43 protein-coding genes (1 of these 43 only partly in view) are annotated in these 41,752 nt (G+C 61.2%); 21 read left to right on the forward strand and 22 right to left on the reverse strand.

Annotated elements, in window-relative coordinates; translation table 11 throughout:
• Nucleotides 1-272, forward strand: the 3' portion of a protein-coding gene (locus RLN94_RS21945; protein WP_350130816.1) for an Hpt domain-containing protein. The gene continues 61 nt to the left of window position 1, outside the view; only the last 272 of its 333 coding nucleotides appear in the window; its start codon lies off the left edge, out of view; its stop codon occupies nucleotides 270-272.
• On the opposite strand, the gene ilvA is transcribed toward RLN94_RS21945, so the two are convergent.
• A complete protein-coding gene (gene ilvA, locus RLN94_RS21950) occupies nucleotides 269-1,507 on the reverse strand; it encodes a threonine ammonia-lyase IlvA (RefSeq protein ID WP_350130815.1) in 1,239 nt (412 codons plus the stop codon). The genes RLN94_RS21945 and ilvA overlap by 4 nt on opposite strands.
• 142 nt (nucleotides 1,508-1,649) lie before the next feature.
• Between ilvA and RLN94_RS21955 the strand changes: the two genes are divergently transcribed.
• On the forward strand, nucleotides 1,650-2,876 hold the full coding sequence (locus RLN94_RS21955; RefSeq protein WP_350130814.1) for an argininosuccinate synthase: 1,227 nt from the start codon (nucleotides 1,650-1,652) through the stop codon (nucleotides 2,874-2,876).
• On the opposite strand, the gene RLN94_RS21960 is transcribed toward RLN94_RS21955, so the two are convergent.
• The gene (locus tag RLN94_RS21960) at nucleotides 2,866-3,585 is read right to left on the reverse strand and encodes a sulfotransferase-like domain-containing protein (protein WP_350130813.1); all 720 of its coding nucleotides are present in this window, start codon (nucleotides 3,583-3,585) and stop codon (nucleotides 2,866-2,868) included. The two genes, RLN94_RS21955 and RLN94_RS21960, sit on opposite strands and share 11 nt — an antisense overlap.
• Nucleotides 3,585-4,493, reverse strand: a complete 909-nt coding sequence (locus RLN94_RS21965; RefSeq protein ID WP_350130812.1) for a D-amino acid aminotransferase — start codon at nucleotides 4,491-4,493, stop codon at nucleotides 3,585-3,587. The genes RLN94_RS21960 and RLN94_RS21965 overlap by 1 nt, the downstream gene beginning before the upstream one ends.
• A gap of 177 nt (nucleotides 4,494-4,670) precedes the next feature.
• Between RLN94_RS21965 and msrA the strand changes: the two genes are divergently transcribed.
• The gene (msrA, locus tag RLN94_RS21970; protein ID WP_350130811.1) at nucleotides 4,671-5,336 is read left to right on the forward strand and encodes a peptide-methionine (S)-S-oxide reductase MsrA; all 666 of its coding nucleotides are present in this window, start codon (nucleotides 4,671-4,673) and stop codon (nucleotides 5,334-5,336) included.
• On the opposite strand, the gene RLN94_RS21975 is transcribed toward msrA, so the two are convergent.
• Together RLN94_RS21975 and RLN94_RS21980 are read right to left on the reverse strand one after the other, a co-directional pair.
• The gene (locus RLN94_RS21975; RefSeq protein ID WP_350130810.1) at nucleotides 5,333-6,202 is read right to left on the reverse strand and encodes a ribokinase; all 870 of its coding nucleotides are present in this window, start codon (nucleotides 6,200-6,202) and stop codon (nucleotides 5,333-5,335) included. The two genes, msrA and RLN94_RS21975, sit on opposite strands and share 4 nt — an antisense overlap.
• 6 nt (nucleotides 6,203-6,208) lie before the next feature.
• Nucleotides 6,209-8,464 carry an NADP-dependent malic enzyme gene (locus tag RLN94_RS21980; protein ID WP_350130809.1) on the reverse strand — a complete coding sequence of 752 codons (2,256 nt, stop codon included), beginning with the start codon at nucleotides 8,462-8,464 and terminating at the stop codon, nucleotides 6,209-6,211.
• Between the two features lie 165 nt (nucleotides 8,465-8,629).
• Here RLN94_RS21980 and mutS point away from each other — a divergent pair, with 165 nt between their 5' ends.
• Nucleotides 8,630-11,245, forward strand: coding sequence for a DNA mismatch repair protein MutS (gene mutS, locus RLN94_RS21985; RefSeq protein WP_350130840.1), 2,616 nt, complete (start codon nucleotides 8,630-8,632; stop codon nucleotides 11,243-11,245).
• 4 nt (nucleotides 11,246-11,249) lie between these two features.
• Here the strand turns inward: mutS and RLN94_RS21990 are convergent, their stop codons facing one another.
• Nucleotides 11,250-11,807 carry a nucleotide exchange factor GrpE gene (locus RLN94_RS21990; protein WP_350130808.1) on the reverse strand — a complete coding sequence of 186 codons (558 nt, stop codon included), beginning with the start codon at nucleotides 11,805-11,807 and terminating at the stop codon, nucleotides 11,250-11,252.
• Nucleotides 11,808-11,817: 10 nt separating this feature from the next.
• Nucleotides 11,818-12,882, reverse strand: coding sequence for a heat-inducible transcriptional repressor HrcA (gene hrcA / locus RLN94_RS21995; RefSeq protein WP_350130807.1), 1,065 nt, complete (start codon nucleotides 12,880-12,882; stop codon nucleotides 11,818-11,820).
• A gap of 123 nt (nucleotides 12,883-13,005) precedes the next feature.
• On the opposite strand from hrcA, the gene rph reads away from it, so the two are divergent.
• Genes rph through RLN94_RS22015 form a run of 4 tightly spaced genes read left to right on the forward strand, consistent with a single transcriptional unit; the run spans nucleotide 13,006 to nucleotide 15,830 of the window.
• Nucleotides 13,006-13,722, forward strand: coding sequence for a ribonuclease PH (gene rph / locus RLN94_RS22000; RefSeq protein ID WP_350130806.1), 717 nt, complete (start codon nucleotides 13,006-13,008; stop codon nucleotides 13,720-13,722).
• The gene (gene rdgB / locus RLN94_RS22005) at nucleotides 13,715-14,323 is read left to right on the forward strand and encodes an RdgB/HAM1 family non-canonical purine NTP pyrophosphatase (RefSeq protein ID WP_350130805.1); all 609 of its coding nucleotides are present in this window, start codon (nucleotides 13,715-13,717) and stop codon (nucleotides 14,321-14,323) included. The genes rph and rdgB overlap by 8 nt, the downstream gene beginning before the upstream one ends.
• Nucleotides 14,316-15,473 (forward strand): radical SAM family heme chaperone HemW, encoded by a 1,158-nt coding sequence (gene hemW / locus RLN94_RS22010; RefSeq protein WP_350130804.1) that lies wholly within the window; start codon nucleotides 14,316-14,318, stop codon nucleotides 15,471-15,473. Before rdgB ends, hemW begins: the two co-directional genes overlap by 8 nt.
• Nucleotides 15,474-15,476: 3 nt before the next feature.
• The gene (locus tag RLN94_RS22015) at nucleotides 15,477-15,830 is read left to right on the forward strand and encodes a YbaN family protein (protein WP_350130803.1); all 354 of its coding nucleotides are present in this window, start codon (nucleotides 15,477-15,479) and stop codon (nucleotides 15,828-15,830) included.
• Here RLN94_RS22015 and RLN94_RS22020 read toward each other — a convergent pair.
• The 7 genes from RLN94_RS22020 to hemJ form a co-directional block, all read right to left on the reverse strand.
• The gene (locus tag RLN94_RS22020) at nucleotides 15,820-16,722 is read right to left on the reverse strand and encodes a ParB/RepB/Spo0J family partition protein (protein ID WP_350130802.1); all 903 of its coding nucleotides are present in this window, start codon (nucleotides 16,720-16,722) and stop codon (nucleotides 15,820-15,822) included. The two genes, RLN94_RS22015 and RLN94_RS22020, sit on opposite strands and share 11 nt — an antisense overlap.
• A gap of 22 nt (nucleotides 16,723-16,744) precedes the next feature.
• On the reverse strand, nucleotides 16,745-17,554 hold the full coding sequence (locus tag RLN94_RS22025; protein ID WP_350130801.1) for a ParA family protein: 810 nt from the start codon (nucleotides 17,552-17,554) through the stop codon (nucleotides 16,745-16,747).
• Nucleotides 17,547-18,152 carry a 16S rRNA (guanine(527)-N(7))-methyltransferase RsmG gene (gene rsmG / locus RLN94_RS22030; RefSeq protein ID WP_350130800.1) on the reverse strand — a complete coding sequence of 202 codons (606 nt, stop codon included), beginning with the start codon at nucleotides 18,150-18,152 and terminating at the stop codon, nucleotides 17,547-17,549. The genes RLN94_RS22025 and rsmG overlap by 8 nt, the downstream gene beginning before the upstream one ends.
• Nucleotides 18,149-20,011 (reverse strand): tRNA uridine-5-carboxymethylaminomethyl(34) synthesis enzyme MnmG, encoded by a 1,863-nt coding sequence (gene mnmG, locus RLN94_RS22035; RefSeq protein WP_350130799.1) that lies wholly within the window; start codon nucleotides 20,009-20,011, stop codon nucleotides 18,149-18,151. Before mnmG ends, rsmG begins: the two co-directional genes overlap by 4 nt.
• 12 nt (nucleotides 20,012-20,023) lie before the next feature.
• Nucleotides 20,024-21,310 carry a tRNA uridine-5-carboxymethylaminomethyl(34) synthesis GTPase MnmE gene (gene mnmE, locus RLN94_RS22040; RefSeq protein WP_350130798.1) on the reverse strand — a complete coding sequence of 429 codons (1,287 nt, stop codon included), beginning with the start codon at nucleotides 21,308-21,310 and terminating at the stop codon, nucleotides 20,024-20,026.
• Nucleotides 21,311-21,335: 25 nt separating this feature from the next.
• Entirely contained in the window at nucleotides 21,336-22,607 is a 1,272-nt protein-coding gene (gene rho / locus RLN94_RS22045; protein ID WP_350130797.1) for a transcription termination factor Rho, read from the reverse strand.
• Between the two features lie 125 nt (nucleotides 22,608-22,732).
• Nucleotides 22,733-23,173: a protoporphyrinogen oxidase HemJ gene (gene hemJ / locus RLN94_RS22050; protein WP_350130796.1), complete on the reverse strand. Its 441-nt coding sequence runs from the start codon at nucleotides 23,171-23,173 to the stop codon at nucleotides 22,733-22,735.
• Nucleotides 23,174-23,592: 419 nt separating this feature from the next.
• Between hemJ and RLN94_RS22055 the strand changes: the two genes are divergently transcribed.
• The 4 genes from RLN94_RS22055 to dnaQ are packed head-to-tail and all read left to right on the forward strand — an operon-like array spanning nucleotide 23,593 to nucleotide 26,303.
• A complete protein-coding gene (locus RLN94_RS22055; protein ID WP_350130795.1) occupies nucleotides 23,593-24,192 on the forward strand; it encodes a Maf family protein in 600 nt (199 codons plus the stop codon).
• Nucleotides 24,189-25,022 carry a shikimate dehydrogenase gene (locus tag RLN94_RS22060; RefSeq protein ID WP_350130794.1) on the forward strand — a complete coding sequence of 278 codons (834 nt, stop codon included), beginning with the start codon at nucleotides 24,189-24,191 and terminating at the stop codon, nucleotides 25,020-25,022. The genes RLN94_RS22055 and RLN94_RS22060 overlap by 4 nt, the downstream gene beginning before the upstream one ends.
• On the forward strand, nucleotides 25,019-25,612 hold the full coding sequence (gene coaE, locus RLN94_RS22065) for a dephospho-CoA kinase (protein ID WP_350130793.1): 594 nt from the start codon (nucleotides 25,019-25,021) through the stop codon (nucleotides 25,610-25,612). The genes RLN94_RS22060 and coaE overlap by 4 nt, the downstream gene beginning before the upstream one ends.
• Nucleotides 25,605-26,303 (forward strand): DNA polymerase III subunit epsilon, encoded by a 699-nt coding sequence (gene dnaQ / locus RLN94_RS22070; RefSeq protein ID WP_350130792.1) that lies wholly within the window; start codon nucleotides 25,605-25,607, stop codon nucleotides 26,301-26,303. Before coaE ends, dnaQ begins: the two co-directional genes overlap by 8 nt.
• Here the strand turns inward: dnaQ and secB are convergent.
• Both secB and RLN94_RS22080 read right to left on the reverse strand, forming a co-directional pair.
• A complete protein-coding gene (secB, locus tag RLN94_RS22075; protein WP_350130791.1) occupies nucleotides 26,300-26,812 on the reverse strand; it encodes a protein-export chaperone SecB in 513 nt (170 codons plus the stop codon). The genes dnaQ and secB overlap by 4 nt on opposite strands.
• A 60-nt stretch (nucleotides 26,813-26,872) precedes the next feature.
• Nucleotides 26,873-27,373, reverse strand: coding sequence for an FxsA family protein (locus RLN94_RS22080; RefSeq protein ID WP_350130790.1), 501 nt, complete (start codon nucleotides 27,371-27,373; stop codon nucleotides 26,873-26,875).
• Nucleotides 27,374-27,487: 114 nt separating this feature from the next.
• Here RLN94_RS22080 and RLN94_RS22085 point away from each other — a divergent pair, with 114 nt between their 5' ends.
• From RLN94_RS22085 to RLN94_RS22095, 3 genes are read left to right on the forward strand one after another with little or no spacing between them, the layout of a single operon-like run.
• Entirely contained in the window at nucleotides 27,488-28,153 is a 666-nt protein-coding gene (locus RLN94_RS22085) for a Tim44/TimA family putative adaptor protein (protein ID WP_350130789.1), read from the forward strand.
• Nucleotides 28,150-29,187, forward strand: a complete 1,038-nt coding sequence (gene mltA / locus RLN94_RS22090; protein ID WP_350169620.1) for a murein transglycosylase A — start codon at nucleotides 28,150-28,152, stop codon at nucleotides 29,185-29,187. The genes RLN94_RS22085 and mltA overlap by 4 nt, the downstream gene beginning before the upstream one ends.
• The gene (locus tag RLN94_RS22095) at nucleotides 29,184-29,780 is read left to right on the forward strand and encodes a Smr/MutS family protein (RefSeq protein WP_350130787.1); all 597 of its coding nucleotides are present in this window, start codon (nucleotides 29,184-29,186) and stop codon (nucleotides 29,778-29,780) included. The genes mltA and RLN94_RS22095 overlap by 4 nt, the downstream gene beginning before the upstream one ends.
• Here the strand turns inward: RLN94_RS22095 and RLN94_RS22100 are convergent.
• The 5 genes from RLN94_RS22100 to RLN94_RS22120 form a co-directional block, all read right to left on the reverse strand.
• Complete coding sequence (locus RLN94_RS22100; protein ID WP_350130786.1) at nucleotides 29,763-30,986, reverse strand: MFS transporter; 1,224 nt, start codon at nucleotides 30,984-30,986, stop codon at nucleotides 29,763-29,765. The genes RLN94_RS22095 and RLN94_RS22100 overlap by 18 nt on opposite strands.
• Before the next feature lie 242 nt (nucleotides 30,987-31,228).
• Nucleotides 31,229-32,284: a dihydrodipicolinate synthase family protein gene (locus RLN94_RS22105; RefSeq protein ID WP_350130785.1), complete on the reverse strand. Its 1,056-nt coding sequence runs from the start codon at nucleotides 32,282-32,284 to the stop codon at nucleotides 31,229-31,231.
• Nucleotides 32,284-33,114, reverse strand: a complete 831-nt coding sequence (locus tag RLN94_RS22110) for a GNAT family N-acetyltransferase (protein WP_350130784.1) — start codon at nucleotides 33,112-33,114, stop codon at nucleotides 32,284-32,286. Before RLN94_RS22110 ends, RLN94_RS22105 begins: the two co-directional genes overlap by 1 nt.
• The gene (locus RLN94_RS22115; protein ID WP_350130783.1) at nucleotides 33,101-34,162 is read right to left on the reverse strand and encodes an NAD-dependent epimerase/dehydratase family protein; all 1,062 of its coding nucleotides are present in this window, start codon (nucleotides 34,160-34,162) and stop codon (nucleotides 33,101-33,103) included. The genes RLN94_RS22110 and RLN94_RS22115 overlap by 14 nt, the downstream gene beginning before the upstream one ends.
• A 146-nt stretch (nucleotides 34,163-34,308) precedes the next feature.
• Complete coding sequence (locus tag RLN94_RS22120; RefSeq protein WP_350169623.1) at nucleotides 34,309-34,944, reverse strand: TetR/AcrR family transcriptional regulator; 636 nt, start codon at nucleotides 34,942-34,944, stop codon at nucleotides 34,309-34,311.
• Nucleotides 34,945-35,165: 221 nt separating this feature from the next.
• On the opposite strand from RLN94_RS22120, the gene RLN94_RS22125 reads away from it, so the two are divergent.
• Genes RLN94_RS22125 through RLN94_RS22150 form a run of 6 tightly spaced genes read left to right on the forward strand, consistent with a single transcriptional unit; the run spans nucleotide 35,166 to nucleotide 41,159 of the window.
• On the forward strand, nucleotides 35,166-35,819 hold the full coding sequence (locus tag RLN94_RS22125; RefSeq protein WP_350169625.1) for a cysteine hydrolase family protein: 654 nt from the start codon (nucleotides 35,166-35,168) through the stop codon (nucleotides 35,817-35,819).
• Nucleotides 35,810-36,757, forward strand: coding sequence for an ABC transporter permease (locus RLN94_RS22130; RefSeq protein WP_350130780.1), 948 nt, complete (start codon nucleotides 35,810-35,812; stop codon nucleotides 36,755-36,757). Before RLN94_RS22125 ends, RLN94_RS22130 begins: the two co-directional genes overlap by 10 nt.
• The gene (locus tag RLN94_RS22135; protein ID WP_350130779.1) at nucleotides 36,754-37,719 is read left to right on the forward strand and encodes an ABC transporter permease; all 966 of its coding nucleotides are present in this window, start codon (nucleotides 36,754-36,756) and stop codon (nucleotides 37,717-37,719) included. Before RLN94_RS22130 ends, RLN94_RS22135 begins: the two co-directional genes overlap by 4 nt.
• 28 nt (nucleotides 37,720-37,747) lie before the next feature.
• Entirely contained in the window at nucleotides 37,748-38,809 is a 1,062-nt protein-coding gene (locus RLN94_RS22140; RefSeq protein WP_350169628.1) for a substrate-binding domain-containing protein, read from the forward strand.
• Nucleotides 38,806-40,326, forward strand: coding sequence for a sugar ABC transporter ATP-binding protein (locus RLN94_RS22145; RefSeq protein ID WP_350130777.1), 1,521 nt, complete (start codon nucleotides 38,806-38,808; stop codon nucleotides 40,324-40,326). The genes RLN94_RS22140 and RLN94_RS22145 overlap by 4 nt, the downstream gene beginning before the upstream one ends.
• On the forward strand, nucleotides 40,323-41,159 hold the full coding sequence (locus tag RLN94_RS22150; RefSeq protein WP_350130776.1) for a carbon-nitrogen hydrolase family protein: 837 nt from the start codon (nucleotides 40,323-40,325) through the stop codon (nucleotides 41,157-41,159). Before RLN94_RS22145 ends, RLN94_RS22150 begins: the two co-directional genes overlap by 4 nt.
• Nucleotides 41,160-41,638: 479 nt before the next feature.
• Here RLN94_RS22150 and RLN94_RS22155 read toward each other — a convergent pair.
• The coding region (locus tag RLN94_RS22155) for an integrase core domain-containing protein (RefSeq protein WP_350126997.1) at nucleotides 41,639-41,752 on the reverse strand (114 nt) is incomplete at its 5' end.

Below are 41,752 nucleotides of genomic sequence, written 5' to 3' on the forward strand. Positions count from 1 at the left end.
AGGTGATCGACCTGTTTCTGTTCGAGGTCGAAGACGAACTGGCCAGGCTGAGGCATTGCCGCGACGCCGAGACGCTTGCCGCAAGGTTGCATTTTCTCAAGGGGAGTGCGCTGAACCTTGGCTTCGCGGCATTCTCTGATTTGTGTCAGGCCGGGGAAACTGCGGCCGGCAAAAGCGCCGAACCCGAAACGGACACCGACGCCATTCTTACATGTTATGACCAGTCGAAGCAGGCCTTCGTTCGCGGTCTGCACCGTTTCGCGGCAGCCTAGATCAGGAACTCTGCGAGCACTTCGTCATTTGTGATGTCCCGGAACGCAAAGCCGGAGGTCTTCATACTCGCTTCAATCCGCGCGAAATTCTCCGCGCTGCTGGCCTCGATCCCTATCAGGACCGAACCGAAGTTGCGGGCGGATTTCTTCAGGTACTCGAAGCGCGAGATGTCATCGTGCGGTCCCAGTATGTTCAGAAAATCCCGCAGCGCGCCCGGCCTCTGTGGCATTCTCAGGATGTAGTATTTCTTGATACCGGAAGACCGAAGGGCACGTTCGCGAACCTCGGGCAGACGCTCGAAGTCGAAATTGCCGCCGGACGTGACACAAACCACCCGTTTGCCGCGAACGAACTTACGAAGATCTTTCAGGGCATCGACGGCCAACGCGCCCGCGGGCTCCAGAACGATACCTTCCACATTCAACATTTCGAGGATCGTCATACAAAGCCGGTCTTCATTGACCGTCATTGCGCACTCAGGGTCGAGATCGCCCAGGCGTTCGAATGTCTTTTCCCCGATCTGCGCAACGGCGGCTCCATCGGCGAAGGTTACCACCTGGCTCAGACGCACGGGTCGACCTGCCTGTAAAGCCGCGCCGAGACAGGCGCCGCCCTCCGGTTCCACGAGGGCATACCCGCAGTAATCGCCGAGATAGCTGCGCACGCCGGCGGACAGGCCACCCCCGCCCACCGGCATGACGATCAGGTCGGGCGCGCCGCCGAGTTGCGTTTCGATCTCGACACCAACCGACGCCTGCCCCTCGATCACATCCACATCATCGAAGGGGGACAGGAAATGCCCGCCCTTTTCGGCACAATGTGCCTTCGCGGCGGCGAGCGTGTCGTCGAAATAGTCACCGGTCAGTTCCACGGTCACGAATTCACCACCGAAACTTTTGGTTTTCATGATTTTCTGCTGCGGCGTCGTCACGGGCATGAAAACCATGCCCTTCACACCGAAATGGCGGCACATGAAGGCAACGCCCTGAGCGTGATTGCCGGCGCTGGCACAAACGAATGTCGTAGTGTCAGGGGTCCTTTCCAGCACTTTGCGCATCGCGTTGAACGCTCCGCGCAATTTGTATGATCTCACAGGCGTCAGATCTTCCCGCTTCAAGAAAATCTCCGCCTCGTACCGTTCCGACAGGTGATCGTTCCGTTGCAGCGGCGTAGGATCGAAAACGTCGCGCATTGCGGCTTCGGCGGTTCGGGCGAGGGTGCGAAAATCGGTCATGCCGGTGTCAGTGTCGCATTAACCGGGCCCTGACAAGATGCTGCGATAAAGAATACCTGGGCATACAGCGAACGACTGCACCTTGCCCAGCGTGACAAAAGCCGATAATCGCCTCGCCCAAGACCGTGCAAAGGGGAAAGCGATGTCCGCGCCGAAGAAAGTCGTTCTGGCCTATTCCGGGGGGCTTGATACCTCGATCATCCTGAAATGGCTGCAAACCGAGTACGGATGCGAAGTGGTGACCTTTACCGCCGATCTGGGCCAGGGCGAAGAGCTCGACCCGGCGCGCGAGAAGGCAGAGCTGCTGGGGATCAAGCCCGACAACATTTATATCGAGGACATTCGAGAAGAATTCGTCCGCGACTTCGTGTTTCCGATGTTCCGGGCCAATGCCGTCTACGAGGGGCTCTACCTGCTCGGCACGTCGATCGCCCGCCCGTTGATCTCCAAGAGATTGGTCGAGATCGCCGAGGAAACCGGCGCCGACGCCGTGGCGCACGGAGCCACCGGCAAGGGCAACGACCAGGTTCGGTTCGAACTGGCCGCCTATGCGCTCAACCCGGAGATAAAGGTCATCGCCCCCTGGCGGATCTGGGATCTGACCAGCCGGACCAAGCTGATCGACTTTGCCGAGAAGAACCAGATCCCGATCGCAAAGGACAAGCGTGGCGAAGCGCCGTTCTCGGTCGATGCGAACCTCCTGCACACCTCCTCCGAGGGAAAGGTCCTGGAAGATCCCGCCGAAATGGCGCCGGACTACGTGTATCAGCGCACCACCCATCCCGAGGACGCGCCAAACGAGGCAGAGTATATCGAGGTGGGGTTCGAAAAGGGCGACGCGAAATCCATCAATGGTGAAACGCTGTCTCCCGCGACCCTTCTGACGAAGCTGAACGAGCTGGGTGGCAAGCATGGCATTGGCCGGCTCGACCTGGTTGAAGGGCGTTTCGTAGGTATGAAATCGCGCGGGATCTACGAAACCCCCGGCGGCACCATTCTGCTTCAGGCGCATCGCGGTATCGAGCAGATCACGCTCGACCGCGGCGCCGCTCACCTGAAAGACGAGCTCATGCCGCGCTATGCCGAGTTGATCTATAACGGCTTCTGGTTCAGCCCGGAGCGCGAAATGTTGCAGGCCGCGATTGACCGGAGCCAGGAGCACGTCACCGGTACCGTCCGTCTGAAGCTTTACAAGGGGTCGGTCAACGTCGTCGGGCGCTGGTCGGAGCATTCGCTCTATTCCGAAGCGCACGTGACGTTCGAGGAGGATGCCGGCGCGTACGATCAGAAGGATGCCGCCGGTTTTATCCAGCTCAACGCCTTGCGCCTCAAGCTGCTGGCGGCACGGGACAGGCGTCTCAAACGCTGAGCCTGTCCGAGAAAAGCGGTTCGTAATACGGCAGGGCGGCCTCGGCCAGTTTCGCCTGATCTGCGGTCAGCGCGGGCAAGTCGCCCTCCGCGGCAGCAAACCCGGTAGATCTGTGGACGGCGCAATACCAGTGCGGCGCCCAGACACCATCATCCGGGTGACCTCCCTTTGGCCAGGACAGCATCGCAGGATCCCAGGGAAGGCCGATGGTCTTGCACAGCGCCCGCAACATGGCTTCGGGATCGCGACGGATATCAGCGGAGTCGATGACCACGGGCGCATGACCACGCGCCTGGAGTTGCCTGTAGATGTCGAACTGCTGGGTAAAACCGATATCGGCCAGGGTCGGGTTCTCGTATTTCGCCGAGAAGCTGGCGGCGACACGGGCGGGATGACGGATCAGGAAGACGTTCGTCACCTCCGCAATCCAGTCGCGTGGCACTCCCTCGATCATGTGTTGCGTCATGTGCTTTTGGTAGAAATGCGGTTTTTCCCCCGGGATAGGTCCCAGAAGAGTCTCAATCACCTCGTTCGGCGCAGTGGGTTGCGAGACGATAATCTCATCGCGCATGGGGTGGTTCAGTCCCGTCTGCGTCAGATAAGCCGCGTAAAAAGGTTCGTCGATCACGGCAAAGTCGCCGCGTGCCCCGAAGGCGTACATCATCGCCGTAGACAGGTTGCGCGGCCCTGACCACATCGCAATCCGCATCAGGTGGTTTCCTGCTGGATCAGGGTTTTGTAGAGCCCCTGGATCGTCTTCGTCACCGGTCCAAGCTGACCATCGCCGATGACCCGCCCGTCGATTTCGCCGACCGGTGTCTGCGCTCCGAATGTGCCGGTCAGAAACGCTTCGTCGGCGCCATACGTATCGACAAGAGAGTAGTTCCGTTCGTACACGGGAATCTGGTTCTCGCGGCACAGGTCGATGACCTTCTGCCGGGTTATGCCATTCATGCAATAGTCGCCCGTGCTGGTCCAGACGGCCCCCTTTCGCACAATGAAGAAATTGCATGCGTTGGTGGTATTCACGAAACCATTTACATCGAGCATCAACCCTTCGTCAGCGCCGGCCTTTTCCGCGGCGATGCAGGCGAGAATGCAGTTCAGCTTGGAATGGGAGTTGAGCTTCGGGTCCTGCGTCATCGGAAGTCCGCGCAGATGCGGCACCGTCGCCAGCCGGATCGGCCGGCCAATCTGCGGCTTGGAATGCTCCATGATAATGGTCACGGTCGGACCCTGCTTCGACAGGGAAGGATGCTGGAACGGCCGGCTTTTCACCCCACGTGTCACCATCAGCCTTGCATGGGCATCCGACGTCATCTCGTTGGCGAATTGCGTGTCTAACACGGCCCGAAACATCTCCTCGCGCGTCATCCCGATGTCGAGGTCGATTGCCTTGGCCGCCTCGAACAACCGGTCGAGATGCTCATCGATGAACGCCCAGGTTCCGTTGTAGAGCCGCAACCCTTCCCAGATGCCGTCACCCAGCATGAAGCCGCTGTCATACACGCTGACCACCGCTTCCGCCTTGGGAACGATCTTTCCGTTCATCCAGATACGCAGGTTCTCGTTCCGCGCATCTTCCTCGGCCTGATGGGTGGTCTGGTAGTCTGTCATCGCTCATCCCGAATGTTACAAGTGACACCCGCGCCACCATTCGCCGGCACGTTATTTGGCGCAGATTCAGGTGCCAAGGGTAAAATCGGCTCACCACTGCGTGACATGGTGCTCGGCTCTCTTGGTGAGAGACACGCCACCTGTCACAGTCATCGTATTCATTGGGGAGGTCCGTTCATGATCATGCATCTCAAGGAAGTCAAAGCCGCCTTTCTGGCCGGGCTGATCGTTATTGGCGTCGGGGTGCAATGCACGAAGGCGCGCGCGGCCGGGACGGAGGTCCTGACAGTCGCAGGAGGCTGTTTCTGGTGCGTCGAGGCCGATTTCGAAAGCGTCAGCGGCGTGAAGGAAGTTGTGTCAGGATATACCGGCGGCACGACAAAGAACCCGACCTATAAAGAGGTCACGCGGGGCGGAACGGGCCATTACGAAGCTGTTCAGATCTTCTACGATCCGGCCCGCGTCTCGGAAGAGCAGTTGTTGCACTTGTTCTTCAGATCGATCGACCCCACGGACGCCGGTGGCCAGTTCTGCGACCGCGGCGCCAGCTATCGCACCGCGATTTTCACGAGCGATGCGGCAAGTCGGCAGGCTGCCGAGGCGGCCAAGGCCGAGGCGGCGCAGGCCCTAGGCCGGGACATCGTCACGCCCATCCTCAACGCGGGGCCCTTCTACGAGGCAGAGGATTACCACCAGGACTATTACAAAGGCACCAAACTGGTGATCACCCGCGGCGGGCCCAAGAAACAGTCCTCGGCCTATAAGTTCTACCGGGAAGGCTGTAACCGCGACCAGCGCGTTCGGCAGCTCTGGGGATCAGCGGCACCGTTTGCGGGAAGTTAGTCGAGAAACGCCTGAACCTCTGCCAGGGTCGGTATGGCTTCCGCAGTTCCCAAACGTGTCACCGAAATGGCAGCCGCGGCGGCGGCACGGCGAAGCGCTGTTTGAGGGCTCAATCCAGTCGAGATGCCCGCAACGGCATAGCCGGTGAACGTGTCCCCTGCACCGGTCGTATCGACCGCCGTCACCGGGAAGGCTGGAACCGAGGTCGTTTGCATCAGCCGAGTATCGTGCCAGTCGGCGCCCTTGGCCCCCTTGGTCATCAGAACGTTGGCCACGGGCAGGTGAAGCACTTCCCTGCCCAGCGCCTGGCTAAGCTGGCGGGCCTCGATCTCGTTCAGGATCAGAAGGCTCAGAAACGGCAACAAGGATGAGACGGCGTCAGCGTGGAATGGCGCGGCCGAATATGCGACGTTCATGCCTTTGCCAGCCGCAAGCATGGCAGCCTCGACCTGAAGCGAGGTTTCGTTTTGAAGGAGTAGCCAATCACCGCGCTGACCATTCGCCAAGGCCTTCTCGACCACGTCCCGGTTTTGATCATGATTGGCCCCGGGAAAAATTACGATCTGGTTCTCGCCCTGACCGTCGATCATCACGATGGCATGGGCGGTGGGGTGCCTGCTCAGGTGAATGTGCCGCGTATCGACACCCGCGGCCGTCATCCGATCAACGAGCCATTGGCCGTCATTTCCCACAGCGCCGATATGGCAAACCTCCGCTCCGGCCCGGGCGATTGCGACAGATTGGTTCGCCCCCTTGCCCCCAAGGCCGGACTTCATGCCTGTCGCGGCCAGCGTTTCCCCGGGGCCTGGCAGGTGTGGCAGGCTATAGAAATAATCGGCGTTGATCGAGCCGAGGTTGAAGATCATCGACCCTCAACCCACCTTGCAGGCCGCGAGCACGGCCATGTTGAGGATGTCGCTGGCCGTCGATGTCGATGAGCAGATCTGGATCGACTTGTCGATGCCTGACAGAATTGGCCCGATCACCGTGGCGCCCGCCATCTCCTGCATCAGCTTGGTCGAGATCGAGGCTGAATGGCGTGCTGGCACGACGAGGATGTTCGCAGGTCCCGTCAAACGCTGGAACGGGTAGTATTCCTGCGCGGCCTTGTTCAGGGCGACATCCACTGTCATCTCGCCCTCGAATTCGAAATCCACGCCGCGCTTTTCCAGAACCCTCGGCGCACGATGCATCTTTTCGGCGCGTTCCGATCGCGGGTACCCGAACGTCGAGAAAGAAACGAATGCCACGCGCGGTTCGATCCCGAGATTGCGTGCGACATGCACCCCTCGCTCGGCAATGGTGGCGAGATCTTCCTCATCCGGCCATTCATGCACCAGCGTGTCGGTGACCATCACGATCCGCCCTTTGTGCAGCAAAGCCGTCACGCCCACCGCCCCGTGTTCGGCATCCGCGTCGAATACGTGGTTGATACGGTCGAGAACATGGGCAGATTTCCTGGTGGCCCCGGTCACAAGCCCGTCGCCATGCCCATGCGCCAGCATCAGGGCGGAGAACACGTGCCGGTCGCGCGCGGCGAGCCGGTGAATGTCCTGCTGGTCGAACCCCCTTCGCTGGAGCTTACCGTAAAGGAAGGATTTGTACTCCTCGAGATGCTCCGTTTTCGCGGCATTGGTGATCTCGATTTCGGAGATCGCATCTCCGAGACCCGCGGCATCCAGCTTGTGCTGAACGTCATCGTCCCGCCCGACCACGATGGCATGTCCGAAACCGGAGCGCGAGTATTGAACAGCAGCCCGCAGGACGCGCGGGTCGTCGCCCTCGGCAAAGATCATGCGCGCCTGGGCATTGCGGGCGCGCGCGTTGATCGACCGCATGATCGAGGCGGTCGGATCCAGCCGCGATTTCAACGCCAGTTCATACGCATCCATATCGACGATGGGCCGCCGCGCTGCCCCTGTGTCCATGCAGGCTCGGGCAACGGCAGGAGGGATCGTGTGGATCAGTCGCGGATCGAACGGCGTCGGGATGATGTAGTCGCGCCCGAACGAGAGCTTGCGGCCATAGGCAATGGCAACCTCGTCGGGCACATCCTCCCGTGCAAGCCGGGCCAGCGCGTGCGCACAGGCGATCTTCATTTCGTCATTGATCGCCCGGGCATGAACGTCGAGGGCACCACGGAAAAGATACGGGAAGCCCAGAACGTTGTTGACCTGGTTCGGATAGTCCGACCGGCCAGTGGCCACGATCGCATCCTGGCGCACCTCGTGCGCGTCTTCCGGCGTGATTTCGGGGTCGGGGTTGGCCATGGCAAAGATCACCGGGTCCGGCGCCATCGACCTGACCATGTCCTGTGTCACGGCACCTTTTACCGAAACACCCAGGAACACGTCGGCATCCTTCATGGCCTCTTCCAGCGTACGAAGTTCGGTATCCACGGCATGGGCCGATTTCCACTGGTTCATGCCATCTTGGCGGCCCTGGTAGATGACACCTTTCGTATCACAGGCGATGCAGTTCTCGTGCCGCGCCCCCATGGATTTGAGCAATTCGATACAGGCAATTCCAGCGGCCCCGGCCCCATTGAGCACGATCCGGCATTCTTCGATCTTTTTGCCCGACAGGTGCAGTGCGTTCAGGAGCCCGGCAGCACAGATCACGGCTGTGCCATGCTGGTCATCGTGAAAGACGGGAATGTCCATCTGCTCCTTGAGCGCCTGCTCGATGATGAAACATTCCGGCGCCTTGATGTCCTCCAGGTTGATGCCGCCGAAGGTGGGCCCCATCAGCTTGACCGCCTTGATGAATTCCTCGGGCTCTTCGGTGTCGAGCTCGATATCGATCGAGTTGACGTCGGCGAACCGCTTGAACAGAACCGCCTTGCCCTCCATCACCGGCTTCGATCCGAGCGCGCCGAGATTGCCGAGACCAAGTACCGCGGTCCCGTTCGAGATGACCGCAACGAGGTTACCCTTGTTGGTGTAATCGTAGGCAAGCTCCGGCTTCCGCGCGATTTCTTCGCAGGGCACCGCAACGCCCGGCGAATATGCGAGCGAAAGGTCGCGCTGCGTTGTCATCGGCACGGTCGCAGTCACTTCGAACTTGCCAGGCGTCGGCTCGAGGTGGAAGGCAAGTGCCTCTTCGCGGGTATATCTCGGTTTCGACATGGTATGCGCTGTCATCCTGATTGTGTTGATTGATCCTTACCGAGGGTTTGCCCCCGGCTCAACAGCGGTGAGAATTGGGTTTCGCCTGTCATCCCGCGTTTGTAAGGTCTGGCGAGGTGAGAAACGGGGGAAATCGTGACGTCGCAGAAGGCAGCCGTGACGCCGATGATGGCGCAGTACCTTGAGATCAAGGCGCAGTATCCCAATGCGCTCTTGTTCTACCGTATGGGCGATTTCTACGAGCTCTTCTTTGATGATGCCGTGGCCGCGGCCGAGGCATTGGACATCGCGCTGACCAAACGTGGCAAGCATCTCGGCGAAGACATTGCGATGTGTGGCGTGCCCGTTCATTCGGCCGAAGGTTACCTTCTGACGCTGATCCGAAAGGGGTTCCGCGTAGCCGTCTGCGAACAGATGGAAGACCCGGCCGAAGCCAAGAAACGCGGCTCGAAATCGGTGGTAAAACGGGATGTCGTCCGTTTGGTCACCCCCGGCACGCTGACCGAGGAAAGCCTGCTGGAAGCGCGGCGGCACAATTATCTCGCCAGTTTTTCCCGCGTAAGAGGCGAAAGCGCGCTGGCCTGGGTCGACATCTCGACAGGCGGATTTCACGTTATGCCGTTGCCCGAGGTGCGGCTTGGCCCCGAACTGGCAAGGCTGGCGCCGAGTGAACTGATCCTCTCCGAGGCGGATGAGCTGCAACTGGAGGAACTGACCTCGGAAGCTGGCCTCTCGGTCACGCCCCTTGGCCGCTCCGCCTTTGACAGCACAGGCGGGCAAGAGCGGCTCTGCACCCTGTTTGGTGTCGAAACCCTGGAAGCGTTTGGCAGCTTCTCCCGCCCCGAGATTGCTGCGATGGGCGCCCTGGTCGAATATCTCGAGATTACTCAGAAGGGCAAACTGCCGCTCTTGCGCACACCCCTTCGCGAAGCGCAGGCGCGCGTCATGCAGATCGACGCTGCGACCCGGCGCAATCTCGAACTGACGCACGCGCTTTCAGGCGGTCGTTCGGGTTCGCTACTATCCGCGGTGGATCGGACGGTGACCGCGGGCGGTGGGCGTTTAATGGAACGGCGCCTGTCATCACCGTCCCGCGTGCTCGAAGTGATACAAGAGCGGCAGGATGCCGTGGCTTTTGCCGTGGAACAGGCTCGATTCTGCAATGATTTGCGCGAGGCGCTCCGCCGAGTGCCCGACCTTGACCGGGCTCTGTCGCGACTGGCGGTCGACAGGGGCGGGCCGCGCGATCTGGCGGCGATCCGCAACGGTTTGACCCAAGCCGTCCAGATTGCAGCCTTCATAGAGAACCTGGATCTTCCGGACATGATGGCGCGCGTCATCGGTGAGCTTGCCGGCCATGATACCCTACTTGGGCTGCTGGATGAGGCCCTTGTCGCCGAACCTCCGCTGCTTGCGCGCGACGGGGGTTTCATTGCCGAGGGTTACAACGGGGAACTGGACGAAGCGCGGCGCCTTCGCGATGAGGGTCGCGGCGTAATCGCGGGGATGCAAGCCGATTACGTAGACCTGACAGGCATTCAAAGCCTGAAGGTGAAACACAACAACGTGCTGGGCTATTTCGTCGAGGTCACGGCCACCCATGCCGACAAGATGTTGTCATCCCCGCTTAATGAAACCTTCAAGCACCGCCAGACCACCGCCAACCAGGTGCGCTTCACGACGGTGCCGCTCAGCGAGATGGAAACCAAGATCCTGAACGCCGGCGGAAGGGCACTGGAGATCGAGAAGCGGCTCTACGAAAGCCTGAAAGCCAGTGTTCTAGAAAATTCGGCCACCCTCTCGCAAACGGCAACAGCGTTGGCGGAGCTGGATCTGGCGACCGCGCTCGCCGATCTCGCGCGATCCGAAAACTGGTGCCGGCCAAAGGTCGACGGAAGCCGTGCCCTGCTGATCGAGGGCGGGCGGCATCCTGTGGTGGAACGTGCTCTGCGCGCCCAAGGTGGCGACCCGTTTATCGCCAACGATTGCGCATTGGGAGAGGATAGCGACATCTGGCTTCTCACCGGTCCCAACATGGCCGGTAAATCGACCTTTCTTCGTCAGAACGCCCTGATCGCCGTGCTGGCCCAGATGGGCGCCTATGTCCCTGCCCGTTCCGCGCATATCGGCATGATCAGCCAGCTCTTCAGCCGTGTCGGGGCCTCTGACGATCTGGCGCGTGGCCGCTCGACCTTCATGGTGGAGATGGTGGAAACCGCCGCCATTCTGAACCAGGCCGACGATCATGCCCTGGTGATCCTCGACGAAATCGGTCGCGGGACTGCCACGTATGACGGCCTGTCGATCGCCTGGGCGACCCTGGAACACCTGCACGAGATCAACCGCTGTCGCGCCCTTTTCGCAACGCACTACCACGAGCTGACCAACCTCAGCGAGAAACTGGATCGCGTCGATAATGCCACTGTCGCGGTCAAGGAACACGAGGGAGACGTCATTTTCCTGCACGAGGTCCGGAGGGGTGCGGCCGACAGAAGCTACGGCGTTCAGGTCGCCAAACTGGCCGGCTTGCCGCAGTCGGTCGTCGACCGGGCGCGTGTCGTTCTCGACGCGCTTGAAAAGGGTGAACGCGAAGGCCATGGCAAGCGCGAGGCCTTTATCGACGACCTGCCGCTCTTTGCCGCCAGCCCGCCCCCGCAACCGAAAGCGCCGACAGAAACGTCCCTCGCCGAGAAACGACTGGGCGAAGTGCTTCCCGACGAACTGACTCCCCGGGAAGCTCTCGAATTGATCTACGAACTGAAAGGCCTGTTGAAAGGCTGACCTGTCATCCCTGGAATGACGAGACGCCCACCTGCGCAGGCCGCAGGATTCTGTCGTGCAGCATGAAGCCCTGCGCCGAAACCTGGATGATGTCGCCCTGCTTGGTGCCGGGAAGGGGTGCCTCGAACATGGCTTCATGTTGCTGCGGGTCGAACCGATCACCGACCTGCGGGTCGATCACGCGAATACCGTGCTTTTCGAACACCTTGATGAGCTCGCGCATCGTCAGTTCGATACCCTCGATCAGGGGGCCGGCCACTTCGCGCTGATCGTCGGTCACTGATTCCACAGCCCGTTTCATGTTGTCGAACACCGGAAGCATGTCGCGGGCCAACTTGGAACCGCCGTAATTCTCGGCCTCGGTCCGTTCCTTTGCAGCACGTTTGCGAGCGTTCTCGGCATCGGCAAGCGCCCGCATGAACTTGTCCTGCAGCGCGGCGCGTTCCGCTTTCAGCGTCTCGACCTCGTCCTGCTCTTCGGGCGCATCCTCCAAACGGGCTTCCTCCTCGGCCTCCACCTCGGCGATGTCGTCCAGGAACCGGTCTTCGTCACGCTCTGCCATTCTTGCACCTCTAACTTCGATCCGCGATCAGTTTGCCGACGATTTGCGCCGTGTAGTCGACGATCGGCACGATGCGGCCATAGTTCAGGCGCGTCGGGCCAATCACACCCACCGCGCCAATAATCTTTCGGTCAGCGTTCATATATGGAGAGACCACCAAAGAGGAACCCGAAAGTGAGAAAAGTTTGTTCTCTGACCCGATAAAAATGCGCACGCCCTCGCCCTCGTCGGCCAGTTCGAGGAACTCGGCAATGTCCCGCTTCCTTTCAAGGTCATCGAACAGTGTTCGAATGCGTTCCAGGTCTTCTTCCTCGGTCTCCGGATTGAGCAGGTTCGACCGGCCGCGGACGATCAGACGCTCATAATTGTCTGATTCGCCCTCCCAGATCGCGAGGCCGCTCTCGACCAGTTGCTGGGCAAGCTGGTCGATTTCCTGACGCCGCGACTCGATCTCTTTCGCGATGACCGATTGCAGGCCCGACAAGGTCTTGCCCTCAACCAGCGCGTTCAGGAAATTCGCGGCCTCTCTCATCGAACTCGGTGTCTGACCCGGCGGCGGGGTGAATATCCGGTTTTCGACATGCCCGTCGGCAAAGACGAGAACCACCAGCGCGCGATCGTGGCCCAGACCGACGAACTCGATATGCTTGATCGGCGCCTCGTGCTTGGGCGCAAGCACGAGCGACGCCCCATGTGTCACACCAGACAATGCCGAACCGATCCGGTCGAGGGCCGTGCCCACATCGTCGGAGTTGCTGCCGAGTGTCGCGTCGATCATCTGGCGGTCGGTACTGTTGAGGTCACCGACCTCGAGCAGCCCGTCGACGAACATCCGCAATCCTTCCTGCGTCGGAATTCGGCCAGCCGATACATGCGGGCTGTTCAATAGCCCGAGGTATTCCAGATCCTGCATCACATTGCGAATCGTCGCCGCACTGACCTTCTCGCTCATGTTGCGCGTCAGGGTGCGTGAGCCCACCGGGTCACCCGTGGCAAGATAGGTCTCGACAACGCGGCGAAACACTTCGCGCGAGCGTGCGTTCATCTCTTCGAGAACCTTGCCTGCGTCGTTCATTTCGAAGGACATCCTGCTTACGTGATCCGCCATTAAAAACGGACGAGTGAAAAGGTCAATCGGGGTTGCGCTTGCCGACGCCGGCCATGTATCCCCAACGCATCAAGTAACGAGGTATTTGCCATGCGGCCTTCCGGGAGAGACTTAAGCGAGATGCGGCCGGTTTCAATCGAAACCGGGGTCACGAAACACGCCGAAGGATCCTGCCTGATCAAGGTCGGCGATACCCATGTTCTCTGCACAGCGACAATCGAGGATCGCGTTCCACCGTTCATAAAAGGGTCCGGCCTGGGCTGGGTGACGGCAGAGTACGGAATGCTGCCCCGCTCAACAACCAGCCGGATGCGACGTGAGGCGACGGCGGGAAAGCAAGGTGGCCGCACGGTCGAAATCCAACGTTTGATCGGGCGCAGCCTGCGGGCGGGGATCGATCGCGTCGCCCTTGGCGAACGCCAGATCACCGTGGACTGTGATGTGATCCAGGCCGATGGGGGTACGCGCTGTGCGTCGATCACCGGCGGCTGGGTGGCACTGAGGCTTGCGGTTCATAAACTCATGAAGGTCGGCGACGTGATCAGCGATCCGATGATCGATCCGGTGGCCGCTGTAAGCTGTGGCATCTACGCGGGCCAGCCCGTGCTTGACCTCGATTATCCCGAGGACAGCGATGCGGGTGTGGACGGGAACTTTATCATGACCGGCTCCGGTCAATTGATCGAAGTTCAGATGAGCGCCGAAGGTGCAACGTTCTCGCGTTCTCAAATGGAACAGCTGATGGACCTTGCCGAGAAAGGCGTGAACGAGCTGGTCGGCGCACAGAATGCAGCGGTCAATGCATAGGTTCACCGGTGATACGCTGTTGGTGGCAACCCACAACGCCGGAAAGCTGAAGGAAATCAAAAGCTTGCTGGAGCCGTATGGCATTACCGTCATCGGCGCCGCTGAGCGGAACCTACCCGAACCCGAGGAAACGGAAAGCACTTTCGTCGGCAATGCCCGGATCAAGGCGCACAGCGCCGCGAAGGCAACCGGCCTGCCTGCCCTGTCGGACGATAGCGGTATCGAGATCGACGCGCTTGGCGGGATGCCCGGGGTCTGGACAGCGGATTGGGCCGAAACGGAGACGGGACGTGACTTCGTCGTCGCGATGAACCGGGCCCATGACGAGTTGCTCAAGTCCGGCGCGCCGCAGCCTTGGACGGCTCGGTTTTGCTGTACCCTCGTTCTTGCATGGCCGGATGGTCACGACGAGGTTTTTCCGGGCACGGTCGATGGCCACGTGGTGTGGCCCATGCGCGGTGACATGGGGCACGGGTACGACCCCGTTTTCCAACCCAACGGGTACGACCGTACATTCGGTGAGATGGACGGGAACGAGAAAAACCGTATGAGCCACCGTGCCGACGCGTTCGCCAAGCTCGTGCAGGGCTGTTTTGATTGAAGACTGGCAGCATGGCGGCTTCGGCCTCTACGTCCACTGGCCATTCTGCGAATCCAAATGTCCTTACTGCGATTTCAACTCGCATGTCAGCCGGTTCATAGACCAGGACCGTTGGAAGGCGGCCTATCTGGCGGAACTGGACCGGTACGCGGAACTGCTTCCTGGCCGGATCTTGAACACGGTTTTCTTTGGCGGTGGCACGCCCAGCCTGATGGATCCCGCGACCGTTGCTGAAATCATTCAGCGGATCCGAACGAACTGGCCGACCGCCAATGACCTCGAGATCACGCTTGAAGCCAACCCGGGCTCCGTCGAGGCTGGCCGGTTCTCCGATTTCGCTCAGGCCGGCGTGTCCCGTGTCTCGATGGGCGTCCAGGCCCTGAATGATGTCGATCTCCGCCGGCTCGGGCGTCTTCATTCTGTGCGTGAGGCAGAGCAAGCCTTTGAAATTGCAAATAAATTCTTTGATCGGGTAAGCTTTGACCTGATTTACGCGCGCCAGGATCAATCTGTTGAGGCATGGCGCAGGGAACTCCGACAAGCCCTCGACATGGCGGTTGATCACCTTTCCCTGTATCAACTGACGATCGAGCCCGGCACGGCATTCGGCGATCGATACGCGCTTGGGAAACTCAAGGGTTTGCCCGACGATGACATTTCTGGCGATATGTACGAGGTAACACAGGAAGTTTGCGATGCGGCTGGGCTTTCGGCCTACGAGGTATCGAACCACGCGGTCTCAGGCGCCGAGTCCAGGCACAACCTGATTTATTGGCGTTACGGGGATTATGCCGGCATCGGCCCAGGGGCCCATGGCCGTTTGACGATCGGCGGCCAAAGACATGCGACCGAAGCGTTTTCCCAACCGGGGAAGTGGCTGAACGCTGTCGAAGAACATAACCCCGTTGACGCGGTCACAGTGATTGCATCGTCAGACCAAGCAGATGAGTACCTGATGATGGGCCTTCGGATCAGGGAAGGCATTGATAGGGATAGATTCAAGGCTATGTCTGGTCGAGACCTGCCAGCCCAGGCATTGGCTCGGCTTGAAGAGATCGGCATGATTGAAATGGATGGACGGCGGATCAGAACCACTGACAGCGGGCGCATGGTGCTGAACGCCGTGATCAAAGACCTGATGACGGGCTAGGTCATGCGTTTCGTTTGGCTGAGCCTCGGGTTGCTGAGTGTCGGTCTTGGCTTGGTCGGTGTTGTGCTGCCTCTCCTGCCGACGGTACCTTTCTTGCTTCTGGCAGCCTTCTTCTTCGCGCGCTCGTCGGAACGTATGCACACTTGGCTATTGACCCATCCGCGATTTGGCCCGGCGATAATTCACTGGCAAGAACGCGGAGCAATACGCACGGGCGCCAAGAAACTGGCAACCGTTTCCATAGCATTAGTGTTTGCGCTTTCCGTCTTTTTGGGTTTGCGCCCGGAAATCCTCATCATACAGGCGATTGTCCTGTGCTGTGTGCTGATCTTCCTCTGGACGCGGCCTAACTGCTAGAACTCAGGACTCGGCAGAGATCGTCAAGTTGGTCGAGTGACTCGTACGCTATAACAATCTCTCCGCTCTCCTGACCCGACTTGTGGTTGATAACGACCTTCATTCCCAAACCGGCGGAAAGATCGCCTTCGAGAGCCTTTGTGTCCGCATCCTTCTCTGCAACGGGCTTTGTCTTGGGCTTTGACGTGGTGGAAAAGATGTTGTCCTGCTCGGGCTTGGCTAGCTTCTCGGCTTCTCGCACCGACAGGCCCTTCTTGATGATCTGCTTGGCCAGCCCAACCGGATCTTCTGCGGTAATGAGCGTTCTGGCATGCCCCGCTGACAGCTTTCCGTCTCGCACATAGCTTTGAACTTCTTCCGGAAGCGTCAAAAGACGCACCGAGTTCGCGATATGACTACGGCTTTTGCCCAGTGCTGTTGCCAGGCGTTCCTGCGTATGCCCGAATTTCTCCATCAGCTGGTTGTAACCGGCGGCTTCTTCCACCGGGTTCAGATCAGCGCGCTGAACGTTCTCGATGATGGCAACTTCCAGTACCTCGGTATCATCGAAGTCACGCACCAGCGCGGGCACCGCATGCAGCTTTGCCATCTGCGCGGCGCGCCAGCGCCGTTCGCCGGCAACAATTTCGAACTGCCCCTCGCTTCTCGGGCTGGGCCTGACGATCAGCGGCTGGATTATCCCTTTTTCTCGGATGGACGCCGCCAAGTCCTCGAGCGCTTCTGGGTCGAACGACCGCCGCGGCTGGTCCGGATTGGGTGCGATCATTTCGATCGGGATCACCCTGTCAGGATGTTTCGGAGCCTCGGTTTCGTCGCCATGGCCCTCGTTGACGTCTGCCATCAACGCTGAAAGCCCGCGCCCAAGGCCGCGTTTGGGTTTCTTCTCTGCCATCCCGGCCACTCCCTTCTCTTTTTTAGGCTGCGACCGGCGTGTGATTTCTCATCAGTTCGGCAGCCAACTCGCGGTAGGCCTGTGCACCTTTCGACGCACTGTCATAGCGAAGCACCGGAACCGAATAGGAGGGCGCTTCGCTGACCCGCACATTCCGTGGAATGAGGGTTTTGAACACCAAGTCGCCTAGGTTCTCCCGAGCGTCTTCCTCGACTTGGGCGGAAAGGTTGTTGCGCATGTCGTACATCGTCAGGACAACCCCCTCTATCCGAAGGTTCGGATTGGCCGACTGGCGAACCTCCCGAACTGTCAGCATCAATTGGGACAGGCCTTCCAACGCAAAAAACTCGGATTGCAACGGCACGAGTATCGAGTGCGCGGCGACCATCGCATTCACGGTCAGCAGGCTGAGCGAAGGCGGGCAATCGATCAGGATATACTCGAAGCCGAATGAGTCGATCGCAGGCTGGCGCAGCGCATCGTGAAGGAGGAAACTGCGCTTTTCGTTGGCTATGAGCTCGATATCCGCGGAACTGAGATCCACGGTTGCCGGGATAATTTGAAGATTCTGCTCGCCCGTTTCCAGAATGACGTCTTCCAGATCCACCTCGTCGAGAAGCAGGTCGTATGTCGTGTATGTGCGAGCGTCAGGTTCAATACCCAATCCGGTGGACGCATTCCCCTGCGGATCAAGGTCCACGATGAGCACGCGGCAACCCGACTCCGCGAGAGCGGCGCCGAGATTGATCGTCGTCGTCGTTTTGCCCACGCCACCTTTCTGGTTGGCAACAGCTATTATTCTCGGTGCTTTCGGCCGGGTCGGATCAGACACGGGACACTCCTGTAATGCTCAGAACAACGGGGCCATCCTCGGTCTTACTCTTAACGGTCCGAAGATCGAACTTCCACGTCTGTTGCGCGTCGCTGAGCTCTTTTTTCCATGTCACCCCTTTCAGGAAGAGCGCCCGACCGAACTCGTTGAGATTCCTCTCGGCGTATCCCAGCAGCGTAGTCAAATCCGCCAAGGCTCGAGCGGTGATCACATCGCATTCAAGTCTTGGGATGTCTTCGATCCGGTCATTGATAACCGAGACCCTCGCGCCGGTTTCTCGGGCCACCGTCCGAAGAAACGCACATTTGCGGGCATCACTTTCAACCAGCGTAACGCGGAACGGCGAACCATGCTCGATCGCCATGATCGCTATCACAAGGCCAGGAAAGCCTCCGCCGGAGCCAATGTCGGCCCAATGCTGAACCGGATGCGATACAAGCTTGTAGAGTTGAGCCGAGTCAACGAAATGACGGTTCCAGAGATCGTTCAAAGTGGACTTCGCCACCAGATTTATCCGCGGATTCCACTTCCTTAGAAGACTATCGTAAGTTTCAAGACGCTCGATTGTTTCACGTGAAACATCCAGATCCACGCTCACGCGCTTTTCTCGCGATTGAAATGGCGCAGCCGCGCCAAGATCAAGGTCAAAGCTGCCGGGGTCATTCCGTCGATCCGGCTAGCTTGCGCCAAATTGGCAGGCCGCGCGGCGGAGAGCTTGGATTTCAGTTCATTCGAAAGCCCGTCGATCTCCGCAAACACGAACCCAGATGGAATGATCCGCGCCTCATCCCGCTTCATCATTTCTACGTCGCGGTTCTGGCGCTCGATATAATTGGCATAAAGCGCATCCTTCTCCAGTTGCGCTCTGATCTCCGGGTCGATGGTCTCAAACGACGAATCCAAATTCACAATCGCTGTGAAATCAGTGTCCGGAAAAGCCAGCACCTGGAAGGCCGTTCTTCGGCTGCCGTCCTGGTTCACCTTCAAACCGGCGTCGGAAAGTTCCTTCGGCGTGTAGCTACTGTTCTCCAGTTGTAGCCTGCCACGGTCTAGCCGCTCCATCTTGTCGTCGAACACCTCCCTTCTGGGGGATCCCACACAACCAATCGAGATACCATTCGGAGTAAGCCGTTGATCCGCGTTATCTGCGCGAAGGGACAGCCGGAATTCGGCACGCGACGTGAACATACGATAGGGTTCCGTTACTCCCCGGGTGATCAGGTCATCTACCATCACGCCAATATAGCTTTCGGAACGGCTGAAGATGTGAGGCTCCTTACCCTGTACGGCCAGTGCCGCATTCAGACCGGCAACAAGGCCTTGCGCCGCGGCCTCCTCATAACCGGTTGTCCCGTTTATCTGCCCGGCAAGGTACAGCCCGGGCACGGACTTTACGCCTAGGGTGGCGTCCAAAGCGCGTGGATCGACGTAATCATACTCAATGGCGTAACCCGGTTGGAGAATCTTCGTATTCTCCAGGCCATGAATCGAGCGCACGTATTCTTCCTGCACATCCTCCGGCAAGGACGTCGAGATGCCATTTGGATAGATGACAGTATCCGACAGGCTTTCCGGCTCCAGGAAAATCTGATGGGACGACTTGTCGGCAAACCGGACCACTTTATCCTCGATTGACGGACAATATCTTGGTCCGATCCCATCAATATGTCCGCCATACATGGCCGACCGATCAAGGTTCCGGCGGATCACATCGTGGGTCAGTTCATTTGTGTGCGTAATGCCACACGACACCTGCTTCGCAGCAGCTGCCCTGGAAAGAAATGAAAAGAATACCGGCACATCGTCGCCCGGCTGCTCTTCCAACAAATCCCAGTTGATGGTCCTTCCATCGAGTCGCGGCGGCGTTCCCGTTTTAAGCCGCCCGAGTTTGACGTCGAACGAGTCGATCCTCTCGGCGAGTTTGACCGATGGCCTGTCACCAATCCTTCCGCCGGGTCTTGAGACGTCGCCGATATGAATGACGCCTCTGAGGAATGTTCCGGTCGTCAGAATGACAGCCGCCGCCCTAATCTCGCTTCCGTCCGCAAACACGACTCCCGAGACGGTATCTCCTTTCATGATGAAGTCAGCGGCTTCACCCTCGATGATCTCCAGATTTTCCTGGGCGATCATTTCGGCCAACATCTCCTCGCGATAAATCTTGCGATCCGCTTGCGCACGCGGTCCCTGCACTGCCGGGCCCTTGCGGCGATTGAGTAGGCGAAACTGTATACCCGCCTTATCTGCAACACGACCCATGACACCGTCGAGCGCATCGATCTCACGCACAAGATGCCCTTTGCCCAGACCTCCAATCGCCGGATTACAGGACATCACGCCGATGCCATCACGCGACAACGTCACCAGCGCAGTCCGCACACCCATCCGCGCGGCCGCATGGGCGGCATCGGCCCCGGCGTGTCCACCGCCGATCACAACGACATCAAAATGTTTCACGTGAAACACTCCTTACTTTCCGAGGCAAAAGCTGGCGAAAATCTCGTCCAACACGTTCTCGATATCGATGCGTCCTACCAGAGAATCAAGAGCGCGAATAGCGGTCCGGATTTCCTCCGCTGCCAGGTCGGCGCTCGTTTCACCCAATGGCAAGAGCTCACACGCGGCGTTGAGTGCCTCCAGACCGCGAACCATGGCCTCCCGGTGCCGGTCCCTGGTCGCGAGCCCGCTACCCGCGGCGCGACCTGACAGCACTGTTCCAATCCTGCTCACAAGTGCCTCGATGCCCTGGCCTGTCTTACCGGACACGGAATTACTGGAACCACCAGTGAGATCAGCCTTGGCCGTAAGAACGATGTCCTGATCCTTCGGTTCCATCTCGGGCCTCTGTCCAGGTTCGACGAGAAACACGCGAAGGTCGGCGAGCTCCGCCCGGTTCTTCGCCCGGTCGATACCAATTGACTCGACCTCATCCACGGTTTCTCGCAATCCTGCCGTATCGAGCAGGGTCACTGGCAACCCGGCAAGATCCATGCGCACTTCGATGACATCACGCGTGGTACCTGCATGTTCGGACGTGATCGCTGCATCGCGGCCCGCGATGGCGTTCAACAAAGTGGACTTGCCCACGTTCGGCGCCCCGACGATCGCAACTTCGAACCCAGTACGAATGCGCTCCGCAACACCGACGCCCTCGATCTCCTTCCGAATCTCAACAATGACCTTCGCTACAAGGTCATTCACTTCCGGACCAACATCGACCGGCACCTCTTCATCGGCGAAATCAATCGTCGCCTCAAGCAATGCGGCCGCCCGAATGAGATTGACGCGCCAACCCTCGGCCTTCTGCCCAAGGTCACCGGCTAGAACCCGCATCGCCTGGCGCCGCTGGGCTTCCGTTTCAGCATCGATCAGATCAGCGAGGCCCTCGACCTGAGCCAGGTCAAGCTTCCCATTCTCCAAAGCACGCCGGGTAAATTCACCTGCTTCGGCTGATCGAAGCCCCTGTATCCGCCCCAATGCTCCGAGAAGAGCTGAGGTCACTGCAGTACTGCCATGTACCTGGAACTCTGCACACGCCTCCCCTGTGAAGCTGTGATCCTCGGCGAATGTCAGAACCAGCGCTTCGTCCAGCCTGTGTCCCATCTCGTCGCGAAGGACGCGAAGCGACGCCTTGCGCTCCGGCGGCACGTCGCCACAAAGGCGCTTTACAGCGGCCGGGACACCCGGCCCCGACACGCGGATTATTGCGACGCCGGCTTTCCCCGGGGCCGTCGAAAGAGCGAATATGGTATCCATCGAAGCCCTCCGAGGAGGCTCTCGGTCAGGTGTTCATCGAATCGAAGAATTCCGAGTTCGTCTTCGTCTGCTTAAGCTTGCTCAACAGGAACTCGATTGCATCGGTTGTGCCCATCGGGTTGAGGATCCGGCGCAGCACGAAGGTCTTCTGAAGATCACCCTTGTCGATGAGCAGATCTTCCTTCCGCGTGCCAGACTTGAGGATGTCGATCGCGGGGAATACCCGTTTGTCTGCGATCTTCCGGTCGAGAACGAGCTCCGAGTTGCCAGTGCCCTTGAACTCTTCAAAGATCACCTCGTCCATCCGGCTGCCGGTTTCGATCAGCGCGGTCGACACGATGGTGAGAGAGCCGCCCTCCTCGATGTTCCGCGCCGCGCCGAAGAAACGCTTCGGTCTTTGCAGCGCGTTCGCATCGACGCCGCCGGTCAGAACCTTGCCCGAAGACGGAACGACAGTGTTATAGGCCCTACCAAGTCTTGTGATCGAGTCGAGAAGAATAACTACATCTCGTTTATGCTCGACCAAACGCTTGGCTTTCTCGATGACCATCTCGGCCACAGCCACGTGCCGCGCGGCCGGTTCATCGAAGGTCGACGAAATCACCTCGCCTTTGACCGAGCGTTGCATGTCGGTCACCTCTTCCGGGCGTTCATCGATCAGCAGGACGATCAAATAACATTCCGGATGGTTCCGCTCGATACTCGCGGCGATGTTCTGCAGGATCACCGTCTTACCCGTCCGTGGCGGCGCCACGATCAGCGACCGTTGCCCCTTGCCGATAGGCGCGACCAGATCAATCACCCGGGCAGACTTGTCCTTGATCGTCGGCTCTTCGATTTCCATCTTCAGCCGTTCGTCGGGATAAAGCGGCGTCAGGTTGTCGAACGCGATCTTGTGACGAGCGTGCTCGGGATCCTCAAAGTTGATCTGACTGACATTGGTCAGCGCAAAATACCGCTCGTTGTCGTCGGGTGCCCGAATTTCACCCTCGACCGTGTCACCGGTGCGCAGCGAAAACTGCCGGATCGTGTCTGGCGAAACATAGATGTCGTCCGGACCCGGCAGATAGTTGGCCTCAGGCGAGCGCAGGAAGCCGAAGCCGTCCTGCAGGACTTCGAGAACCCCATCACCGAAAACCGTCCAGCCTTCATCCGCCCGCTCGCGCAGGATCTGGAACATCATCTCGCCCTTGCGCATGGTCGAGGCGTTCTCGATCTCGAGCTCCTCCGCCATGGCGAGCAGGTCTGCCGCGCTCTGTGCTTTCAGATCGGACAGGTTCAAACGGTCTTGGGACATGGGAAGACACCTTTTGGTGCGGCGCTGAACACGCGCGGCAACCAATTACATTCATGGAAAACCAGCATCCCGGACGAGAGCCTGTCGGCGGATATAAGGAGACACGCCCCTCATGTCAATGAAAGTCAGAAACGCACGACGACGGCAATGACGATGACCACCATCAGGAACGTCGGAACCTCGTTCATCATCCGGTACTGCCGGCCGGTCAACGTGTTCCGACCGGTAACGAAATCCTTCCGCCTGCGACCCAGCCAGTGATGGAACCACGTCATCGCCAGCACGCCCGCCGCCTTGACCCACGGCCAGACGGAACCCCAGTCGACGATCCCAGGCGTAAAGACAAGGCACAGCCCGAACACCCAGGTCGCGATCATCGCCGGGTTCATGATCACGCGAAGGAGCTTCAGCTCCATCATTTCAAAGATCGGATCTTCACCGTTTCTCTGCTCGACGTGGTAGACGAACAACCTCGGCAGATAGAAGATCCCAGCCATCCAGGAGATCACCGCTATGATGTGAAACGCCTTGGTCCAAGGATAGGCAAGTGACAGAAGGTCGGTCATGAAACACTCCGGCGTTACCGATCCTCCTAATAATAATTATATAGAGAAGAAAGGATGATGTGTTTGTTGGTCCCGATGAAACTGTGGATTACGCACTGCTCAACAGGGATATGAACATCTTGGAGGAACTGTGGGAAAAGCTGTAGATGAGATGATAGAAGTTACGCCAGTACATTAAAAAACTAAATATTAACAGAAGCTTATAATTATCTAATCTATCTTCCGGCTTGTGGATAAAATCCTGATTAACCCTATCAAAAGGCAAATACTTCAGTTTCATTGGTTTTCCTTTCCCACAGACTGATAACCTTCGAAGATCAGTGGGTAGAACCGGGCAAATCTTGCATGTCGTTCCGGGCCGTGGAAATGTCCGGATTTACTCCGCAGCGCATCCAATAGAAATCCCTCGGTTTATCCACATGCCCCAGAAACTGGTGCTCGCATCAGCGTCAGAAATTCGCCAAAAGCTGCTGCGCAATGCCGGCGTTAGCTTCGAGGTACAGCCCGCCCGCGTCGACGAGGCCTCCCTGCGCGATTCCATGCAGCTCGAAGAAGCCCCGCCGCGTGACATCGCGGATGCACTGGCTGAAATGAAAGCGCGCAAGATCGCTATGCGGTCAGGCGACGCCCTGGTTCTGGGATGTGACCAGGTGCTGGCGTATCGCGGTGACATCCTCGGCAAGCCGGAAACCCCGGAGGACGCCAGAGCGCAGTTACTGCGTTTGCGCGGCGATACCCACCAACTCCTGTCTGCCGCGGTGATTTACGAAGACGGCGCGCCGGTCTGGCGCCACGTCGGGGTGGTCCGCCTGACCATGAAGGCCTTCTCCGACGAGTACCTGGATGCGTATCTGCAACGCAACTGGGAAAGCATCCGTTACTCGGTCGGTGGATATAAACTTGAAGAAGAAGGTGTCAGGTTGTTTTCTCAGGTGCAGGGCGATTATTTCTGCGTCCTGGGTTTGCCTTTGCTGGAACTTCTGTCCTTTCTGGGATTGCGTGGGGTAATAGATACATGAGTGAAACAGGGATTCCCCTTGCCGCGGTAATCGGCTCTCCGGTGGCACATTCCAAGTCGCCGCAGCTTCACAATCACTGGCTCAAGGTGAACGGGTTGCCCGGGTTCTATGTCCCGATGGACGTGAAGACGGATGACCTTGAAACCGTGTTGCGCTCTCTTCCAAAAATGGGCTTCGTGGGCGCCAACATCACTATTCCCCACAAGGAAAAAGTGCTCGAGATCGCAGACCAGATCACCGATCGGGCCACTCTGATCGGTGCGGCGAACACGCTGATTTTCCTTCAGGACGGCAAGATCCATGCCGACAATACCGACGGTTACGGCTTCATCAGCAACATCCGGCAGAATGCCCCGGACTGGGATCCTGCCGCGAGCCCCGCAGCCGTTCTCGGTGCCGGTGGTGCGGCGCGGGCGGTGGTCACGTCCCTGCTCGATGCCGGGGTGCCCGAGATCCTCATTTCCAACCGCACCAAGGTGCGCGCCGAAGCGCTGCGCGCCGATTTCGGGAAGCGCTTGCATGTGATCGACTGGGTCCAGGCCGGCAACATGCTCGAGGAGGCCGCCACGGTCGTCAACACCACGTCGCTCGGCATGATCGGCAAACCGCCTCTGCGTGTCCCGCTCGACGGTCTCCAGCGTGGAGCACTTGTCACCGACCTAGTCTATGCCCCGCTGAAGACAAAGTTCCTCGCCGAGGCGGAAGAACTCGGATGTCACATCGTCGACGGCCTCGGAATGCTCTTGCATCAGGCGGTGCCGGGTTTCGAACGCTGGTTCGGAGTGCGTCCCGAAGTCGACAGCGCAACGCGGGCCGCGGCGCTGAGATGATCTTTCAGCTCGGGCTGACAGGCTCCATCGGCATGGGAAAGTCGACCACGGCCCGACTGTTCGCCGAAGAAGGCTGTGCTGTCTGGGATGCGGATGCCGCTGTTCACCGTCTATATGCCAAGGGCGGCATCGCGGTCGAGCCCATGTCCAGGGCCTTCCCGGACGCGATCGAGGATGGCGCGGTCTCCCGCCCCCGACTCAAGGATATCCTGGCAAAGGATCCCGGCGCCCTCGCCCGGATCGAGGCCATCGTGCATCCGCTGGTCGGACAGGACCGCGAAACCTTCCTCCGGGCTGCCGAAGCGGATATTGCTGTACTCGATATTCCCCTGCTCTTCGAAACCGGCGGGGAAGGCGCGATGGATGCCGTCGTCTGTGTCACCGCCCCGCCCGATGTACAGCGCGCCCGGGTGCTGGAACGCGGCACCATGACCGAGGCGCAATTCGAAGCCATCCTCGCCAAGCAGTTGCCGGATGCGGAAAAAAGACGCAGGTCCGATTTCATCATCGTGACCGACTCTCTTGAGCATGCGCGCGAACAGGTTCAGGATGTGGTGAAGCAAATCAGGGACAGGCTGAAGCATGCGTGAGATCGTACTCGACACCGAGACCACGGGGTTCAATCCCCACGAGGGCGACCGGATCGTCGAAATCGGGGCGGTCGAGCTTTACAATCACATGCCCACCGGCCGCACCTATCACCAGTACATCAACCCCGAACGGTCCATGCCGCAAGAAGCGTTCGAGGTGCATGGTCTGGGCGATGACTTCCTGCGGGACAAGCCCGTCTTTGCGAAGATCGCGCAGGATTTCGTGACCTTCGTCGGCGACGCCAAGCTCGTCATTCACAATGCGGCGTTCGACATGAAGTTCATCAACGCCGAACTGGGCTGGGTCAAACTGCCGTCGATCCCCTGGGAACAGGCGATCGACACGCTCGACATTGCCCGGCGAAAGTTTCCGGGCTCCCCTGCCAGCCTCGACGCGCTGTGCCGCCGGTTCGGCATAGACAATTCGTCGCGCACTCTGCACGGCGCCCTTCTCGATTCCGAGATACTGGCGGAGGTTTACCTTGAACTCATCGGCGGTCGGCAGCCCGATTTCGGGCTCACCGCAGGGCAGGCAACCACGACCGAGGAGCTTTCGGACACCCTTGGCACCTGGCGCCCTCAACCACGCCCGGCCCCCCTGCCCCCGCGGCTGACCGAAGCCGAAGCCGCCGCCCACGCCGCCTTTGTCGAAGCCATGGGCGATGCGGCGATGTGGAAACGAACCGGTTAGGCGTCGGGCGTTTCGGGCTGGCCCGAGGCCGATTGCCGGCGGGCAATCTCGTTCCGGTAAAGTTGAACCCAGTCGATATTCTCGAGGTTCAGCGGCGGGAAGCCCCCGTCGCGCGTGACATCGCTGACGATCCGGCGCAGGAACGGGAAGGTCATGCGCGGGCATTCGATCAGCAGAAACGGGTGCAGCTGCTCGTCCGGCAAACCCTCGATGTGGAAGACGCCAACATATTCGAGCTCCAGAAGGAAAAGGTGCTGTTCCGTGCCCTTGTTCTTGGAGCTGACCCGCAGTTTGGTCACGACCTCGTAGGTATCGGGGTTCTGCCGTTTCTTCGCGTCGAGATTCACCGAAACCTCGATATCCGGCGTCACTTCGCCACCAGAGCCCTGCTGTGCAAGGATATTCTCGAATGACATGTCCCGCACGAACTGGGTCACGATGTTCATCTTGACCTGCGGCGTCTGCTGGGGCTGTTGCGGCTGCGCGCCGCCGTTTTCATGTTCGGCCATGAAGCTCTCCGATACGCGAACTTAAATCGAGAGTTGCCTTAGCAGGAAGGCAAACAGGCCTCAATGCCTAGTCCAGCCCGATGGTCCCTGCGTCGACCGGTCGCTGTCACTGCGGTCGAGGTCTTCGTACTCTCCCTCGATCACGTCGGGCCTGTGCGGATGCCTGTGCGGCGGCTGCCGGCGCGGCCCGTCGGGGCCCATGTCGAACCGCTGCACATGCACCCGCTTGCGCAGGTATTTGAACGCGGCATGCCGCACCGGCGGCATGAGCAACGCGAAACCGACCGCATCGGTAAAAAAGCCGGGCGTCAGCAACAACGCCCCGGCAAACAGGATCATCGCACCATGCGCCAAGGGTTCGGTCGGGTCGTTCAGCCGCGAAAAGGACGAGCGCAACTGCCCCATGGCCATCGCGCCCTGAGTCCGCACCAGCCACGTGCCGATAATCGCCGTCAGCACCACGATCCCCAGCGTCGGCCACAGGCCGATCGCACCACCGACCTGAATGAACAGGGCGATCTCGATCAGCGGAACCGCAAGGAACGCAAGGAACAACCACATTGCAAAAAAAACCTCGTGTCGGGGCCCACCCTGTAAGGTGGACTTGCCTGCATCAGTCACCTACATAGGTTTGCAAACCATGTGTTACCATGCCCCGCATGTGAAGAGGTACCTATGAATTCCCCGCTATTGCAGCTTTTGGTGCTGGCAGGCATCGCCATCTTCCTGATCCTGCGCCTGAAAAGCGTTCTCGGCACGCGGGACGGGTTCGAGGGTCCGCCGCGCCGCGGTGCGCCCGAGCCTGCAAAGAATGACCGACGTCAGGAATTCGAGGTGATCGAAGGCGGGCCGGATCACGACATCACCGACCATGTTCCGGAAGATTCCGAAGCCGCGGCCGCGCTCGCCGACATGAAACGCATCGAGCCTTCCTTTACGGTGACGGATTTCCTTCAGGGCGCCCGCGGGGCCTATGAGTGGATCCTCATGGCCTTCGAGAACGGCAACCTGGACCAGGTTGCGCCGTTCCTCGAGGAAGATGTCTACGAGGCCTTTGCCCAAGTGGTGGATTCCCGTCAGGAACAGGGCCTTACCGTAGAGGCGGAGTTCGTGGGCGTTCGGGGCACGACCCTGTCCGACGCCCGGTTCGACAACACCACCAACCGCGCCGAGGTGACGGTGAAATTCATTGGCGAACTGATCTCCGTCGTGAAGGACCAGAACGGCGAGATCATCGAAGGCAAGCCGGGCCAATCCAAACGTCAGAAAGACACCTGGACGTTCGAGCGGGTCATGGGGTCGGGTGATCCCAACTGGCGGCTTGTCGCGACGGGCGAATGATCCGGCGGTTCTGGACCGCGCTTTGTATATGGATGCTGGCGGCCGCAACCGCCGCGTCCGAGGACGTGACCCACAAGATCCTCGAATTCGACGAGCTTGAAGGCTGGAATTTCGACGCCCACGATCGGGCGCTCGAGGCTTTCCTTGTCACCTGCCCCGACCTGCGCGACCCGGACTGGCGATCGCTCTGCGCGCTGGCCCAGCAGGAGCCCGACGCCAAGACGTTCTTCGAGTTGTTCTTCCGCCCGATGCTGATCGAGAACGGCAGCAGGGCGCTGTTCACCGGGTATTTCGAACCGGAGCTGGACGGTGCCCTGTCCCCCAGCGCGCAGTATCGGTATCCGGTCTACCGGGAACCGGAGGCGGCCAAGGTCAACAATCCGTGGCTCACGCGACGCGAAATCGAAACCGGCGATTTCATGAAGGGCAAGGGCTACGAGATTGCCTGGGTCGACGATCCCGTCGAACTGTTCTTCCTGCAGATACAGGGCTCCGGCCGCATTCGCCTGCCGAGTGGCCGGCGGATCAGGGTGGGATATGGCGGGTCGAACGGTCATCCCTATCAATCCATCGGGGTGGAGCTGGTGCGCCGCGGTATCTTCAAACCGCATCAGGTTTCGGCCGAAGTGATCAAGAACTGGGTCAAGCGCAACCCGCAGGCCGGGCAGGAACTTCTGTTTCACAACGCGTCCTACGTTTTCTTCCGTCGTGTCGACCAAGTGCCGCCCGAGGACGGGCCGCTCGGGGCGATGAACCGATCGGTCACACCGAAGCGCACCATAGCTGTCGATCCGGCCTTTACACCCCTGGGCGCTCCGGTCTGGGTCGAGAAGAAGGGCGCCGATCCGTTCAACCGCCTGATGATCGCTCAGGATACCGGCTCGGCCATCAAGGGGCCGCAAAGGGCGGACGTGTTTTTCGGGACGGGCGATGCCGCCGGCAAGGCCGCCGGGATGCTGAAGGATCCCGGCCGCATGGTGGTTCTGCTGCCAATCCAGCGGGCCTTTGCAACGGCGACGGAGCCGTATCAGTGAGCCGCCGGAAACTTCGGCCGGACGAGCTTGAGCTCTGGAACAGGGTGGCAAAAACGACGGAGCGGATGCATCCGGCCAAGACTGCCAAATCCAAGCAGGGGCTGCCTTTTCGCGAAGAAAAGAAGAGCCCCGACAAGCCCAACAGGGAACCATTGGAGCAGTTCGAGATCGGGCAGAAATCCAAGGCCAGGGGTGCGCGCCACGATGTGTTGCCGGGCCTGCCGGAGCAGATCGCCGGGGCGCCGGTTCAGATGGACCGGAAAGCCTATGACCGGCTGAAACGTGGCAAGCTCAAGCCGGAAGGTCGGATCGACCTGCACGGGATGACGCTCGATCAGGCGAAGCCGGCGCTGCAGTCGTTCATCATGACATCCTTTGCCCGCGAGCGGCGGCTGGTGCTGGTCATCACCGGGAAGGGCCGGCAATCGGAGGATGACGGTCCCATCCCGCAGCGGCCCGGCGTCCTGCGCCACGCGGTGCCGCAGTGGCTGAAATCGCCGCCTTTGTCGCAGATGGTTTTGCAGATTGCCGAAGCCCATCTGCGCCATGGCGGGGGTGGCGCCTATTACGTGTATTTACGGCGAAAGCGCTAGCAGGGGCCGGGCGCGGGCGACGCCGATCATCATCATGATCGTCGTGAAAACAAAGTAGATTGCGACCAGCATGTACTGGGTTTCGAGCCCCAGGCCGAGGTCGATGCCGAGGCCGGTGATGCCGGGGCCGATGGCGGAGCCGAAGACCATGACGGCCGCCGCCATGGCCTTGATCGAGCCGAGGCGGCCGGTGCCGTAGAACTCGGCCCAGAAGGCGTTGGGCAGGGTCGTGTTGAAACCCGTGGTGAGGCCCATGAAGAGGAAGCCCATCAGGACGGCCAGCGGGGTTTCGGCCACGGCGAAGATCACGAAAGCGGCGATCATCGGTATCTGCATGAAGGGGATCAGGCGGGGTGTGCCGAACCGGTCGAGCGCCCATCCGGAGGCCATCATGGCAAGGATGCTGACCACCGTGTAGATCGGAAACATCGCAACCAATTCAACATGTTCGACCGCCTTGATCTCGGCGAAGTGGACCTGGTGGAAGAAGAAGGCGGTGACGAAGGCGGAGGGGCCGAGAAGCGCCGGGATCATGAACCAGAACAGGAAATGGGTGATGGTCTGGTGGCGGGTCCAGTGGCGGCCTTCCATGCCGAGGGACTGGTCGGCCTGGGCCCAGGATTGCGGGGTGCGTTCCTGCCGGAGAAGCAGTAAAACAAGGGGAATGCCGAGGATCGCGATGAGCGCCGCGGCCCCCCAGAGCAGCCGCCAGTCATAGATCGCCATCAGCGACACGAAGCCCAGCGGCAGCAGCGCCTCGCCCACGGCGAAGCCGAGCGTGGCGACCGACAGGGCCTTGCCGCGGCTGGCGATGAACCAGCGGGACATGGCCACCACGGCGATATGGCTGGTCATCCCCTGTCCTGTGAAGCGCAGCGCGAAGATCACCAGGATCAGCCCCCACCACACCGGGTTCAGCGCCATGGAAAAGCAGGCAAACCCCAGCAAAACAAGGATGATCGGCGCGAGGACCCGCACCCGGAAATGATCGGTCAGCCCGCCGGCCCAGACCATGACGAGGGCCGAGGCGGTGGTGCCGAGAGTATAGATGCCGCCCCATTGGCCGTGGGAGAGATCGAAGACTTCGCGGATGTGGCCGGCGAAGATCGAGATGAAGAAGGTCTGGCCGAAACTGCTGAGGAAGGTCAGCAGCACGCCGGCGGTGAGCCACGGGGCGTTGTCGCGGAGGAAGGCGAGAATTGGCATGCCCTTTGGTCGCCCGAAAACGGGGGGAAGTGAAGCGAAATCGGCAAGTGGGGCGAATCAGGGGTTAAGACACGGATTAACAAGGAAAATCGCGTGTCGGTATCGCGTCGGTATAACGTCGGTATTTTGTCGGTGTTTCTTGCGGTGTTCGGCCGGGTTGATGTGGCGTTCGATGGGGGGTGGCACGAGATATTGCGTAGCGCGCAACACTGTCTTCGCCGGTCGCCCGCCGATGGCAGGCCTCAGGCGTCCAGCCACCTCTCGAGGTTGGCCGCCACGAAGGCGTCGTCGGCAAGGTCGGGGTGATCCCGCAGAACCCGGTCGATCCGCTGTCGCTGGCCCGGCCCGAGCCCTTCTTCGGGGTCGAGGCACCACACCCCTTCCAGCAGCCCCTGCCGCCGCAGCACCTCGTGACAGCCGGCAATGCATCCGGCGAAATCATTCTCCACGTCGAAGAAGGCCGCGTTGCATTCGGTCACCCGGCTGTCGAGCGCCAGCAGGTCTTGCGGGATATCCCCCGCCTCGGCCGCCGCCCGGCAGTGCCGGTAGAGCTGCATCGCCGTCTGCGTCCAGACCGACCAGTGCCCGAGCAGCCCACCCCGGAACCGAACTGTCACCGGCGCGCCTTCGCGCATCATGTGGAACGGCAGCAACAGGTCGAGCACGATGTGGTCGTCATTGCCGGTATAGAGGGTGATCCGGTCTTCCGCGCCCGCTTCGACAAGGCCACGCATGACGTCGAGCGTCCTGTACCGGTTGAACGGCGCGACCTTGATCGCGATGACGTTCGGCAAGGCACAGAACCGGGTCCAGAAATCGGCATCCAGATGCGCGCCCCCCACGGCGGGCTGAAGATAGAAGCCGATCAGCGGTATCTGCGCCGCGACCGCGGCACAGTGCTCGATGATGTCGTCGGCGCTGCGCGACGAGACCGCGGCGAGGCTGAGCAGCCCGGCATCGTAGCCAAGCGACACCGCTGTCTTAGCCTCGGACACGGCCTGTTCGGTGTCGCCGGCCAGCCCGGCGACCATGGCGAGCGGGCGGTCGGACCATTGCCGCGCGGTTTCGGCCGCGATTTCCAGGACCCGGTCGTAAAGCCCGGCCTGCCGTATCTCGAATTGCGTGGTGTGAACCCCGACCGCAAGCCCGCCGGCGCCCGCATCGACGTAATAGCGCGACAGCGCGCGTTGCCGACGCTCGTCGAGGGTGCGTCGCGCATCCAGCGCGAGGGGATGGGCCGGAATGGCTGTGCCGGCGCGGAGCAGTTTCAGCCCGGGCGTGTCATCGTCTCTTGTCATCATCCGAACTCCGGTCCTGCTGTCGCGAAAAGCCTGTCCGGTGTGCCGAACGGCTCTTGCCGATGGTAGCCCATGCGCGCGAAGCTGCGTTGCACGGCGAACCCCCGTGCCTTCAGCCATGCGCCGATCTTCCGCCAGGTTTGCGGAACGTCGATGAAGAGCGGCACGGCGCCGATCGGCAGACGCTCCAGCAGGCGCAGTGCGGCATCTTCCGAGTCGGAGACGACAGGGCCGGCCTGCCACGCGCGGCTTCCGCGGCGCAGGAGGGCGAAGCCGCTTGTCCCTTCGGTGATCACCACGGTGTCCGGCCTCGACAGGAATGCCTTTAGCAGTGCGGGCCGTTGGGCGCCGAACGCAGCGGCATCGAGGCGGGCGATATCCCTTGGTCCGGCCGAGGAGACGGCCGCGTCGGCGGGGGCCGGCCCGTGCCCGGCAATCTGCCATCGGTCATACCGGAACTGCGGAAGAAACCCCTGTTTTTCATAGACGGGCTGCCCCTGTTCCGTGGCGTCGAGAACCGGGACAAGGCCAAGCTGGCGCAGATACCCGGTACACTTGCCCACGAGTGCCGTCGCCAGCCCGCGCCGCCGCATGGTGTCCGAGACGATCACCATGCTGATGAACCCGAACGGGCCGTCATAGGGCAGGGCGGCGCTTGTCGCGACAAGGCGGCCGGACCGGTCCCGCAGGCCGAGTGTCTGGCCCTTTTCGATGAAGTGGCGCCAGTCGCCCGGCACCTGGTTCCAGCCCACCTCGCGCGAGAGCTCCATCGCCTCGTCCTCGTCGCCGGGGGCCAGCGTGACCTGCTGCAGCCCGTCAAAATCCGCCATCGCGTACCTCGTACTTGGTGGGCTTGTTGAGGCTCGGCATGTCGCGCACCACCCATTCCGCCACCCAGTCCAGCATCACGCTGACCGGGACGGCGGGATAGCCGAAGAGCTTTGCCGCCTGGGCGCTGTTGGACAGCCAGGCGCTGGGGGGCTCTTCGCCGGTGAGCCGCGGGGCGATGCCCATGCGCGCGCACAGCTCTTCGACCAGCCAGCGCACCGACAGGGTTTCCGGCCCGCTGACATTGATCGGGCTAGTGGGCGCGGTGCAATGCTTGAGCAGGCGCAGCGCCTGGGCGTTGGCATCGCCCTGCCAGATGACGTTGACATGGGCCATCGGCGCAAGGTCGATCGTCTGCCCGTCCTTGAGCCGCGTCGCGAGGTCATGCAGGACGCCGTAGCGCAGGTCGATCGCGTAGTTCAGCCGGTAGAGCCGGCCGGGCGTGCCGTGGCGGCGGGAGAAATGCTCGAAGATCCGTTCCCGCCCGAGGCAGGATTGGGCGTATTCGCCGCGCGGGCCCGGCGGTGTGTCCTCGGTCGCGCCCTGGCGGGCCACGTCGATCAGGGGATAGACGTTCCCGGTGGAGAAGGCGACGATCCGCGAGTCGCGGAAGGCGTTCGCCACGAGGGCCGGGCAGTACGTGTTCATGGCCCATGTCAAAGGCTGGTTGCCGCTTGCCCCGAATTTCATCCCGGCCATGAAGAGGACGTTTTCGAGTTTCGGAAGATCGTTGACCTGGCGTTCGTCGAGGAGATCGGCCTGGATGGTCTCGATGCCCCAGTCTTCCATCCGCTGGCGGCTTTCGGGTTCCGAGAACCGTGCCACCGCCACCACGCGCTTGCCCGGGGCCGCGTTGCGGGCGAGGCGGGCCAGCGTGGGGCCCATCTTGCCGGAGGCGCCGAGGATGATGATGTCGCCCTCCACGTCTTCCATGTCCCGGACGAGATCCTCGCCGGGCAGGGAGAGGAATTCGTCCAGCGCGTCGGGGGTTTCGAACCGGTCGGGCAGCGATGGCCGGCCATGTGCGGTCTGCATGTCTGATCTCGGCATTTACCACTCCCGTCGGTGGCGTCGAGGGGTCGACGCGTGTGTTGTATGTAACCAGTTGGTTGAAACTGTAGTAAAGCCGCCGAGCCATGGCAAGACAAAACGTCCGGTGAGCGGGAGAGGCGGGCCAGTCGGGCGTGTTTGGCGCGTCAGACCCTGAGGCCGTTGATCGTCATCGAGACGATGTGATCGCGATAGGCGACGATGGAATCCGTGCGGTCGAGATCCCTGCCGAATATGGCGGAGAGCGTGGCGCCGTTGGCAAAGTAGAAATAGGTCATGCCCGCGATGGAGATGTAGAGGTTGAGCGGGTCGATGCCCTTGCGGAACACGCCGTCCTCGACGCCGCGTTCGAGGGTTTCGGAGACGAGGCGCAGGAGCGGTGAGTTGGTGCGCTGGGCCAGTTCCGAATCATGCAGGTGCCGGGCGCCCTGCGCGTTCTCGTCCGCGAGGAGGCGGATGAATTCGCGATGGGAATTGAGGTAGTCGAGCGAGAATTCGATGAGGCGCTTCATCGCATCCACAGGGGACAGGGCACTGAGGTCGAGCTCGGTCTCGCGCGCGCGGATCTCGGCATAGGTCGCCTCGAGCGCGGCGCGGTAGAGGTCTTCCTTGCCGCCGAAATAATAATAGACGAGCTGCTTGTTGGCCTTGGCCCGGTCGGCGATCCGGTCGATCCGCCCGCCCTTAAGGCCATGTTCGGCGAACTCGATCTGTGCCGAGGCGAGGATCGAGGCGCGGGTGGCTTCCGGGTCGCGGCGATGCCGGCCCTGGGCCTTGGGCAATATGTTGTCCGACAGTGACATGGTCTACCTATAGCTGCTCGACCGGCATTCACAAACCCGCAGGCGCCGCTTTGTGCCTCCGCGCCGGAAACGGCTGACCGAATTTTCTGCGGCGGGGGCCGGTTCTATCAATCTTGTAACTAAATAGTTGGTTGCAATTGACAAGGCAATACATCTCACTCATGCTCGCGGTCGAAACTTCAGCAGGGCGGGAACAGCCAGTGCTTCATTCCGGTGAACTTGCAGCACGCGCAGACGAGGTGCCGACGGCCGAGCGCGTTCGGGATGCCGCCCTTGTCGTCGTCGACATGCAGAATGATTTCGTGCGGAAGGGCGCGCCGCTGGAGGTGCCCGACGCGCGCGCGACGGTCCCGGTCATCGCCGGGCTGATCGGGCGGTTCCGCGACAAGGGGCGGCCGGTTATCTTCACGCGCTTCGTCTCGGGCGCGGAGCCCGGGCTCATGTGGCTCTGGTCGCCGGAATGCCGGCCGGACACGAAATGCTGCTGGCCCGGACACATGCGACGCTATCCGGACGCCGAGGGCGCGTTCGACTGTGCCGACGTGATCGAGGAGCTGCGACCGCAGGACGAGGACATCGTCATCGACAAGCGCGGCTATGGCGCGTTCCACGGTACCGACCTTTCGGCGAGGCTGCGCTATATGTCGGTCACGTCATTGGTGATCACCGGCACCGTGACGCAGATCTGCGTCGAGGAAACCGCCCGCGAGGCCTTTCATCATGGGTTCAGGACAACCATCGTGTCCGATGCCGTCTCGTCCTTCGCGCCCGGCCTTCATGCCGCGACGCTGGAGAATTTCGCGATGAAGTTCGGCTGGGTGGCCGGGGCGGAGGACGTGTCGTCATGGCTGTAGGGTCAGCTCGCCCCCGGTTCGATGCCGGGCAATCCGGCATCTGGCTGATCCTTGCGGCGGGGTTCGGCTTTGCGCTGCTGTTCCTGCCCGATTTCCGCACGTTCGAGAACCTTGCCAACATCCTGCGCCAATCCGCGGTGCTGGGCCTGATCGCCATCGGGCAGACCTTCGTGATCCTTCTGGGCATGATCGATCTCAGCGTCGGCATGATCGCGGGGCTGGTCGTGGTCCTGTCCTGCTGGATGCTGGAGATCTATCCCGCCCTGACGCTTCCTGTCGCCCTGGCGATGGTCATGCTCGGGATGGCGATCGGGGTGGTGAACGGCTCTCTCGTGCGGTGGCTGAAGCTGCATCCGCTGATCCTGACCTTCGGTATGCTGTCGGTTTTGCAGGGGCTGATCTTTACCTTCACCGACCGCAGCGTCGGGCGCGCGTCGGACACGCTGAAGGCGCTTGCCAACGGAGAGGTGTTCGGCCTGCCGCTTTCCGCGATCCTTCTTGTCGTGCTGGTGCTGGTGACGCAGGCGATCCTGTCGCGGACGCGCTTCGGGTTCCACCTGCTGGCGGCGGGCGGCAACCCCGACAGCGCCCGCAAGGCCGGGATCAATGCCGGCCGCATCCAGGTGGCCGCCTTTGCCATCGCGGGAGGCTTCGCGGCGGCCGGGGGGCTGGTGCTGGCCGGTCGGCTGGGCACGGGCTATCCGCTGGCCGGGACCGGGCTGGAGCTTGATTCCATCGTCGCCGTGGTGCTGGGCGGTGCCGCGCTGGGCGGGGGCCGGGGCAGCATCGTGAACACGCTGGCCGGTGTTCTGGCTCTTACGCTGGTGTCCAACCTGCTCAACCTCTTCGGCATCTCGGCCTTCGTCCAGATGTTCGCCAAGGGCGCCATCGTCGTGGTCGCGATCCTTGTCAACCAACCGCGGAAGGCGATGCGATGACTGCCCTAATGCCCACCCGCGACGGCGTGCTGCGCTTCCTTTCGGCCCATGCGATCGTCGTGGTTCTTGCCGCGGTCTTCCTGCTGGCGGTGCTGATCTCGGACGCGTTCCTGCAGCCCAAGTACCTGTTCAACGTGATCCGCCAGATCGCGCCGGTGGGTATTGCCGCGGTCGGCGTGACATTCGTGATGATCCTTGGCGGCGTCGACCTGTCGATCGGCGCGATCATTTCGCTTTGCGCGGTGGTGAGCGCCGTGCTGATGAATGGCGAGGCGGCCAACATGCCGATGGCGATTGCCGTCACCTGCCTTGTCGGCGCGGCGGCCGGGGCCTTCAACGGCATCGTCCTTGCGTTTTCGCGGGTCTCGCCCTTCATCCTGACGCTGGCCACCGGTATCGCGATCCTGGGGATCACGCAGATATTCTCGGGCGGCACGGCGCGGGGCATCGTTTCGCCGGGCTTTCGCGAGTTCTTCAACTATCGCATCGACGGCATCGTGCCGGTCCTGTCGTTGGCCTTTCTTGCCGCGGTGCTTGTGGGGGTGCTGATCCAGAAGCGGACGCTTTTTGGCCAGTATGTCTTTCTCACCGGCTCGAACAGGCGCGCGGCGATCCTTGGCGGCCTGCCGGTGCGGGGCGTCATCATCATGGCCTATGCGTTGTCCGGATTGTTCGGGGCGCTGGGCGGGCTTGCGCTGCTGGCCCGGTCGGGCGTTTCCAGCACGATGTCGGGCCAGGGGCTGGAGTTCCAGATCCTCGCCGCGATCGTGCTGGGCGGGACCACGTTCGAAGGCGGGCGCGGCGGGGTGGTGGGAACGCTTGCCGGGGTGCTCGTTCTGGTCATCGCCTTCAACATCGTGAACATCAGCGGCCTGGCCTACCATCTTCAGATGGTGGTCATGGGCCTGATCATCATCGCGGCATCGGCCATGTACGGGCAGATCAATGCCCGGTCACAATGAAGACCCAACAAGGAGAGGTGGACTGAAAATGAAACTGACAAAAAGACTGCTCATGACGACGGCGGCGGCCTTTGCCGCGATTGGCCTTGCGGGGCCAGCCCTTGCGGACAAGGAGACCGAGGAACGGCAGACCGCCGCGGCGAAGGAGGCGGTGGATACGTCGAAATTCGCCAAGGAGGGGCCCTACACGATCGGCGTATCGGCCGGGTACCTGTCGAACTCGTGGGTCGTGTTCGCGCTTCAGCACATCCATTGGGAGGCCTCGAAGCATGAGGAGATCGAGGAGGTCATCGTCACCGACGCGGCCTTCAATCCGACCAAGCAGATCTCGGATATCGAGGATCTGCTGCGCCAGGATATCGACCTTCTGATCTATTGGCCCGTGGATGACGCCGCGATTGCGAGCGTCCTGGAGCGCACGGTGGAAGACGGCATTCCGACGGTGCAGGCGGGGGGCGGTTTTACCGACAATGCTGGCACCGTCTCCAACGCCTATATCAGCCAGTGGCGCCTTGGCGAGATGGTTGCCCGCAACCTGGTGGAAGACCTGGGCGGCGAGGGCAAGATCATCGCCATGCTGCCGATCGCGGGCACGACGGCGGCGGTCGATCAGCTCGACGCGCTTGAAACCGTGCTCGAGGAGTATCCGGACGTGGAACTGCTCAGCGCCGAGTATGGCGACTGGAACCGGGCGAAGGCCAAGCAGATCACCGAGAACCTGCTCCAGCGCTTCCCGCAGATCGACGGGGTGTTTTCCCCGGCCGGCCAGATGTCGATCGGCGTGGCCGAGGCGTTCGAGGAGGCCGGGCGGCTGGAAGAGGTCACCATGTCGCCGGGGGACGAGTACAATGGCTGGCTGAAATGGGTGGCCGAACATGGGCAGGGCGGGGCCGTGACCTTTCCCACCCGCGCCGGGCAGGAAGCCGTGCAGATCGGCCTCTCGATCCTGAAGGGCGAGGAGGTGACGCGCGGCACGGCGGTCGAATCCGAGTATATCGCGCCGGAAGATATCGGCGCGCATGTCGACGAGGATGCGCCGGATGACTGGTGGTCCAGCGATCTTCCCGAGGACTTCCTGCCGAAGCAATGACGGTGACCGACGCGCTGCCCCTTCTCGAAACCCGCGAGCTGTGCAAGCAGTATCTGGGCAACACGGCGCTTGACGGCGTGTGCATTTCGGCGAGGGGCGGCGAAGTTCATGCGATTGTCGGCGCCAACGGCGCCGGCAAGTCGACGCTGATGAACATCCTGTCCGGTGCCATCCGGCCGAGCGGCGGGTCGGTCATGCTGGAGGGGCAGGAAAGGGCGTTCGACAGCCCCGCCGAGGCGCTTTCGGCCGGCATTGCCTGTGTCTACCAGGAGCTGAGCCTGGTTCCGCAGCTGGACGTGGCGCGCAACATCTTCCTTGGCCGCGAACCGCGCAGCGGGCGGGGCACCGTCGATATTCGCCGGCTCTACGAGCAGACCTCCGCGCTTCTGGACCGGTTCGGGCTGAACGTGGACCCGCACGCCATGACCGAGGCGCTGAGCGTGGCGGATCAACAGCTGATTGAACTGGCGCGGGCGCTGTCGATGGAGCCGCGGGTTCTGATCCTCGACGAGCCGACCGCCGTGCTTTCGATGGCGGAGAAGCAGAACCTGTTCCGTATCATCCGGCGCCTGCGCGACGACGGGATCCTGGTGATCTACGTCTCCCACTTCCTTGGCGAGGTGATCGAGATCGCCGACCGGGTGACGGTCGTGCGGGACGGGCGGCTGGTTGGGACACATGATGCGCGGGGGATGAGTGTCGAGACGCTGGCGGAGGAGATCACCGGCGATACCGGGCCGCAGGGTGCCGGGGCGGAGCCGATCGCCGTATCGCCGGATGCCCGGGCGCTGGATATCGTTCTCGAAGAGGGCGGGGGGCGCACCGAGCTGAGCATCAACGCGGGGGAGATCCTGGGGATCGCGGGGCTTGGCGGGTCGGGCCGCACGGCCTTTGCCAGAACCCTCGCCGGGGCCGGGCGACGCCGCGCGCGTGTGCATCTTTCGGATGGGGAAACCTCGGTCAGCTATACCAGCGTGGCGAAGGCCATCGCGAACGGTGTTGTCTACCTGACGGAAGACCGCAAGAGCTCGGGGCTCTTTTCCAGCCTGAGCGTGACCGACAATGCCACGGCCTCGGCGCTGAAGGGCTTTGCCGCGCTGGGCCTGCGCCGGCCGCGGCGGGAACGGGCCGCCGCGTCGGAGCTTCTCGACCGGCTCAAGGTGGTGGCCGCCAGCCCGCAGATGCCGATCACGGCGCTGAGCGGGGGCAACCAGCAGAAGGTGATGCTGGCCCGCGCGCTTCTGACGCGTCCGCGCCTGTTGATCTGCGACGAACCCACCCGGGGCGTGGATATTGCCGCCAAGCTTCAGATACACCGGATCCTGCGTGATCTTGCCCACCAGGGTGTCGCGATCATCCTGATCTCTTCGGAGAACGAGGAGTTGCTGAGCCTGACCGACAGGCTTCTGATCATGCAGGATGGCAGGCTTGCCGGAGAGATACGCACCGCGGAGACGGATGAATCACGACTGCTCGTGGCGATATCGGGCAGTCCGAAGAACGGAGTACCGGAATGAACCAGAGAACGGCCTCGGGCCCCGACCCCCTGCAGGTTTCCGTGGCGCAGATGCACTGCGTGCCCGGAGACGTGGCGGCGAACCTCGAGATCATCGAGAAGCTCGTGGCGCTGGCCGTGCAGGAGGGTGCCAAGCTGGTCATCCTGCCGGAGATGGCGACTACGGGCTATTTCATCAGCGACCGTCTGGACGAGCTGGCCGAGGCGGAGGATGGCCCGACATCCCGCCGGCTGGGCGAGATCGCGAAGCGCAACGGCGCCTATCTCGTCGTCGGGGCACCGATCCGGGCGGAGGGGAAATTCTTCGACGCTCAGCTCATGTTCTCGTCGGAAGGCGACCGCATCGCGACCTATCGCAAGGCGCACCTGTTTTCCGCCGAGCGCGAGTGGTTCTCGGCCGGGGATGCGCCCCTGGTCGTGGAAACGCCCCTCGGCCGCATCGGCATGACGGTCTGCTATGACCTGATCTTTCCGGAATACGTGCGCAAGCTTGCCGATATGGGGGCCGACCTGGTGATCAACAGCACCAATTGGATCACCGACGATTTCCAGCGTCAGCGTTGGGGCTGGGACGCGCCGACCGTCACCGCGCTGGCCAAGACGCGGGCGCTCGAGAACGGGGTATGGCTGGCGATGTCCTGCTGTGTCGGGCCGGAGGCGCAGTTCGACTCGATCGGCCATTCCTGCATCGTTGCGCCTTCGGGGATGGTCGTGGCGTCGCTCGGGCGCTCCGTGGGGATTGCCAGCCATGAAGCCGTCTTCCAGGACGCGGACCTCGACAGGTGGCGGGCCATTGCCACGTACCGCTCCGACAGGCGGCCGGAGCTTTACTAGCCCTGCCGCGTTGTGCGGGGGGATTGAAGCGAAATCGGCGAGGGGGCGAATCAGGGGTTAAGACGCGGATTAAAAAGGAAAATCCAGTGTCGGTATCGCGTCGGTATAACGTCGGTATTTTGTCGGTGTTTTTGGCGGTGGCTGGCCGGGTTGATGCGGCGTTCGGTGGGGGGTGGCACGAGATGTTGTGCGGGGCGCAACGGGGTTGGTGCGGTATGCAATGCATGGTCACAGGACTAAGTTCGATGATTCAGATGTTTGATTGCAAACTTTCCTCCGATAAGAATGGTAACCACAATGCTGGAAGGAGTAAGAATGAAGGCTTTCGATGTACGCGCATACGCGATATCGGACTTTGTCGAGTGGCAGGATTCTGGGAAACTTGACCTTTCGCCCGACTTCCAAAGACGCGCTGTGTGGTCTAATTCGGCGAAATCTTTCTTTGCGGACATTGATCTTGCCCCCATTTCACCGGACACTCAGGCAGTTGCGTTTTGAGCTGCAATGAACTCGCGGGGCGAGCGCCATTTCAACCCTGAGTGCGGATGGTTCTCGTTGTAATCCTCGAACCAGCCATCGATCAATCCGAGCGC

This window comes from Roseovarius sp., from assembly GCF_040223625.1.
Classification (GTDB): domain Bacteria; phylum Pseudomonadota; class Alphaproteobacteria; order Rhodobacterales; family Rhodobacteraceae; genus Roseovarius.

Excerpts from the sequence above, each read along its gene's own strand:
- RLN94_RS22110 (WP_350130784.1), bottom strand. The coding sequence starts at position 33,114 with ATGGCGGATTTTGACGGGCTGCAGCAGGTCACGCTGGCCCCCGGCGAC.
- RLN94_RS21980 (WP_350130809.1), bottom strand. The coding sequence starts at position 8,464 with ATGTCGAAACCGAGATATACCCGCGAAGAGGCACTTGCCTTCCACCTC.
- mutS (WP_350130840.1), top strand. The coding sequence starts at position 8,630 with ATGATGGCGCAGTACCTTGAGATCAAGGCGCAGTATCCCAATGCGCTC.
- RLN94_RS21975 (WP_350130810.1), bottom strand. The coding sequence starts at position 6,202 with ATGATCTTCAACCTCGGCTCGATCAACGCCGATTATTTCTATAGCCTG.
- RLN94_RS22080 (WP_350130790.1), bottom strand. The coding sequence starts at position 27,373 with ATGTGGTTGTTCCTTGCGTTCCTTGCGGTTCCGCTGATCGAGATCGCC.
- RLN94_RS22150 (WP_350130776.1), top strand. The coding sequence starts at position 40,323 with ATGAACCAGAGAACGGCCTCGGGCCCCGACCCCCTGCAGGTTTCCGTG.
- mnmE (WP_350130798.1), bottom strand. The coding sequence starts at position 21,310 with ATGGATACCATATTCGCTCTTTCGACGGCCCCGGGGAAAGCCGGCGTC.
- RLN94_RS21990 (WP_350130808.1), bottom strand. The coding sequence starts at position 11,807 with ATGGCAGAGCGTGACGAAGACCGGTTCCTGGACGACATCGCCGAGGTG.
- secB (WP_350130791.1), bottom strand. The coding sequence starts at position 26,812 with ATGGCCGAACATGAAAACGGCGGCGCGCAGCCGCAACAGCCCCAGCAG.
- rho (WP_350130797.1), bottom strand. The coding sequence starts at position 22,607 with ATGTCCCAAGACCGTTTGAACCTGTCCGATCTGAAAGCACAGAGCGCG.
- RLN94_RS22060 (WP_350130794.1), top strand. The coding sequence starts at position 24,189 with ATGAGTGAAACAGGGATTCCCCTTGCCGCGGTAATCGGCTCTCCGGTG.
- RLN94_RS22020 (WP_350130802.1), bottom strand. The coding sequence starts at position 16,722 with ATGGCAGAGAAGAAACCCAAACGCGGCCTTGGGCGCGGGCTTTCAGCG.
- RLN94_RS22130 (WP_350130780.1), top strand. The coding sequence starts at position 35,810 with ATGGCTGTAGGGTCAGCTCGCCCCCGGTTCGATGCCGGGCAATCCGGC.
- msrA (WP_350130811.1), top strand. The coding sequence starts at position 4,671 with ATGATCATGCATCTCAAGGAAGTCAAAGCCGCCTTTCTGGCCGGGCTG.
- RLN94_RS22100 (WP_350130786.1), bottom strand. The coding sequence starts at position 30,986 with ATGCCAATTCTCGCCTTCCTCCGCGACAACGCCCCGTGGCTCACCGCC.
- coaE (WP_350130793.1), top strand. The coding sequence starts at position 25,019 with ATGATCTTTCAGCTCGGGCTGACAGGCTCCATCGGCATGGGAAAGTCG.
- rph (WP_350130806.1), top strand. The coding sequence starts at position 13,006 with ATGCGGCCTTCCGGGAGAGACTTAAGCGAGATGCGGCCGGTTTCAATC.
- mltA (WP_350169620.1), top strand. The coding sequence starts at position 28,150 with ATGATCCGGCGGTTCTGGACCGCGCTTTGTATATGGATGCTGGCGGCC.
- hrcA (WP_350130807.1), bottom strand. The coding sequence starts at position 12,882 with ATGAACGACGCAGGCAAGGTTCTCGAAGAGATGAACGCACGCTCGCGC.
- RLN94_RS22085 (WP_350130789.1), top strand. The coding sequence starts at position 27,488 with ATGAATTCCCCGCTATTGCAGCTTTTGGTGCTGGCAGGCATCGCCATC.
- RLN94_RS21965 (WP_350130812.1), bottom strand. The coding sequence starts at position 4,493 with ATGACAGACTACCAGACCACCCATCAGGCCGAGGAAGATGCGCGGAAC.
- RLN94_RS21960 (WP_350130813.1), bottom strand. The coding sequence starts at position 3,585 with ATGCGGATTGCGATGTGGTCAGGGCCGCGCAACCTGTCTACGGCGATG.
- RLN94_RS21955 (WP_350130814.1), top strand. The coding sequence starts at position 1,650 with ATGTCCGCGCCGAAGAAAGTCGTTCTGGCCTATTCCGGGGGGCTTGAT.
- RLN94_RS22135 (WP_350130779.1), top strand. The coding sequence starts at position 36,754 with ATGACTGCCCTAATGCCCACCCGCGACGGCGTGCTGCGCTTCCTTTCG.
- dnaQ (WP_350130792.1), top strand. The coding sequence starts at position 25,605 with ATGCGTGAGATCGTACTCGACACCGAGACCACGGGGTTCAATCCCCAC.
- rdgB (WP_350130805.1), top strand. The coding sequence starts at position 13,715 with ATGCATAGGTTCACCGGTGATACGCTGTTGGTGGCAACCCACAACGCC.
- hemJ (WP_350130796.1), bottom strand. The coding sequence starts at position 23,173 with ATGACCGACCTTCTGTCACTTGCCTATCCTTGGACCAAGGCGTTTCAC.
- RLN94_RS22015 (WP_350130803.1), top strand. The coding sequence starts at position 15,477 with ATGCGTTTCGTTTGGCTGAGCCTCGGGTTGCTGAGTGTCGGTCTTGGC.
- RLN94_RS22145 (WP_350130777.1), top strand. The coding sequence starts at position 38,806 with ATGACGGTGACCGACGCGCTGCCCCTTCTCGAAACCCGCGAGCTGTGC.
- RLN94_RS22055 (WP_350130795.1), top strand. The coding sequence starts at position 23,593 with ATGCCCCAGAAACTGGTGCTCGCATCAGCGTCAGAAATTCGCCAAAAG.
- RLN94_RS22140 (WP_350169628.1), top strand. The coding sequence starts at position 37,748 with ATGAAACTGACAAAAAGACTGCTCATGACGACGGCGGCGGCCTTTGCC.
- RLN94_RS22115 (WP_350130783.1), bottom strand. The coding sequence starts at position 34,162 with ATGCCGAGATCAGACATGCAGACCGCACATGGCCGGCCATCGCTGCCC.
- RLN94_RS22105 (WP_350130785.1), bottom strand. The coding sequence starts at position 32,284 with ATGACAAGAGACGATGACACGCCCGGGCTGAAACTGCTCCGCGCCGGC.
- ilvA (WP_350130815.1), bottom strand. The coding sequence starts at position 1,507 with ATGACCGATTTTCGCACCCTCGCCCGAACCGCCGAAGCCGCAATGCGC.